The following is a 57276-nucleotide window of genomic DNA, read 5'->3' on the forward strand; positions in this document are numbered from 1 at the left end:
CCTGCTGCACCAGGCGTGACGCCCGGGGCTGATCGACGCCGATCGCCTCGCCGAGCGCGCTGACGCTGAGCGGTTCGGATGCCGCGGCGAGCGCTTCGAGCATCCGCATGCGCGCCGGCCCGCCCAGTCGGGTGCCGGGGTCGCCCATCCAGGGTGGCATGCCGGGACGCCCGCGGTGCTCGAACCCATCGCCGTGGGGCCCGCCGTGTGAGCCTGCGTGGGGCCCGCCGTGCCAGCCGTGCGGTCCGCCGTGTTCGGGGCTGTGCGCCCCGCGGTCTCCCGGGCGTCGTCCGCGCAGCCGGGACAGTGCCAGGGCGATGGCTTCGGCGGGGTCGTTCTGTTCGGCGGTCACACACTGATTTTACATGCGACTTGACATGCATCGCTACTGCATGTCACACTACATATACATGCACTGTGACAACCACATGCACACTGACAACTAAGGACTTCCCTGATGAACACCACTGATGACAACACCCCAGAGAACACCACCCGCCCCTTCGGCTTCTGGTTGAAGGCCGTCGACCGCCTCATGGCCGACGAATTCGCCTCCGCCTTCGAGGGCGAAGAGATCGGACGCCGCGACTGGCGCCTCCTCAACATCGTCGACGGCAGCATGCCCGCCCGGCGCCCCCTCAACGGACACAAACTGCACCGACTCGTCGAGCGCGGTTGGGTCGCGCCCGAGGGCGACGGCTGGACGCTGACCGACGACGGACGCGAGGCGAAGGACCGCCTCGGCGCGATCGTCGACGGCATCCGCTCGAAGATCGGCGACGCCGTGTCCGACGAAGACATGGCCACCACCCTCGCCTCACTCGAGAAGATCGCGCGCGCATTCGGGTGGGACGAGGAGACTCCTCTCCCCCGCGGACGCCGCCACGGCTTCGGCGGACGCGGTCACGGCCGCTTCCCGAAGCACTTCGGCCCGCGGCACGGCTTCGGTCGTCGCCACGGATTCGGTCCGGCATCCGACGGCGAGCACGCTCGTCACGGCTTCGGCCCGGAATTCGGCCCCGGCTTCGAGTACGGCTTCGAGGGACACCGCGACTTCGGCGCGAGTGCCGAATGCCGCCATGGAGACCGCAGCCGCAACCACTCGCACGGCGAGCACGGTCACGGCCGCGACGACCACGGTCACCGTGGACGCGGCCCGCACCGCGCCGCCCGTCTGGCGCAGCACTCCTACGAGCGCGGCTTCGACGCCGGCTTCAGCCGCGGACGCGACGCCTGATCACAGGCCGCTTCGCGAGAAGGGGGACGGATGCTTCGGCATCCGTCCCCCTTCTGCGTTCCGGCCCGGCCCTAACTCAGGACAGAGCGCGCGATCCGCCCCCGAAACCCTCGAATTCGGCCCGAGGGCCGCGGTTTGTCCTGAGTTGTGGCCGGCTGCGCGTCCATAACTCCTCAAACCCGCTCCGCTCCCGCCCGAAAACAGCCGCAGACCGGTCTCGCCGTCGCGTTCTTGAGGAGTTATGCGCCGAAAGCCCCGTCGACGTGCGCCTCAGAACGGCAGAGCGAGGTAGAACTGCCGCACGGCATCGTCGTCGGGGCCCTGCAGCTGCATGACCCAGGGCTGCCCTTCCTCGTCGGCGACGATCCACATGATCGTCATCGACCCACCGTCGCGGTACGTGTTCTGCGTGCCGCGTCCGCTGTCATAGACGGCATCAGACGACGTGGGTTCGCCCAGCTCGTCGGCCAGGGTCTCGAATCCACGCTGTGCGTTGGCGTCATCGGCGAACCGCCACACCGTGAAGTCGGTGCGGCCGGCGTCGGAGTCGTAGGCCGCACCGGCGGCTTCGTCGGCAGAGAGGCTGCCGGCGTCGGACGCGGTCCACGGGGTCGCGAGACTCCAGACGGCCGCGCCGTCGGCACCGATGACCGATGCGCTGACCTGCCCGGCGATCTCGGCGCAGAAGTCGGTGCACGGCTCGGCCGTCAGGTCCCGGTTGTCGGTGACGTCGACCGCCGTGCCGGATGCTTCGGCCGAACCCGTCGTCTCACTCGTCGCCGGCTCCGACGTCTCCGTCGCCGAGGCGTCGCCGAACGTCGACCAGTCGAGGGTGGTGCTCGTCGTGAGGTAGATGACCAGCGCGATGGCGCCGGCGAGCAGCAGCACGAGGAACGAGAAGATCGCCACGGTCCAGCCCCGGTAGCTGCCGGATGCCGGCACCTCGGGCGGCGCGGCGAAGGCGGGGTCGAGGTCGGGTGCCGTCAGCGCCTCGTCCGACGAGGGAGCCACGGGCGGAACGGCAGCCGGGCGCCGCCGCAGTGCATCGGATGCTGGGGCGGACGCACCCGTGACCGGACCGTCGAACGCGGGCGGCGGCGAAACGACGGCACCGCCGGTCGACCCTTCGAAGGCGGGAGGCGGGGGAACCACAGCATCCGCCGAGCGGGCCGAATCGACCGGCGGCACGGCCCCGGTCAACGGCCCGTCGAAGGCAGGGGGCGGCGGGATGACGGCATCCGCCTTCGGTCCGTCGAACACGGGGGGCGGCGGGATGACCGCATCCGCCGTCGTGTCGTCGAACACGGGGGGCGGCGGGACGACAGCATCCGGAACGTCACCCTCCGGCGTCGCGGGCTCGGGTGGGTTCGTGCTGTCGTCGCTCATGTCAGCCTCCGTGGGATCCGACGTCTGTGACGCCGACGTCAGTGCGATGGAAATTCTGGAACGAACGGGATGCCGTCGGCCCCCGCTGCCCCTGATACCTGTTGCCGTAGGGACCCGAGCCGTAGGGGTTCTCGGCGGGCGACGTCAGGCGGAAGAAGCACAACTGGCCGATCTTCATGCCGGGCCAGAGCTTGATCGGCAGGGTGGCGACGTTCGCGAGCTCGAGCGTCACGTGCCCGGTGAAGCCCGGGTCGATGAAGCCGGCGGTCGAGTGGGTGATGAGGCCGAGGCGTCCGAGCGACGACTTGCCCTCGAGGCGGGCGGCGATGTCGTCGGAGAGCGAGACCTGCTCGAACGTCGCTCCGAGGGCGAACTCGCCCGGGTGCAGGATGAACGGCTCGTCAGGGTCGACCTCGATGAGGCGGGTCAGCTCGGGCTGATCGGCCGAGGGGTCGATGAACGGGTACTTGTGGTTGTCGAACAGGCGGAAGTACCGGTCGAGGCGCACATCGACGCTCGACGGCTGCACCATCTGCGGGTCGTGGGGCGCGAGCCCGATCTTGCCGGATGCGAGTTCTGCCCTGATGTCGCGGTCGCTGAGAAGCACGGGTTCAGCCTAGTTGTCTCGCCTCGTGGTTCGGAGAGGTGCCGTCGAGGTATGCCGGTGGATCGCGACCGATTCGAATATCTGCAACGTCTGGATAGACAACGGGCTCACCCCCGGGCTCGTTAATCAATGAAGAAAGAACGACCGGAGATAGATATGTCGATCACGACGATGAGCAAGACCGACACGACGAAGGCGAAGAAGAGCCGCTGGGCAGCACTCGCGCTCGCTGCCCTCGTGGTGGCGGGTGGAACGGTGGCGGTTCCGCAAGCGGCGAGTGCAGCGACGAAGACCTGTGGAGCCGACGGCTACAGCTGTTCCACCACGGTGCAGTCGAAGTACAAGCTCACCATTCGGGCGATCGATACGAGCTATAACAAGAAGTCGAAGAGCTACACGGTGAAGACCTTGGGCGGCACGACGATGTGCTCCGGGAAGATCACCGTCAACGGTGGCAGCAAGGCCTGCTACCTGGGCGGATACAAGGGCAAGGTGAAGATCACCGTGTCGAAGGACTGGTCGGTGGGAGCACGGATCACCACCTCCTGATCGGCACCCCCGGCTGATCTGAACAACAGAAGCGCACCTCCGGTCCCCCGCCGGAGGTGCGTTTCTGCGTTGCAGGGACGCGGCGCCGAAGACGAAACAACCCTGGAGAGAAACCATGCCCGAAATCACTCACCCGACCACCCGCACGAACCCGACGAGGAAGCGCAACTGGCAGGCGATGACGGTCGTCACGAAGAAGTCGCTGTCGCTCAGCGCAACGTCATCCGGCCCGAGCGCGACGGAAGCGCACCCGAGAGTCTTCGCGGGTGGCTTCTGCGTCGGCCGAGGCATCCGATCGAAGCATGCCCGAATACGACGACCGATTCCGGTTTCGGGAACGTCAGATCAGATGGCGGGCTCATCGCGCCTGCATTCCCCCGAACGACGAAAGCGGAGAACCCCATGTTCACGACGACGAAGAAGAAGACCAGCCGCTGGCAGGCACTGATGCTGGCGGGGCTCGTGCTCGCGGGCGGCGCGGTGTCGGTGCCGCATGCGGCGGATGCTGCGACGACCAAGGACAAAGTCTGCAGCCCGTTCACAACCGTCTGTAAAGTGCAGCTCAGCGTCAAGAAATCCGGCAGCGCCAGCATTCGGAGCCTGTACATTTCATTCGACGGTCAGCTAGGAATCTCGGGACGCGGCCCCGCATACGAAGTGCGCGACCTTACTCGAGGCTCCGTCCTATGCAAGGGAACATCGAGGTATCCCGGGCAGAGCATCTGGTGCAAGATCCCGAACCGCGCAGCGACGGTGTCGGTCGAGTTCCGCACAAACATGAACATGGGAACGGCTTCGGCGCGTCTGTACTGATGGTCACGAAGAAGACTCACCACTGGCAGGCCCTCACCCTGGCAGCCCTCGTGCTGGCCGGCGGAACGGCCGCTGTTCCCCAGCCGGCAGAGGCGGCGACGACCTCCACCACCTGCGCGTACTCGTGGGGCACGTGTCAGGTGAAGATCAAGATCGGCGGCTTCGTGCACTTCCGCGTGAAAGCGGTCACCGCGCCGGGCACGAAGATCTCGTGGACGGTGCAGGCCTCGAACGGACGCCGACTCTGCTCGGGCACGATGAGTCCTGGCTCGTCGCGCATGTGCTCGTTCAATTACTCCGGCACGGTGACCATCACGGCGTATACGGGCGTCATGCGCACGGCGAGCATCACGGCGTGGTCATGATGCGCTTTGCGCCCCCCATTTGACGAAATCGGAGAGAACCATGTTCACGATGACGAAGAAGAAGACCAGCCGGTGGCAGGCGCTGATGCTGGCGGGGCTCGTGCTCGCGGGCGGCGCGGTGGCTGTGCCGAACGCTGCGACTGCGGCACCCGTCAAGAGCTCTTCCCAGATGTGTTCCACGTCGGTCAAGAGCTGCAGCCACACGGTCCGCGCGAAGAATGAGGTGTGGTTCCGAGTGGTCTCGCCCGGCGCCTCCCCCACCCTCAGCTACACCGTGAAGACGATCAGCGGTCGAGTGCTCTGCCGAGGCACGATCACGCCGAACCACGGCAATCGCAGTTGCTGGTTCGGTACGTACACGGGCTCGGTCACGATCAAGACCACGAAGCACACGACGTGGCTCAAGATTTACGCCACCTACTGAGCCTCTCCGCGCGCGGTCAGGCTGATCGTTGAGACGCACTCCGGCACCCGCCCGGGGTGCGTCTCTGTCTCTCGCAACGGTGCACTCCGTTCGGTCCGGACGGCATACCCGCATGGTTCGGAACGTACACCGGGCGGGTTTCGATCACAGTCAGCAAGGGCTGGCTCAGCGACATCCGCATCTACGCCTCGCACTGAGCATCCGCCCTACCCGTCATGGCCAGAGGATGCCGAGACCACTGCCGATCGCCGAGAACCCGAGCACGAGGAACAGCACGCACATGATCGTGTGATTCTCGCGGCTGAGCCAGACATGCAGTGCGCTCAGCGGGGCGCGCAGGCGCTCGGCCGCGATCGCGTAGGCGACGACGGGGACGAGCACGGTGGATGCCGCGATCAGCGCGAAGACCACCAACGAGATGATCAGCTCGTCGCCCGTGAGATCGGACGTGCCGAGGTCGATGGCGACGCTCGTGCTGAAGATGAACGTCTTCGGGTTCACGACTGCAAGGAACAGGCCGAAGCGCAGCCCGCCGCCGAATCCGAGGGAGTCGACCTTCCGCATCCACGCGGGGAGCTTCGGTACCTCGTCGCCCTTCGGGCGCTTGCGCCACTGGGCGACCGAGAGCACGAGCAGCAGCCCGCCGAGCGCGAGCTTGACCAGGCCGACGACCACGCTCGGATGCGAGTCATCACGATCGGGCAGGAACGTCGAGAGCGCCGTGAGCGCGCCGATGACGGCGAGGATGCCGACGACCCACCCGATCAGGAACCCGACGCTGCTCGTGCGCGCCTTTGGGCTCAGCAGCGTGAGGATGACGACGATGATCGGCAGCGGACTGATCGCGATGCCGAGCGCGAACGGGAGAAGCTCTCCGATGACACTGCCCATGTCCCCATCATGGCGCGGAACCGCGTCGGGCGAGCGCTTTGGTCATGCGGCGGGCGCCGGGTAGGCTGGCGTCACCTGTTCCTCTGCAGAGCAGGTGCGGGGCTGTAGTTCAATGGCAGAACTTCTGCTTCCCAAGCAGATAGCGCGGGTTCGATTCCCGTCAGCCCCTCCATAGGCGTTTCCCCCATCAGTTTGTGCGCTCAGACGCGTCGTCTACCCACGATCCTTCGTTCGTCACGATGATTGATGTACGAGCACAGGAAAACCTGGTCCTAGCGATTGACCCCGCGATGGTTCCAGGAGGGCGCTGACGGTAGGCGCACAGATTCGGGCAACGCGCTCAGCGGAAAGCGAAGGTCTCCAGGACCCATGGGGTCCAGCGCTGTCTCAGCGCCGTTTTCGTACCCGCACGCAAATGTGGCACGGCCAGGTGAAGCGGACCGCCGGCTGCGAGCGAGGGATCGAACGGCAACCGCATCTGCACAGGCATCTCATGTGGGGTCGCAGGTCGTCGTCCGAAGACAGACGTGACGACGGGCACGGTGCGGCAGTGCGCATCAGCGCCGAAGCGAGCGGCGATGTCGGCCGTGCTGTCCGTGAGCGCCGACATCCCTTGCCTGGTGTGCGCGGCGACGAGCACGAGGTAGCCGCGCGCAAATGCGGAGGCGGCCTTTTGTGCGTCGTAGCGGCCTCCGTCGATGAGTTCATGACTGCCTGCGAGTGCGGGAGCCAGCTGGAGGCCGGAGCGCTGGTCGAACGCGCCCGGGTCGGTGGCGTTCACCGCGGGCAGCGGTACCCGATTCTCGGCGAGGAGGTGCAGCGTCAGAGCGGCAAGCGTGGTGGTGCCGACGCCGCCGCCCGCGCCAACGAACGTGACCGTTGTCACGAAGGTGCCTCCCCCGTGCTTCGTAGGTGCGCGACCTGGATGACGTGCGGCTGTTCGCCGCGGCGGATGTAGCGGCCGCGCCCGGGCGGGAAGCGTTCGGCGTGGACGCGAGGAAGAATCTGCCCTTCGCTGCGGTCGCCGGACAGGAGCAGAACCGCCCCACCGGTGTCGCGGACTCCTTGCAGGAATGAGCTGTACATCGCTCTCACTGATCCGGCGACGGGGCGGGACAGGATGATGTGGAATCGGGTGTCGCGCGCGGTGGGGAGGTGGGGGGCGAGGGCGGCGAGGTGTTCGATGCCGCCGGCGCTCATGATGTCATGGTCGTCGATGATGAGGACGACGCGGGGAGCGGCAGCCAAAGAGGTCGCATCGAGCTGGGGCCGGCGTGCGAGCTCGGTTGCAATGGAAGACGCGAGCCCCGACGCCTGGATGGTCGAGCGGGCGTGGGCCGCAAGATACGCATCGGGAACTATCTCGCCAACGTGTCCACGGGAATCCACGACGGCGATGGCAAGCTCTGCTGGCGTGAACCGATCGATCAGTCCGGTCACGATCATCCGGAGCGTACTGGACTTTCCACTGCGGGCGTCACCGAACACGAGCAGGTGCTGATCGGAGCGTGTGAACTCCCAGAAGGCGGGCTCCATCGTGTCCTGCCGGAGGCCGAACGGAACGGATTCGGGTTCGTTCGCGGGGCCGGGGAGCTGGTCGGGGTCGAGGTCTTGCGGGAGGAGTCGGATCGGTGCAGCGGAAGGACCGGACCAGGACGCGGCGACCCGATGCCCCAGAGCTTCGACTGCATCGCCGAGCTCGCCATCATCGGTCGTTTCGAGGACGGGGAGGGCCACCTGCCCGATGAGACCGTTGTCGCTCAGGGCGCGACCGGCGGTGGCGGCGCGGATGGTGCGCGCGAGGTTGCGGTCGACCTGGGACTCGCCGGCGTCGTTCAGCCGCATCTCGATCTTGGTGCCGAACAGAGACTGATGGGCGATGCGCAGCTCGCTCCAGCGAGAAAGGGCAAGGACGATGTGCACGCCGTAGTTCGCCGCGCGGAGCATGATGGCGGTAAACGCGGCGTCCAGCTCATCGAACTCCTGCCGCAGGGCGCCGTAGCCGTTGACGAGGACGACGATCTCCGCAGACGCGAGTTGTGGGATCTGTCCCGCGGCATGTCGAGTCCGCAATTCTGAGATGGAGTCGATACGCGTGTTCTTGAAGATGTGTTCTCGTGCGGTGAGCATCGATTCGAGTTCCTCGAGGAGGCGCCGCAGCCGTGCGGGGTCGGAGCGGGTCGCGACACCACCGACGTGCGGGAAGGGTTCCAGTCGGCGCAAACCGCCTCCAACGAGGTCCATGCCGTAAATCGCGACGTCTTTGGGCGTGTGGGTCAGCGCGAGGGAGACGGCGATCGTGCGCAACAGCGTGCTGCGACCGGATTGCGGGCTGCCGATGATGGCGAGGTGCCCGCCGCCACGGGTGAGATCGAGGCTCCACGGGGACTGGTTCTGATGGGCCGGGTCATCGATCAACCCGATGGGGAACTCAAGATTCGGCGTCAGCTCCTGCTCTCCGAGGATTTGCCCGAGCGCGAGTCGTTCCGGCAGCGGCGGCAACCACGCGGCTGTGACCGCGCGGCCGTCGGCGCGTAGCCGCCTCACGGCTTCGTCGATGAACAGCTCACCGATCTCCGGCGAGGACAGTGCAGGTTTCGTGACCTGGTCATCGTCCGTGTCCTGGGCGATGCCGTTGTACGTGGAGACACGGAACACTCGGTTGCGCTCGCCCGCGGTGACGACGGGGGCGGACCGCGTGGGCGTCGCGCCGGAGACGAACCCGGCGCGGAACCGCTGGTATACGGAGGTGTCGACTTTGAGGATTCCGTACCCGGGCAGGGCGGGAAGACGGTAAGCATCGGTCGTGCCGAGGACGACATGGGATTCGTTCTCGCTGAACGTGCGTAGGCCGAGCCGGTACGACAGATACGTGTCCAGTCCGCGGAGCTTGCCCGCCTCGATGCGTTGGCTGGATAGGAGCAGGTGGATGCCAATCGATCGGCCGATGCGGCCGATCTGCAGGAACAGGTCGATGAACTCCGGCTCCGCGGTCAGCAACTCACCGAACTCGTCGATCACCATGAACAAGTGCGGCATCGCCTCAAGGTCAGGGCGGGTCTTGCGCAACTCGCGGTAGTGGGTGATCGACGGGGACGAGTCGGCGTCCTTCAGCATCTGCTGGCGGCGAAGAACCTCGCCTTGCAGGGATGCGCGTGCGCGGGTGGTCAGCTGTGGATCGGAGGCGAGGTTGTCGATGAGTCCGGCGACGTGAGGGAGTGACTGGAACGGAGAGAATGCGGCACCACCCTTGTAGTCGACGAGGAGGAGGCTGAGGTCCTCGGGAGGGTGCGCGAGCGCAAGAGAAAGAAGGAGTGTGCGAAGCATCTCCGATTTTCCTGAGCCAGTCGCTCCGACGCAGATACCGTGCGGGCCCATCCCTTCCTGCGCGCTCTCTTTCAGATCGAGGAAGACGGGTCGTCCGTTGTCGTCGATGCCGAACGGTACGCGCAGGAACGCGCTGGGGGATCGGGGGGCCCAGAGCGTCGTGGGGTCAATGTCGGAGACGTCGGTAATGCCGAGGAGTCGGGCGATGTCGAGTGGGTCGGCGGTGCTGTTGTCGGCGCGGGCGGCGACGTGGACGGTACGGAAAGCGGCCATCGACCGGGCGAGGGCGACCAGGGTGTCGCTGCGCGTGTCGTCGGGGGCGAACAGAACCGGAGCGGGTTCTGAGGACGACGCTTGGTGGGTGATGACCGCATCGTCTTCGCTGATCGTGATGCGCACGTCGACGTCGTCGGGTTCGTGGAGCCGGTCGGAGAGGAGATGGATGACGGTGATGTTCAGGTCCTGCAGGCGCAGGTGCGGGTCAGGGCCACGCAGCCGGGACGCGGCCTGTCCATGATCGTCAATGAAAACGATGAGACGTGCCCGCTGGATCTCTCCGCTGCCGCGGCGCTGGATGTTGGTGGCGGACGCGCCGCGCGCGGTCAGCTCGTCTGCGAGGACATCGGCGAGAAGGGCGAGGTCAGGGGCGATGCGTCGTGCGGGCAGGGGGCCATCGAACAGGGCGGTGTCCTGGACGTGCGGGAGGAGGTCGAACCCGGCCCAGTCATCGGCGTGATCCGCCGAGTATGCGGCGGCGAGTACGAGGTCGTCGGGTGTATGCGCGGTCGCGAGTTGGGAGACGAGGGAGCGGATCGTGGACATGCCGCGGTCCCGGTCGGCGACGATGGACACCACCGACGCGTCGTGAAGGTCGGCGGTGATCGGCATCTCAGGGACTGCGTTGAGGGTGCGGGCGACGATCTCCGCTTCCCGCTCCAGGATCGGGTCGGCTGGCTCCAGCGGCGATTCCTGCGCGGCGAGGGTGAGGCCAAACCACGGGCGGGCGGCGAGCCCCACCCGAGCGGACAGGTGGTCGGCATCCGTCCGCCGGCGTTCCCATCGGCGCGCGGGGTTCCGCATGATCTCGACCAGGCCGTCCGGGGTCGGGTGCACGGCAAGAGCGGCCGCCCGGTCGCGGTCGCCACGCTCACGCAGCTCCGACCGCAGTCGCTCGAGGTAGTCGAGGTAGAGCTCGCGGCGGGTGCGGGCTTTCCGGGCCGCGCGGCCCCGCGATGACAAAGCAAAGCCGAGACCACCGACGATCGCGACGACGAAGACCACGGCGGCGAGCACGAGGAACAACGGCTGACCGTTGCGCAGCACGACCATCATGATCACCGAGGACAGGGCACCGATCAGCGGCAGCAGGAACTGCAGCGGCATTGCCCCGCCCTGGTCTTCCAGCGATGGCGGCGCGGGGATGAGTTCAGGTTCCGGCGGGGTCGGAGGGGCGGTCACGCGCGTGGGGCGGTGGAACAGGGGCTTCGTCATGCGGCACTCCCGATGGATCTCGGGGCCGTGCACAACCGGACGATCTCGGCGCCCAGCCCGGCAACGGCGAGCACGCTCGCGGGGCGCGGTTGCACGTGTCTGTCGTAAGGGAGTGTGACCTGTGGGACGGGCGACGAGGCCAGCATCCGTTTCGTCGCTGCGCCGACACGGCCGCGGAGCCCCGACGCAACGATCAGCGTCGGCGTCCCGGCCGCAGTCAGAGCGGCCGCGATATCCACGGCGTGCTGAACGGCGAGCCGTTCCACGCCCGTCGTCAGGCAGAGCACATGGGAGTGGGCGGCGACGGCGGACAGTTCTGAGACACCCAACGTGCCCCAATCGGTGACCGTGATCTCTCGGTCTCGGTAGTGCGGGTCGCAACACTGACGCCACGTGTCGACCCCGCCGGGCCACACTGGTGCCGGGAGCGTCACGTCTTCGGGCTCGGGAGTGGTGCTCGACGTCCGGTAGCCTGTCGCATCGACGAAGAGAACGCCCCGGTCACGGCGGCCGGCGAGCATCGACGTCGCCGCCCGCGCGGCGGTCGTGCATCCGGTTCCGCCGCGCAGGGACGCGAACCCGACGCGGCGGATCACCGGTAACGGGGCGCGCAGCGCGCGTTCCGCAGCGATGCTGTTCCTGTGACGCTCGCCGCCCCACAGCTGCGCCATCATCTGCAGACGGGTCATGAGAACGTCCCCAGCAGGTCGCCGAACACGCCGATGATGCCGAGAAGCAACGGAATCATCGCAATCACCGTCAATGCCTCGAACACACCGAGCAGTCGGCGCAGGCGGGCTTGCGCCGCATCCGACGGACGCTGCAAGGCGACCACCAGGAGAACTACGCACACTGCGGCCCCGATGCCCGCGCGCAGGACCGGGTCCATAGTCCCGCCGAGAAGCCAGAACCCGAGCGGGAAGAGAGCGCCGATCAGCAGCGTCGTGCGAGCAACCGCAAGCGGGAACAACCGACTGCGGGCGACAAGGAACAGGGCGAGGGCGGCAGCGAGGCCCGCCTGCCAGCCATCACCGGTGCTGAGGAGGACGATGGCGACTGACGTGGGGATGGTGAGGGCGAGCGCGAGTGCCGTTTGGGCGGTGAACGCAACATGGATCGCATCATCGATGTCGCCGCGCCGCACCGGCGAACCCGCCATCGCGGTGTCGTCGAGGCGTCCGACACCGGCGGAGGCGAGAGCGAGCGCGGGGACGAGCCCGATACCGACCGCCGCGACGATCCCGCAGACGGCCGCAGTCACCGCGATCGGTGCACCGGCCAGGGCAGCCGCGACGGCGGTGACCCCAAACGCGGCAGCGACGCCGGCACCGGGAATCACGCCGCGGTTGCGGGCGCCCACACCCATGACGGCGGCGACGGATACCCAGCCGAGCACCACACTGACTACAAGTGCAATAAGGAGGTCGCCCGCGATCGTGGGGAAGATGGCAGGCACGCCGAGGATGCCGAGGGGCGCTGCCAGGCCCAGGCTGAGACCAAACAGGGCGTTGTGTCCGCCCGTCGCGCCGCGGCGTGCGAGGAGCGCGGAGACCACGATGGCAACGGCGAACGCGACGAGCAGGCTTGTGAGGATGCCCGGTGATGCGGGCAGGAGGAGGCCGGTGATCGCAGCGCTGACTGCGACGACGCTCGAGAGGACAAGTGAGGTGAGGGCGGGCGTCCACCGGTCGGCCCGGCGGGTGGCAGCGTCGCTGACGGCTTCGGTGACATCGGCGATGTCCGGCGGCTGCGGGGCTTCGTCCTGGGAGACGAGTCGCAGAATCGCTCCATGGTCGATCCTTTGGGCGGCGAGCGTCGCCCGAGTGTTCACCTGCTGGCCGAGCAGCGAGGTGAGAATGAGAGGTGAACCGTTGCCGACCGGCTCGTCCAACAGATCGACGATCTCCGGGAGGAGTTGGTCGAGGGGGTGGTCGTCGGGCAGGACGAGATCCGCCTTGCGGCGGGTGCCGATCACCGTGACGCGTGTGTACTCCATCATTTCTCTCCGTCTGGCTCGGCACCTACGACGTCGAGTGTGTCCGGGTCGATGGTCACCCCGGTGGCCGGGTCGGTGCGCAGCCCGGTATCCACGTCGACGAACCACCCGGTGCGGGGGTCGATGATCCGTCCCTGAGGATCCGTAGCCCATCCGGTGTCTGGATCGATGACGAATCCGGTGCGAGGATCGATGAGCGTCCCGGTGCTGGTGTCGATCAGCAGGCCGCTGTCTTCATCCTCCAGAAGCCCCTCACCGGACTCCAGAGGACTCGCTTCAATGGCTGCACGATACGCGGCGACGGCTTTGTCTTCGCGCTGCGTCTGCAGGATGTTAAGGACGAATCCGGTACCCAGGCAAGCGGCGCACAGGACGGCACCGAGGATGATGGAACCGGTGAGCCGGCGGAGGTTGGAGTTCACGACACGGCGGTTGCGCTGCGCGCCGTGCACGAACGCGGCTGTGAGCCGTTCACGGTGTGTGCGTGTCGACTCGAGGAGTGTCTGGTCGTAGTCGATCATGCGGCATCTCCCGAGCGTCTGCGCTGTTCGAACACGACACGGCGGGTGCCGAGCACCAGGGTCGTGCCCCACGGGATCGGGATCGCGACGTGCCGGGGCAGGAACTCATCACTGCTGTCTAGCAGAGTTCCACCGCTGGATCCCAGATCGGTGATGACCAGTCCATCCGTAGTGATATCGACCTGTAGGTGGGTTCGCGAGATGGTGCGGGTGAGGTCGGGGATCGCGATCAGCGTGACCGTCGGGTCGGCGGGGACGGGGTTCCGTCCGATGATCGCTGAGCGCTGCACGAGGTGGCTGGTGCCGTCGTCGATGAGCAACCGTAGGTGCGGCGCTTCCCCTCCGCGCTGCGGGGGCTCCGGGAGCGGCGTTGCGAAAACGCCCGGGGGTGCACGCAGCGAGAACGGGTCACCGTCGCCACCGCGTCGCACCGTCACCGTCTGCAACACACGGAAAGACGGTAGCCCGGTCAACCGGTCCACGCTACGCAACCGCAGGATCGTATGACCGACTCCTCCGCCCAGAATTCCGCGCCACAAGAGCAGCCCCATAATCGCGAAAACGGCACCTGCGGGAGCGAGAACCACGGCGGTATTCGGAGCGAGGAGAGCGGCGATCAGAGCAACGAGGAGGGCGGCGAGCACGTCGATCGCGAACGAGCCGGCAGAGGCGGCGCGTGGTGATTCGACGGCAGATGACACGTCGGTCATGGTACACAGTCGCGCAGGACCGAAGGCGTCGCTGACGGACGTGTATAGGGCACTGAGGACTGCCATATCGGTTGTTCGTGGTTTACCATGGGGGCGTTCAGAACGATCAGGGGGGAAACATGAAATTCTCTATGGAGGAGCAAACACTGGTTCGTCTGGGTCAGAGGACCCAGACCGAGTCGGAAGATCTGACCGCGCTGGTGCGTGCGCTCGTCGAATCCGCAGAGCCACTTGAGGGCGTGTTCAACGGTGCGGCGAAAGCCCGCTTCAACGACTTCAAGAACAACACCGACCAGATCACGAACGCGTTGAACAACGCACTCTCAGGCATCGTCACGTCGATCGCCGGGCAGAATCTCGCATTCACCACGGCCGCAGAAGACGGCGCCGCAGCGCACGATGCCGCGCAGGGTTCGGCAGATTTCAGTGGTGAGTCCGTGCTGGCACGGATTTCTGGCCAGGCCTCGGCCTGAGACCTGCACGCAACGGCAGCACGGAGGGTTTGTCATGACCAGTAACCAGATCGACCGCAACGACTACAACGTCGGCGCATCCCAGTCGGTGCAATCCAACTTCGAGAACGTCGCCGCACGCCTCGAAGCAGCGTTGCAGCGCCGCGACCAAGACGTGCGCGCCGCACTCGCCGACTACCAAGCAGACGGCGTCTCAGAGGAGTACGCCGCTCTCGAGCAGCAGTGGACCCAGGCCGGCGACCAGGTGCGCGGCGTGATCGCCGCTATCCGGGGCTCCCTGGAGCAGAACGATGACATCGCCCTGCGTGCGCTCGCGCAAGGCCGTGCCGCTCTGCCCATCTGATGACGCATTGGCGCGTCGATCCGGATGGGGTTCTCGGTGTGCTCGCGGGCATCGACGACCTCGGTCCGGATTTCGAATCGGTGCAGACCGGCATCAGTGAAGCGGCGATGGCGGCGTCGACGCTGTCGGTCGACGGGCGCACGGCTCTATCGAGCGCGTGGGAGGCCTTCATGGAAATGCGCTCACTCGTACCGGGGAAGATCATGCACTCCGTAAGGGTGGCAGCATCCGGGGTGGGGTCTGCGACGACCGCGATCGTCGCAGGCGACGAGGAGATGGCGGCCGATACGCAAGCGGCGCAGTCGCGCGCAGAAGACGCCTGGGGCATCGCACTCCCCTCGGCGTATCAGACCCCGGGCTTCTCGAGGACGCCATGAGCGCGGTCAATCCTTCCTCTGTACCTCACGTCCTCGATGCCGCGGTCGTCGAAGGCCTCGGAGAAGACATCGTGACGTCGGCGACTCTTCTCGAGACCACCATGGTGAGCGCGGTCGATCGCTGGCAGCACTTGCCGGAGGTGTTCGATGTCGCGGGCGCCGAAGGTGCGGTAGCGATGCTCGACCCTTCGCGAGGTGCGGCCAGCGAGTTCGTGACCGCGATGATCGAAGCCCGCCGAGTTCTCACCGACGCGGCGATGAACACCCTCCCCGTGCTGAAGAGGCGTCGCGAAGAGTTGCTCGAACGCATCATCACGGTCAACAAACAGCATGCCGATGCGATCTCGGCGGCATCCGAGGCGGACTCCGCGTATTGGACGGCGTTCCGTGACGATCCCGACTCGGATGAGACGTCAGCGACAGCCGACGAGCGGACCTCCGCAGCGGATGCCGAGGATGCCGCGAACACGGCCGTAACCAATCTGAAACGCGACATCGAAAAGCTGCGCTCCGACATCGAAGCCGAAGAAGAGTGGATCGCTGGCGAGCTCGGACGGATCTCCGGCGGGGATGTCGTGCGCGGCGCATGGGGCGATGAAGTCCGCGTCTCGCAGACCTACTGGGGCGAAGCGGAATCCGTCTACCCGGGCGGCCCGACTGTTACCTCCGGTCTCGCCGAGCATCTGCGCCAGTCCCTGTCGGATGCGGCGGCGAGCCGCATCACCTGGCTCAGCACCGCGAGCGAGACGGAAGTCGAGGAATGGTTGGCCGCGCACCCGGACTTCGCATCGGGCGTCGGCTTCGTTGACCCACAACGCGCCAGCTACCTCTTCGAGAACCTCGAAGATCAATCCACCCGCGGCGCAGACGGCGCCTGGACGACCGGGCCACTCGCAGCACTCTTCGCGCTCGCACCATTCGCGATCGGCAACCTCAACGGGATCCCCGCCGTCATGAAGAACGAATTCAACCGCGAGACGCTGAACGACCTGCTCGCCGGCGACCTCACAGAGACACAGAGGACACAGCTGGAACGTCTTCGCGACCTCCTGGCAAAGGGCCAGGAGAATCCTGATCCACCTTTGTCTCTCCTGTCCCTTTTCCTCGAGACTGATGATGGGAGTCCTCGGGCGAGTGTCGGATTCGGTGATGTGGACACTGCCGATCAGATCACGACGGTCACGCACGGTATCGAAACCGACATGGGGAATCTCGGTGAATGGTCTGACAGCGCGATTTCTACGAAGAGCTCCTTGGATAAAGAGCTGGCGGATCAAGGCATAGTCGGGAGCACGGCTATGGTGCTGTTCATGGAGTGGGACTCAGGTGGAACGGGCAATGTGTGGAATATCGAACGCCCCGACAGCGGCGCCGAGCGCGCCGCACAGTTGCTCCGCGGATTCCAGACGATCAACCCTGCAGCACAGCTCAACCTCGAACTGCACTCGCTCGGCACGACTGCGGGCACGCAAATGATCGTCGACAATCCCGGCCTCGTCGACAACGTCTGGCTCTACGGATCGGCCGGCCTCACGGAGCAGACTGCTGCCGATCTGAAAAACCTGATCAACGACAAGCTCATCACCGTTCACGCCACGCACGCCTCGGATGACTTCATCGCGCCCATCGGACGATGGCCAGTCTCAGAGCACCCTGTGGATCCCCGGACCATTGCCGGGGTGGAGACGTTCTCCTCTGATGGTGGTTTCGTGTCGGGATACGGCAGCGGCGATGGAGAGCACGGCGAGCGCACTGAGGGGCATAATTCGCAGGCCAGCACGGAGTGGTACTACCTCATCGACGGCTTCGAAGTGACGCCGACCGGCGACGCCATTCCCGTGATGGATGATGAGGCTGTGGGCTACCTGGATCCCCGGTCGCAGTCGTTCAAGCAGACCGTGATGGACCTGGCCGCGGCGCTTGACCTCAACGGTGGACGAGTGAAATGACGCGCCGTCGAAGAACAACCTTTGTTGGGCTGGCGATGGCAGGGGTTCTGTCGATGCTTACGGGATGCGGGGAGTCCGTCTTGACGGGTGAAGAGTTGTTCGACCAGGCGCGTGAGGTGAACTTCACCTATAAGGCCGCGGTTGCTGACGTTCAATTGCAGTTGTTCGACGGGGAATGGACCGTGGAAGGTTACGGCGACAGTTCTGAGCAATGTGGGGATGACGGGTACATGTTCCGGTTGGGTCGGTCGACGCCGTTCGAGTGGCGGTTCGAGGGCTCTCCGGCGGAGGCGGGTGAGCGGATCGCTGCCTGGTTGGACGAGAACGGGTGGTCCGATATCAAGACACGCACCTACTCCGGTGACGTCGACAACGTCCTCGTCGAAGCCGAGAAGCCAGAGTCGCACGTCGCCCTCCTCACCATCGATTTCAACCCGGGTGAACGCTCAGACATGATCACCATCAACGCCGACTCCACCTGCGAGGTCGGGGACGCCAACGAAGTGTTTGAACTACGCCGTCCGGGGTATCCAGATGACGAGAGATCCCTGGAAGTTCAGCCCTCGGCTGAGGATCCGACGGCAAAGCCGAGTTTCGGGTATACCGAAGATGGCAAGCGCCGGTTCTGGCCCAACGCACGGTGATCGGGGTCGCGGCACCCGCAGGCGTGTCAAACCTGGCTCCGGCACTCGAGCAGACCACCGCAGCGCTTGAGTTCAAAGGTGGACGAGTGCAATGACAGGCCGTAGAAGAGCAGCCGTCGTTGCTCTGACGATGGCAGGGGTTCTGTCGATGCTTACGGGATGCGGGGAGTCCGTCTTGACGGGTGAAGAGTTGTTTGATCGGGCGCGTGAGGTGAACTTCACCTATAAGGCCGCGGTTGCTGACGTTCAATTGCAGTTGTTCGACGGGGAATGGACGCTCGAGGGGTACGGTGACAGCTCCGATCAGTGTGGGGATGACGGGTACATGTTCCGGTTGGGTCGGTCGACGCCGTTCGAGTGGCGGTTCGAGGGAACCCCTGCGGAAGCGGGTGAGCGGATCGCTGCCTGGTTGGACGAGAACGGGTGGTCCGATATCAAAACACGCACCTACTCGGGAGATGTAGACAGTGTTCTTGTTGAAGCGGAGAAGCCGGAGTCGCATGTCGCCCTCCTCACCATCGATTTCAACCCGGGTGAACGCTCAGACATGATCACCATCAACGCCGACTCCACCTGCGAACCCGGCGACTGGCTAGACCTCATCGATTCGGTAATGCCGGGGATCAGTACTGGAGAAGATGCGCCGATCCAGGACGACCGTACAACTGAGCGTCCCACAGACACGCCGTCGTTTGGATACAACGATGACGGCACTCCTCGGTTCTGGAACAAGTAAGCGGTTCTGGGACGACTAACACGAATGACGGATATGTTGAAATATCGATTTGGTTCGCTGACCGGAAGGCACCCCCTCATGCGCGTCCACCCTCGCGTCTGGATCGGCTTGGCGATCTATCTCGGCTACGTGCTCGTCATCTTCGTCGTCTCGAAACTGAGCGGGGTCGCGTACACGCAGATCGGCACCTCCGCCGAGTTCACCTGGCGTGGAGCCGTCCTCGATCTGGCGGTCGGCGCGGTGCTGCTCGCGATCACCACCTGGCTGCTGGGGTGGTGGAGACCCGCGCTGTTCGAGCGCAAGCGGTCGCATCACAAATGGCCGATCTTCGCCCCCGCACTCATGCTCGTCGTCGCCGTGGTGAACCTCTTCAACACCGACTGGTCGAAGTTCGACACGTCGTTCCTCCTCTCCCTGCTCGCCCTCGGTCTCGCCGTCGGCTTCTGCGAGGAACTGATGTCGCGAGGCCTGCTGCTGACGGCGCTCCGCTCCCGCTTCTCCGAGGTGTGGGTGTGGCTGCTCACCTCCGTCCTCTTCGGCGCGATGCACATGATCAACGCCGCACTCGGCGCTCCCGTCGCGGGCACACTCGGACAGGTCGTGATCGCCGCGATGTCAGGCACCTGCTTCTACATCGTGCGTCGGGTCACGGGCTCCCTGATCTGGGCCATGGCGCTGCACGGACTCTGGGACATCTCGGTGTTCGCGGTCGGCTTCGCCCAGCTGGGCGGCGCCTGGGTCAGCATCCTCGGTCCGGTCATCGGCATCCTCGCCGTCGCTGTCGTCTACTGGGTCATCAAAGGAACCGACGAGAAGCCGGTCGGATCACCCGCGGTCACGGCATCTTCGCGGCCCTAAGCGCCGCTGAGTGATCTCCGCCCTCTGACGCTCGGCGATCCGGCAGCATCCTCGTCCCATCCGAAATCCCTGCGGTTCCGAACAAGGGCTGATGGGCGGTACCCGCGCGCCCGTCGGACCGACAGGAGCCCCCGATGATCGAGTCATCGACCCCACCGCTGGCAGCGCTCGACGGCTACCGCAACGTCACCGACCTGCTGGTCGCGCGCACCGCCGCCGCCCCCGGTCACGTCGCTTTCGAGGTCGATGAAGGCGATGCCTGGCGGCCGATCACGACGCGGGAGTTCTCGAACGAGGTGCGCGGTCTGGCGAAGGGCTTCATGGCCCAGGGCATCCGCACCGGCGACCCGATCGCGATCATGGCGCCGACCCGCTACGAATGGGCGGTCGCCGACCTCGCGGCCTGGTTCGCCGGTGCCGTCGTCGTGCCGATCTACGAGACGTCATCGCCCTCGCAGGTGAACGCGATCGTCGCCGATGCCGATGTGCGCCTGGCGATCGGCGGCGCCTCGACGCACACGGCTCTTCTGCAGGCCGCGCTCGCGCAGGCAGACGGGCTCACGCTGGGCGCATGGACGATGGATGCCGAGACCTCGCCGATGCCGCAGACCGACGCCACGGCATCCGGATCCCTGCGCGATCTGGTGTCGCACGGGGTGGGCATCACCGACGAAGAACTCGAGGCCCGCCGCGCATCCGCCACGCAAGACGACCCCGCGACGATCGTCTACACCTCGGGCACCACGGGCGAGCCCAAGGGCGTCGTACTCACCCACCGCAACTTCCTCGGTCAGGTTCTCAACATCGCCGCCGCATACCACGAGATCGTGAACGAGAACGGCAACACCGTCATCTTCCTGCCGCTCGCCCACGTGCTGGCACGCGGGCTCCAGTTGATCTGCCTGGCCAGCGGCATGCGCATCGCGCACCTGTCCGACCCGTCGACCGTGGTGGCCACGCTCGACACGCTGCGGCCGACGTTCCTGGTGGTCGTGCCGCGGGTGCTCGAGAAGATCCAGGCGGCCGCTGCCGCCAAGGCCGCCGACAAGGGTCTCTCGGGAGTCTGGGCGAAGGCGCGGTCGACTGCCATCGCGTGGGGCCGCCGCGCCGAGCGGATCGACGCCGGCCGCAGAATCGCGACGGACCGCGGGCTGCGCCTGCGCCACCGCTTCTTCGACGCCCTCTTCTACCGGCGCCTGCGCACCGTCATGGGCGGACGCGTCGGGTACATCCTGTCGGGCGGAGCCGCACTCGACCCCGACCTCTCGCTCTTCTTCCGCGGCCTCGGCGTGCCGGTCATCGAGGGATACGGACTCACCGAGACGACCGCCCCGCTCACCGGCAACCTGCCCGGCCGCATCGCCTCGGGGAGTGTCGGCTCTCCCCTGCCCGGCCTCACCGTGCGCATCAGCGACGAGGGCGAAGTGCTGGCCCGCGGCGTCGGCGTCTTCGACGGGTATCGCAATCCGGCTCACAATGCGGATGCTTTCGTCGACGGCTTCTTCCGCACCGGCGATCTCGGGCGTCTCGACGACCAGGGGCGGCTGATTCTCGAAGGACGGCTGAAGGACGTGATCGTCACCTCGAACGGCAAGACGATCGTGCCGACCCGCTGGGAGAGCGCCGTTGAAGCCGATCCGCTCGTCTCGCACGCGGTGATGGTGGGCGAGGGAAAGCCGTATCTCTCGGCACTTCTCATCCTCGACCCGGAGCAAGCACTGGCCTGGGCGGATGCCCGAGGCACCAGCATCCCCCTGACCGCCGAGCCCGACATCCGCACGGTGACCGACCCGGCGCTGCGCGCCCACCTGCAGCGCGCCGTCGACGCCGCCAACGCCCTCGTCGCGCGCAGCGAGCAGGTGCGTCGTTTCAGCGTGGTCTTCGCCGACCTCGATGACCGCGAGCTGGTCACGCCGACCATGAAGCTCAAGCGCAGCGTCGTGCTCGATCGCGCCGCCGTCACCGTCACCGACCTGTACCTCTGAGAAGCAGAAAGAACGCCATGTCGTCACCGACGCCCACCACCCCCAAGTCCTCCCGATCCTCGCTCATCGCGATCGTCGCCGCACTCGTCATCGGCGCCCTCGTCGCACTCGCCGGCAGCCAGAACGGTGCCACACTCAGCGGCATCCCCTTGTTCGCCCTCGCCGTCGCCGCGGCGTTCGCGATCCAGATCCTCGCTTTCATCCCCGCGATGATCCTGCGCACCGAGCGATTCTTCGACCTCACCGGCAGCCTCACCTTCTTCGTGATCTCTGCGGCGCTAGTACTGCTGACGCCCCTGCCCGACGCGCGCAGCTGGATCCTCGCGGCCATGGTGATGCTGTGGGCCGCGCGTCTCGGATCTTTCCTGGCGCTGCGCGTGCACAAGGCCGGATCAGACGGTCGGTTCGACGAGATCAAGGGGTCACCGGTGCGGTTCCTGCAGGTGTGGGTGATCCAGGGAGCGTGGGTGTCGCTGACGGCGGCAGCAGCGTGGATCGCCATCAGCACGGATGCCGCGGCCCGCGCACCCCTCGGATGGCTGAGCATCCTGGGGATCATCGTGTGGCTCGTCGGTATGGCGATCGAGATCGTCGCCGATGCGCAGAAGTCGGCCTTCCGCAAAGACCCGCGCAACCGGCACGAGTTCATCCGCACGGGACTGTGGTCGCGCTCGCGCCACCCCAACTACTTCGGCGAGATCGTGATCTGGGTGGGCGTGTTCCTCACCGCCGCACCCGTGCTCGCCGGCTGGCAGTGGGTCGCCCTGCTCTCGCCCCTGTTCGTGATCCTGCTACTCACCCGGGTGAGCGGCATCCCGCTGCTCGAAGCACGCGCCGAGAAGAAGTGGGGCGATCACCCCGACTACATCGCGTACCGCGACAGCACGCCCGCGCTGATCCCCAAGCTCACCCGGCCCGAAGCGCGAGTGACCGCCTAAGGCCTGGGTCTTCCTGCCGTCATTCGGGAGGAGATCGGCACTCGGGAGGACGGATACGGCGGATGCATCCTCCCGAGTGCGGATCTCCTCCCGAATGACGCGTGGGGATGGACGACGCACAACTGCCGGCGTAGCATCGCAGATTCCGTGCGACAGCGAAACGAGGTGCCCGCAATGGGTCGACGACCAGCTGTGATCCCCGGCGCCGAGGCCTCGGCTGCGGAGGCGTTCGCCTGGTACGCGCTCAACCATTGGGGCACGGGCCCGGGGAAGGTGCTTCCTGCCTCCGCGGCTCCGGGGTGGCACGCCTACTCCGCACTCGATCACGCCTCGTTCGACGAGCGGCTCCAGCTCGAGTCGGCATCCGAGGCGAGCGGTGTCGTGACCCTGGTGTTCGTGCGGTCATCGCGCCGGCTGATCGTGGTCGTCGAACCCCGTGCCGAGGAAGCGCCTGCCGATGTGCTGGGCAGGCTGTGGGAATCGCTCACACCCCTCGCCGAGAGTGAAGATGCCTGGCGCGACACCACCACCCGCATCAGTGCGACCACCTTCGCGCTGCACCCGTCGGTATGGCCAGGGCAACTTTAAGAGCCCGCGTACATCTCCCCCACCGGAACCTCCGCCTGCAGCACATTGCCGGGCTGCGCGAGCGGGCAGGCCCACGCCGGGTCGTAGGCGCACGACGGGTTGTAGGCGAAGTTGAAGTCGAGCACGATCGTTCCGCGCGCGGCATCCGATCCGAGGTCGGCGCCCTTGATCGTGTCGATCAGGTAGCGCCCGCCGCCGTAGGTGCCGCCGGGGCGACCGGCGAGCGCATCCCGCACCGGGATGAAGAGGCCTCCGCCGTAGGTGGTGAGGCGCCAGACGTCGAGTGCACCGGCATCCGGGATCTCGACCTTGCCGATCCGCTCGAACGGCACGACGCCGTCGGTTCCGGTGGCGAAGTCGAAGCCCCCGGGGTCGGTCGGCAGGATCGGCAGCTCGAAGCGCCACTCCGGGTCGTACGGGGCGATCGGCAGCCCTTCGAACATCAGACGGTCCTCGGGCAGCAATGCGGTCGCCGGATGCCGGAGCATCAGGTCGTCGCGCTCGATCCGCCAGAGCTCGTGCGCCTCTTCCGGGTCGTCGGCCTGGCGCACGGCGTCGTAGAGGGCGAAGACGCGGCGGCGCCAATCGACGACCTCGACGGCCGTGCGTGCGGATGTGCTCGTCATGCTCCCCAGGCTATGGGGCGCGCCACTGATGTGTCTGGTATCCGACCTCCGCCGGGTCTATCGTGTGTCGCATGGCGACGTTCGCGCTCATCCATGGCGGCGGTTCGACCGCGTGGGATTGGCACCTCGTCAGCCCGATCCTGCGGCAGGCCGGCCACGAGGTCGTGGCCGTCGACTTGCCGATCGAAAACCCGAACGCCGGGCTCGACGACTACGTGCGCACGGTGACGGATGCCGTGGGCGATCGCAGGCACGTGATCGTGGTCGGACACTCGCTGGGCGGCTTCACGGCGCCCCTCGTCGCCGACGCGCTCGACGCCGAGGGCCTCGTGTTCTTCACGGCCATGATCCCCCGTCCGGGCGAGACCTTCATGCAGTGGTGGTCCGCCACCGGGCACGATCAGGAGACGATCGACGACGATCCGAACATCTCGTTCTTCAACGGTGTCCCCGAGGGGTTGGCCGACGAGGCGCGCCGCCGCGAGCGCGATCAGCAGGGCGACTGGATGTCGCACCCGTGGCCCGCCGATCGCCTCCCCGCCGTCGCGACGATGGGGATCGTCTGCACCGACGACCAGTTCTTCCCCGCGCCGTTCATGCGCCGACTCATCGCCGATCGTCTCGGCGTCGCACCGGTCGAGATCCCCGGCGGGCACTACGCCGCGCTGACGCATCCGCTGGAGCTCGCCGTGGCGCTGGATCGGTTCGCCGGAGAGCTCGCGGTGAAACGGATCACCTGACCCCTCTTTCACGGGGCCGAGAGCACGTGTAGATCGACCGCGACGAAATCGCAAGGGGCTTGAGTGATATTTCGGTACACCAATAGCATCTGGGAATCTGGCGGACGATGAGCGCCCGTTGAGGAAGTCGGCATCCTGTGCACGCCGTGCTCATCCCGTCGCCACGGTTGGCTACGAATGACGGGAGTGAAAGATGTCAGCGATGCCCGACCCTCGGTTCGAGCTCACGAAGATCACCGAAACCGAATGGTTGATCCTCGACCATCGCTACGCGACCAACGATGCACGGCAGACCGTCGCCCGCATCTACCGACTCGACACCGTCGAGGTCGAGGTGCTGTGGTTGCGCGAGCTTCCGCTGGCCAGTTACTACATGTCGGCCGAAGACGCCTTCGACGACCTCACCCGCTTCTCCACCCCGAGCCGCGCCAAGCCGCCGATCACCATCGTGCACCGGCCGCCGCTCTCCGCGACGGCGTGACCCTCGCCCGGCGCGCTGAAACGACCGCTACACGAGCTGATCGAGGACGAGCTCTCCGCGCGCGTTCAGGAGCTCCATCATGCGTTCGATCCGCTTCGGCTCGATCGACGGCATCGTGGAAGCGTCGAAAGCCATGATCAGCGGGATGCTCGGATGCATCCAGATCGTGATGCGGCCGGCATTGCTCTTGGCATCCGGCAACCACGTCATCATGAAGCTCTCCTGCCGGCGCAGCTTCGTGCCGATGACGATCTTGACGTGAGCCAGCGTCTCGTCATCGACCTCGATCGGCGGCCGAGAGCTGTTGTACTCGAGTCTTCCCATGAGACCGACACTACGCCTGCGCAGCGATCCCTCGGAACCGGGGATCGCTGCGCGGGCAGATCTTTCCCGCCGCGGCCTCAGTCGGCCGCCAGGCGCCGACGCCGCGCGACCAGGAGGGCACCGGCGGCGAGCAGCAGCAGCGCCACGGCCAGAGACCACCCGGGCACGAGACCGGTGACCGCGAGGTCGTCGCCGGAGCCGTTGCCGGCACCGTCACCCGGCGTTCCGGGTCCGCCGGGGTTTCCGGGTCCGCCCGGGTCGGTCGGCACCGCGGTGACGCTGCCGACGAACTCCCGGGTCGACGGGTCTCCGATGCCGTTCGACGCCGTGACCGTGAAGGCGTAATCGCCGACCGCCGTCGGGGCGCCGCCGAACACTCCGGTGGCCGCGTCGAGCGTGATCCCGTCGGGCAGGGCTCCGTCGGTCACGGCGTAGGTGGGCGTGGGGAAACCGGATGCCTGCAGGGTTCCCGCAGCATCCTTGCCGACGACCAGCGCCGCGAGATCGCCCTCGATGGCACCGGGCGCCGCGTCGTCCGCGACTCCGGGAGCCAGCACGCGCAGGGCGGTGAGACCCGGGTCGCCGGCACTCCACGTCGTCGTGAGCGCGACGTATCGTGCGGTCGCGTCGACCGGCACGGCACCGTGCGTCACACTGGCGTCGATCGTTCCGACGTCGCGGAAGCTGATGCCGTCGTCGCTGACCGAGACGGTGGCCGCCGGAGCATCCGCACCGTCCCAGAGGGTCGTGACGGTGCCGATCGCGCGAGCGGCGCCGAGGTCGGTGACCATGCGGCCGTTCGCGCCGGGCGTCCAGGAGGTGGCCTCGTCGCCATCGACCGCGCCCTGCGGCGTGGTCATGCCTTCGGGCAGGACGGATGCCGGGAACGTGAGCGTGCTGAGCGCCAGATCCGCCACCGGGAAGGGCGTCGCCCCGGGGAAGGTCGCCGCCGTCGCGACGACCGGCAGGCCGACGGGCAGCGCCCGCGTCTCGCCCGTCTCGACGTTCGTCACGTCGATGGCGGGAGCGGCGGCAGCCGCGTCGATCCGAGCGGCGTCGGCAGCACCCGCCGGCGACACGTGAATCGTGCGCCCGTCGACCACCGAGACCGTGAGCCCCTGCGCTGCCGCCGAAGCGGTGGCCGTCGACACGATAGCCCGGGGTGCGAGCACCACGGCCTGCCCCGCGGGCACCGAGATCGACAGGCTCGACGAACCCGCACCGAGCACCTGGTCGCCGTCGAACAGCGACACCGTGTCACCCGCGTACGGGATCGTCACCGACGTCGTGACATCGGCACCGGTGAGGTTGAACGCCGTGAGGTAGCCGTCGAGCGAACTCACCAGCAGACCGTCAGCGGTCGGTTGGGCCGCGGCATCCTGCGCCGCCGTCGCCGCCGCATCGCCCGGCACCATCTCGACGAGGAACGGCTGGGCGCCGCCGCCGAGCCGCACCGCGTTGATGCCGGCCTTCTCGGACGACACCGTGATCGGAGCCTGGCCGCCGCGCACGACGAAACCGGCCTCGTCTTCGACGTTGACCCACGAGCCCTCGGTCGAGATCACCTGGTCGCCGGTGTAGCGGTAGCTCGCGGCATCCGTCCACGTGACCCCGTCGGCCGACGTCTGGATGCGGTACTCGCGACCCGCTGCCGACTCCCAGCCCAACTGCACCTGGGCGATCGCTGTCGGGGCACCGAGGTCGACCTGCAGCCACGAGTCCGCCCGCTGACGGTCGTCTTTCGACACCGCCCACCGCGAGGCGGGATCGGTGTCGGTGACCGACGACGGCGCCTTGCCGGCATCTGCACTCGATGCCGTCGCCGGCTTGCCCGCGGCCGCATCGACGCCCGCTGCCGTGAGAGCGCGCAGCGTGTAGAGCGAGTAGCCGTAGGCGGGCTCACCCTGCACGCCCTGCATGCGGATGAACCGCGTCTCGACGGGAGCCGGGGCCTCGGCGCCCGACGGCACCAGATCGACGGTGTCGAGGCGAGAGACGTTCGCGTCGACGCCGCCGGTGTGGGCGGCCTGCGTCGTCCAGGTCTGACCGTCGGACGACGTCTGCACGAGGTAGCGCTCACCGGCGCTCGCCTCCCACGCCAGGCGCACGGAGCCGACCGTGGTCTCGGCGCCGAGGTCGACCTGGATCCACGAGTCGGCGCGTGTGCGATCGGCGGCCGACACGGCCCAGCGCGTGGTCGGGTTCGCGTCGGTCACCGTCGCGGCGAGCCGGGCGGGGTCTTCGCTCGACGCGGTCGCCGGGCGACCGGCGGCGAGGTCGGTGGATGCCTGATCGCCGGCGCCGTAGGCGTGCAGCGAGTAGAGCGAATAGCCGTACTTGGCGTTGCCCTGCTGCCCCTGCATGCGCACGTAGCGCGCCTGGACCGGCTCGAACGAGAGGTCGTCGATGCGTGCCGCGTTGACGTCGGCGGGGTTCGGCGGAGTGACGACGGGGAGCGTGTCAGTGCCCGATCCCTCGGCCGTGAAGTACGTGCGCGTTCCGTCGAGGCCGTTGTATCCGCCCATGTCGAGGTTGCGCACCGAGACGGAGCCGTCCTGCCAGCCCGCGCCCGTCGAGGCGTAGAGCGCCGCGCCGGTCGGCAGAGTGACCTGACCCGCGTAGCCGTCGCCGATGCGGAACACCGACGAGGTGCCCTCGAAGCCGTCGCGCGGCGCCGTGTAGGTGGCGGTGTTGCGGGCGTCGACCGTCGCCGCCGAGTTCGGGTAGAGGAAGGGCGTCGAGCCCGAGAGTGCGAACAGCCAGGAGTCGTGCCCCGGAACCCACGGGAACTTCAGGAACCCCTTCTTGCTCGATGCTGCCGCCCAGGCATCCGCCGTCTGCTGCACCGAGAGTCCCGGCCCCGCACCGAAGTCGCGCACACCCGAGAGTCGCGCGAAGAACTCGTCGTGCGGCGTGGGAGTGACCACGCCCGATTCGGACTCGGCGGACTCGACGTGCAGCAGGTACGAGATCGCGATCTCGGCACGGGCCTCGGGCTCGTACTTGGGCTCGCCCGAGAACTTCGCGAGCCGGTCGACGGGGGCGTACGACTGGTACGCCTCGAGCGAGGCCGCCATGTTGGCCTCGGCGCGCGCGGCATCGGGGTCGCGCAGCACCTGGCCGAGGAAGGCCATCGGGATCACGTCGCGGCCGTAGAGGTACTCGCGGTCGTTGACCATGGGCATGAACGGCTCACCCTGGTTCGACATGACCATCTTGATCGATTCCCACAGCTCGGCCGAGTTCGGCTGGTGCTTCAGGTACTCGGGAACCGGCTGGTCGTTCAGGATGAACTGGATCGCATTGCGGCCACCCGAACGCCAGATGTCGGACTGGTAGTGCGGCCCGAACGACCCGTGGTTCTCGACCAGGTAGGTGTCGTAGATCGTCTGCATCGTGTTCGTCGACACGGGCTTGCCTGCGATGATCGCCGGGTTGTTGAGGTCGGCGGTCGGCTGACCGGCGGCGTTGCGGGCCCAGTCTCCGAGCTGCTCGTTCCAGCGCGCGGCATCCGCGTGGTCGGGGGCCCAGGCAAGACCCGGCGCGAGGGACTGCGTGTAGACGCCGGCCTCCTCCTGCGCGGTGTCGCCCTCGTGCTTGCCGGTCGGCCAGTCGGCCGTCCACGCTCCCGAGAGCGGGTCGTTGCCGTAGTTCAGGTCGGACGTGTAGGTCGACTGGCCGACGGCGATCGTCGTGAGGTTCTTCTGCGTCGTGGCATCGAGCTGATCCCAGAGCAGGCGACCCGCGTCGAGGAAGTACGACTGGAACGTCGAGTCCCAGAAGAGCCGCTTGCCCCAGGTGCCGTTCGGGTCGACGAAGCGGTTCTTCGCGGCGTAGTAGCGGATCGTGTCGATCGTGCGCTGGCTCAGCTGCTCTTTCGAGCTGCCGGCGGTCTGCGCGTCGTACTCGCCGTGGGTCAGCAGCACGGCGTTGCCGAGCACCACCGCGAAGTTGAAGTCCTTGAACTGGTAGGCCCCGATCGAGGAATCCCAGACCGTGTTCACCCAGCGTGTGTGGCGCAGCAGGGCGGCGTAGTAGTCGGCCGCCGTGTCGTCGGGGGCGCCGAAGGCGGCGGTCTTCACGACGGAGTTCCCGGCGACCGGAGCGGCGGATGCTGCCGCCGCCGGCGCGAGGGCGGCCACCGGTACCGCGACCGCTGCCGCGACGACGAGGGTCATCGCTCTCGTGAAGAGGCCTGCGGTGCGTCGCGTGCGCGCGGCGCGTCCTGTGCGCGCGGGGCGCTGGGTCGGTGCGGGGCCGGAGCGGGCCATGTCGTGTCTCCTCGGGAGCGAGTCTTCGGGGACTCTGGGTGAACTGCATCGGTCACCGTCGCGGATACGCGACATGACAACGCTGTCAGAACGGGTGTGAGAAACATAACCCGGGCGCGGCGGGTGCGTCAAGGTGCGCGTGCGCTGATCGGCGTGAGGGGCCAAGACACGCCGCATCAGCCGCCCGCGGCGCGGCGTGTCCTGACCCCTCACGTCCCGGCGCGCGACCAGGCGAGCAACCTAGGTTGACAGAGGAACTGCACGCAACCTAGGTTGACAGTATGCAATCGACCGACGTGGCCCGGGCCGCCGCCGACACCACCGATCCCCGCGCGGGGCTGCGCGCCGTCGCTTCTCTGCGCGTTCTCGCCGACACCCTCGAACTCCGACAGGTCGAGGCCGCATTGCGCACCGGAATGAGCTGGCAAGCCATCGCCGACGCACTCGGAGTGACCCGCCAGGCGGTGCACAAGAAGCACGCCAAGCGCATCGACCCGACCATCGACATCCCCCGGAGGAACGCATGAGCAAGTTCACCGAAGCCGCGGCGGTGATGCAGACGCTGTCACTCGCAGCCATGGAAGAGGCCTCGCGTGCCGGCATCCGCGACGCCGACATCGATCACCTCTTCTTGGCTCTGACGCTCGACGCCGGAAACGCCGGACAGGTGCTCCGCGGGCTCGGAGTCACCCTCGACGTCGCCCGAGACGCCGTCGCCGCAGAACGCACCGATCACCTCGCATCACTCGGCGTCGCGTCCATCGACGCCGCCGGCGGCACGGGCGAGGAGCGCATCGTGTTCCACGAGACGCAGGGGTACGACTGGACCGATCGTGCGGTCGACGTGCTCAAGCGAGCGTCCGGCGGGCAGCGCGACGGGAGCAGCTCCGCGGTGCTCCGCTGCCTGCTCACGGAACCGAGCGGCACGATCGGTGCGCTCCTGAGCCGGCTCGGCGTCGACACGGCCGATCTGCGTGCGCGCCTCGACGAGGCCGACGGCATCCGACCCGCGCACGGCATCCGACCTGCCGCGGCCACCGAGCGATCACGCGGGCCCCACGGCACGGTGTCCGCCTTCGTGCCCGCGCCCCCTGCCGACCTCTGGATGCTCGTGAGCGATGCCATGCGCATCCCCGAGTGGGACGGCGCAGTCGGACAGGTCGCTCGCGGCACAGACACCGAAGAAGACTGGGATGCCGCCGCCCCGACGCACGCTCCCGACGGCAAGCCACTGCGGATCAAGGACGAGTTTCGCCGCGTCCGCATCCGTCGCGAGCAGGTCGACGCCCCTTTCCGCGTGACCTGGCGCATGTCGTACCCCGACGCCCGAGCGGCCAACGAGCGCGTGATCCGCTTCGAGCTCGAAGAGGCCGCCGGTGGAACCCAGGTGCGCATCCACTTCGGCTGGGAGCGCACGGCGGGCCGCCGGACGGTGCTCGGATGGCTCCTGCGGCCGCTCGCGCGCCTGGTCATCTTCATCCAGCTCACGCAGATCAGCAGCGGTCTGAGCCGCGTGTTCCGCTGACGCCTGCTCGGCGTGAGGGGGCAAGACACGCCGCATCGGGCGGGCGCGGCGCGGCGCGTCTAGGCCCCTCAGCGCGTCAGAACGCGGGCAGCGACGGAACCGCGTCGATCAGCAGGCGGGTGTACTCGTCGGCGGGCGCGCGCAGCACCTGCGACGTGGGGCCGGCCTCGCGCACCTCGCCGCCCTGCAGCACCACGACCGTGTCGCACACCTTCTGGATCACACCGAGGTCGTGCGAGATGAAGAGATAGCCCACGCCGGTCTCCGCCTGCAGGCGGGCGATCAGTTCGAGAATCTGCTTCTGCACCGCCACATCGAGTGCCGATACGGGTTCGTCGAGCACCACGACCGCGGGTTCCACGGCGAGCGCGCGGGCGATGCCCAGGCGTTGACGTTGCCCGCCCGAGAGCGACGAGGGACGCCGGTCGGCGAAGTCGGCGGAGAGCCCGACGCGTTCCAGCCAGTCCCGCACCCGCGCCGTGCGTTCGCTGCGCCCGAAGTCGGGATGCCGCAGCGCGATCGCCTCGTCGAGCAGACGCCCCACGGTCCAGCGGGGATCGAACGACGACCCCGGATCCTGGTACACGAACTGCACGTCGCGCGGGTCGTCGCTCGCCCGCCGCACCGTGCCGCTGTCGGCGGTGGTGAACCCGGCGAGGATGCGCGCGAGGGTCGTCTTGCCCGAGCCCGATTCGCCGACGACACCGACCGAGCGCCCGCGGCGCACGGCGATCGACACGTCTTTCACGGCGTGCCGCACGGCGCCGCCCCGTACCGCGAACGTCTTGCTCACGTTCTCGGCGGCGAGCACGATGTCGGATGCTTCGGATGCTTCGGGGGCGGGGCCCTTCGACAGGCTCAGGGACCCAGGTACGCTCAGGGACCCCGGTGCGCTCAAGGACCCAGCTTCGGCCGAAGCATCCGCCGGCCCGACCTCGAACCGCGGGGCCGCCTCGATCAGCGACCGGGTGTACGGATGCTCGGGCCTCGACAGCACCTCGGCGGTGGTGCCCGCCTCGACCACGGCGCCACCCTGCAGCACGAGCACGCGGTCGGCGAGCTGCGACACCACCGCGAGGTCGTGGCTGATGAGCAGCAGGGCGATGCCCTCGGCCTTGAGCTCGCCGAAGAGTTCGAGGATCTGCTTCTGCACCGACACGTCGAGTGCGGTGGTCGGCTCGTCGGCGATGAGCACGGCCGGGTCGCCGGCGAGCGCCGTCGCGATCAGTGCACGCTGGCGCTGGCCGCCCGAGAGCTGCGCTGGCCGCTCGTCGATGCGCGTCTCGGGGTCGGGCACGTGCGTGCGACCCAGCAGTTCGAGGGCGCGGGCGCGGCCGGCACGACCACGGGGTCCGCCGGTGGCCGAGATCGCCTCCTGCACCTCTTTGCCGACGGTGCGCAGCGGGTCGAGGGACGAGAGGGCATCCTGCAGGATGTAGCCGATGCGGCGGCCACGGATGCCCCGCCACCGTCGCTCCGAGAACGTGCGAGCATCCTGCCCGTCGATCTCGAGGGTGTCGGCACGCACGCGCGATCCGGCGCCGACGAGGCCGAGCAGGCTGCGGGCGCTCACCGACTTGCCCGATCCGGACTCCCCCACCAGCGCCACGCATTCGCCGGGTGCCAGCTCGAAGCCGACTCCCTCGACGACCGTGTGCGCCGCTCCCCCGCTGCCGAACGAGACCCGCAGGCCTTCGACGCGGACCAGGGCGCTCATCCGCGTCCCTCCAGTCGCGCCTGCAGCCGGCGACCGAGCACGGTCGTGCTGATGACGAACAGGGTGATCGCGAGTCCGGGGAACACGGCGGCCCACCAGCCCAGCGTCAGGAAGTTGCGGGCGTTCGAGAGCATGGAGCCCCATTCCGGTGTCGGCGGCGGGCTGCCCAGGCCGAGGAACGACAGCGCGGCTCCGGCGAGGGTTGCCCCGCCGAGTCCGATCGTGGCGATGACGACGACCGGGCGCACGGCGTTGGGCAGCAGGTGCCTCCCGAGCACCGTGGAGCGCGAGAGCCCCATGCCCCGCGACGCCTCGATGTACGTCGAGGTGCGCACCCGCAGCGTCTCGCCGCGCACGACGCGCACGTAGTACGGGATGCCGGCGATGCCGATCGCGATCGTCGCGGTCGCGAGCCCGCCACCGAACAGCGCGAGGATGAGGATCGCGAGCACCAGCTCGGGGAACGCCGCCCCGATGTCGGTGAGACGCAGCGTGATGGTCGAGATCACCCGGTTCGAGAGCCCGGCGACGAGGCCGAGGATCGTGCCGAAGAAGAGCGAGATGAGCACGGCACCGAAACCGAGCACGAGCGAGCTACGCGCCCCGTAGACGATGCGGGCATAGACGTCGCGGCCGATCTCGTCGGTGCCGAGCGGATGCCCCGGCCCGGGAGGCGCGAGGATCAACGCTCGGTCGGCGGCGAGCGGGTCGAGGCTGGTGAGCAGTTGCGGCCAGAGGGCGGCGAGCACGAAGAGCACGAGGACGATCGCGCACAGCAGCGTGCCGAGGTCGGCGGCGAACCGCACCCATCCACGCCAGCGCACGTGCTGCCGCGCGGTGACGGCCTCGGCGACGACGGCCCCGCTCATGCGACGACCTCCTTGCGCTCGGCATCCGTGCGCTCGGCATCCGCGGGCTCGACGGCCGCGCCCGCTGCCGGCGTGGGCTCGACAGACGTGCGTCCGGTCTCGCGCACCCGCGGATCGACCAGTCCGTACGACAGGTCGACGAGAGTGTTGACGAGGATGAACACCGCGGTGCCGGCGAGCACCACCCCGATCACGACGGGGATGTCTTGCGAGGCCACCGAATCGACGAGCAGGCGACCGAGCCCCGGACGACTGAACAGGGTCTCGGTGATGGCGGCTCCACCGAGGAGCGCCCCGAACGAGAATCCGAGCATCGTGAGGTACGGCACGGCGGCATGGCGCAGCGCGTGCTTCACCGTGACCGCGAGCGTGCCGAGGCCCCGGGCGCGGGCCGAGAGGATGAACGGCTGCTCGAGCGCATCGTCGAGCGACTGGCGCAGCACCTGCAGTAGCAGCGCCGCCGCCGGAAGAGCGAGGGTGAGCGCGGGCAGGATCAGCGAGCGCAGATCGCCGCTGTCGAGAATGGGCAACGCCCGCAGCCACACCGCGAAGATCAGCATCAGGATGAACCCGAGCCAGAACACCGGGGTCGACGCGAGCACGAGTTCGACACCCGACGAGATCCAGCTCGGCAGGCGGCGCCCGGCGGTGAGCACACCGCCGACGAGCGAGATCACGATGGCGAGCAGTGTCGCGGCGAGCGCGAGTGCCACCGTCGGGCCGGCCTGAGCTGCGAGCAGCTGCGACACCGGCTGCTCCTGCACGTACGACATGCCCAGGTCACCCCGCACGAGGCGTCCGAGGTAGAGGAAGTACTGCACGATCAGCGGTTCGTCGAGGTGGTACTCCTGCCGCACGACGGCGAGCACCTCGGGGCTGATCTCGACCTGCTGCTGCCCCGCGCCGAGGATCGCGAACGCCGGATCCACGGGCACGAGCCGCAGCGCGAAGAACGTGAGGGTCGCGGCTCCGAGCAGCGTGATCAGGCTCACGCCGAGTCGGCGCAGCACCATCCAGGTGGTTCTCATCCCTCTTCTTCCTTCATCCGCGACTCTCCGCCTGCCTTGCCCACCCCGTCCCGCCACCTCGCCCCCGCTCGCCCCTCCCGCTCGCCCCTCCCGCTCGCCCCTGCTGCGGGATCAATATGTCGGCTTCCGGAGGCGTTTGACCTGACATATTGATCCCGCGACCGGGGGCGAGGAGTGGGGGCGAAGAACGGCGGAGGGCCGAGCCCTGGGTCAGTTCTTCCAGGCGTCGAACAGGTACGGCTGCGGCCACGCGTAGTCCCACGTGATGCCGTTGACGTTCGGCTGCCAGGCCACGACCCGGGCCCGCGAGTACAGCGGGATCGACGGGGCGAGTTCGGGCAGCAGCTCCTGCGCCTGACCGTAGAAGTCGGCGCGGGCGACCGGGTCCGCGCTGGCGCGGGCCTGGGCGAGGATGCCGTCGAGCTCGGGGTCGGAGAGGAACGACGCGTTCGAACCGATCGTCGACCCGTCGGAGACGTTGTCGCCGCCGTACAGGCGCCACAGCTGCATGCCGGTCGCCTCGGACTGGAACGACGGCATGATGCCGTAGTCGCCGTTGTAGAGACGCTGCGCGAAGTCGGCCGCGGGAACCGGCTGCAGAACAATCTCGAAGCCGAGCGCCTTGCCGTCGATCTGCACCTGCTCGAGCGTGCGCTGCGCGAGCTGGTCGTTGTCGGCGTACGGGATGACCGTGCTCAGACGCTCGCCGTCCTTCGTGCGGTAGCCCTCGTCGTCGGTGCCGGTCCAGCCGGCCTCGTCGAGCAGATCGGCCGAAGCATCCGCATCGAAATCGATGACATTCTCGAGATCCTTCTTGAAGTCGGGGGTCGTCATGGCGAGGTACTCCTGCACCGGGTAGGCGCCGAAGGTCGCGCTCGAGACGATCGCTTCGCGGTCGAGGCCGTGCAGCAGCGCCTGGCGAACGGTCACGTCGTCGAACGGCGCGGTGCGGGTGTTCAGGTGCAGCGTGAAGCCGACACCCGGGAGCGGGAACTCGTCCGAGCCGTACTTCTCATCGGCCTTCACATCTTTGGCGTACTCGGGGGCGATGTAGTCGACGACGTCGGCTTCACCGGTGACGAGAGCGTTGTACCGGGTCTGGTCCTCGGGGAGGAACCGGTACGTGATCTTGTCGAGGTACGCGGCGCCCTCGTGGGTGCCCTCGGGACCCCAGTTGTAGTCGTCGTTGCGCACGTAGGTGAGGCTCTGGCCCTTGACCCACTCGTCGAAGACGAAGGGTCCGGTGCCCACCACGGTCGAGGCGAGCGAGTCGGGGTCTTCGAGCAGCTGCTTCGGCGAGACGATGCCGAAGTACGGTGCCGCGATCAGCGTGAGGAAGCTCGACTCGGGCTGCTCCAGCGTGATGCGCACCGTGTACTCGTCGAGCACCTCGGCCACCGGTCCGAGCTTCGCGACCGACCCGGTCGACTTGTTGGCGGGGTCGGCGACGTAGTCGAAGTTGGCCTTGACGGCCTCGGCGTCGAACGGGGTGCCGTCGTGGAACGTCACGTCGTCGCGCAGCGTGAACGTGTACACGCGGGCGTCGTCGGATGCTTCCCACTCGGTCGCCAGCCACGTGCCGTACGTTCCGTCGCCGTTGTCCCAGACGAGCGAGTCGACGACGGGGCTCAGCACGTGCGCCCCGCCGACCTGATCGACCAGCGGGTTGAGCTGCGGCGGCTCCGAGCGCACCGCGACGACGAGGTCGCCGCCCTCGACGGGCTCTCCGTTCGAGTCGGAAGACTCCGCGGGGGCGCCCGCAGCGCAGGCGGTCAGGGTCAGAGCGGCGACGACGGCGGCTGCGATGGCAGCCCCGAAGCGTGCGGTTTTTCTCGCGGAAGCCACGATCGGTCCTCTCGGGGGTGGGCACGGGGTTCCGAACGTAACCGCGCCCCGGTCGCCGCGAGAAACGGCGGGTACACAGGGAGTCACCGAACGTCAGACGACGACATACGCGGGAGTTCCGGCATCCGTTCCGATAGGGTCGGCGCCTTCGGCATCCGCCGGTGGGGCATCATTCGGGAGGAGATCCGCACACGGGAGGAGGGATTCGGCCAAATCGCCCTCCGCAGGGCCGATCTCCTCCCGAATGACGCGGCGCGAAGCTCCGGTTGGCCCCACCGCCCCCGGCGGAATTCTCGCCGTGGGGCCGAAGAATCCGCCCCATCTCTCCTCCCCACACCGAGATCTCCGCCCAACGGGGTGCGCCCCGGCATCCCGAGCCCTCAGCCGAGCAGCTCCCGGCGGAGGCGCTCGAGACGCACCGCGGCCTGCAGGCGGAAGCGGTACTCGGCATCCGCGGGGTCTCCGTCGAGCAGCGTCCAGATCCGGTCGAGGCGCTGCTGCACCGTATTGGCATGCACGCGCAGCGCCGTCGCCGCGCCTTGACGGCTCTCGCCAGCGTCGAAGTACGCGACGAGTGTCTCGACCAGGGCCGTTCCGCGCCGCTCATCCCAGGCGCGCACCGGACCGAGCACCCCGTCGACGAATCGGGCCGCCGCCTCCGGCTCGCCCGAGGTGAGCACGTGGTACGGAGCGAAGTCGTCCGACTGCACGGTCACGCCGGTCACACCGAGCGGCTTCAGGAATCTCAGATCGCGCAACCCGCGCTCGACCGATGCGCGCAGTGCCGGAGCATCCGCCACTGCGGGCCCGACGACGGCGGACACCGTCGCGCCCCACCGCTCGGCGAGCACCCGCCGCACGCGCTCGGTCGCCTCGGTCGCCTCGGTGGCATCGGCCACCGTCCACGCGATCACCACGGCACCTTCGTGCACCGCGACGAGACCGTCGTCGCCCACGGCATCCGCCGCCAGAACCAACGCCCCCTCGCGTCCGTGGGTGTCGATGACCGACGCGGCGGACGGAGGCAGCACCCCCTCGGATGCCAGAGCGGATGCCTCGGCCGCACCGTCGAGCAGCGCGACGAGCAGTCGGGCACGGCGCTCGGCGCGCTTCGCCGACACCGCGTCGCGCTGGAAGGAGACGAGCGCGGCGACGTGCGCGGCACTCTCGAGCGTGGGGCGGGCGACGTCATCGGCCCCGGACGGGTCGTCGTCGGCGACCATCGCTCCGAGCACGCGGTCGGCGCCGAGGATCGCGACCACCAGCCAGCCGTGCGCCCCGTCGGCGATCGCGACCGCATGGCCGCTCGCGCGGCTCTCGCGGATCGCGTCGGCGAGAAGTCTTCGGCGGGGGAATCCCGTGCGGGCGTCGGCACCGCCGTCGAGCGGGCGACCGGCCTCGTCGACGGCGCACACGCGTCTACCGAGACGGGCGGAGACGGTCGCGACCAGGTCGACCAGCGTCGCGCCCGAGACGACCGCGGCGGTGAGCTCTTCATGGATGCCGCCCACGACCCGCGTCGCCACGAGCATCCGTTCCAACTGGGCATTCGCCTGCTCGGCATGCGCACGAGCGGCCGCACTCTCGGCCAGCACACGGGCGCTGTGCAGCACGGCGGCCGCGTGGTCGGCGAAGGCCGAGAGCAGCAGCACCTGGTCGGGCGTGAAGTCGTGGGCGAACCGGTTGCACGCGAACAGCGCGCCGAGCACCTCGTCACCGACGGCCAGGGGCACGCCCAGGAACGACACCAACCCCTCGCGCGCGACCGCGTCGTCGATCGCGGGGTCGTGCGGAGCATCCGCCATTCGCGTGTACTGGCGCACCCAGACCGGCTCGCGGGAGTCGGCGACGAGGCTCGCCAGGCCGAACCCGGCCGGCACCAGCAGGTCGCGGAACTCGGGCGTGACCGTGCCCGCCGAATAGCGCACCCGCAGGTCGCCCTGCGCGTTGTCGACCTCCGACAGGTAGGTGACGTCGGTGCCCATCAGCTCGTGCGCCCGATCGACGAGGCGCCGCAGCACATCGGTGACGTCTTGCAGCCGCACCAGCTCGCGCGCGGTGGAGAACAGGGCCTCGAGCTCGATCGTGCGTCGTCGCAGGCGCGCGGTCTGCTGCTGCGATTCCTGCACCGCGGCGAGGATCTCCTCGACATCGGATGCCACGGCATCCGCCTCGGCGAGCAGCTGCGTGAGCGCCAGCATCCGCTCTCCGGGTTCTGCGCGGGCCGCGGCGACGACCTCGAGCGCGAGGGCCGACGCGGTCGGGTTGGGGGTCGGGCGGTGCTCGGTCATCTCGCGCTCCTCTCTGCTCCCACCTTCCCACGCGCCTCCCGTATCCCCGCTCTTCTCCCGGTGCGGGATCAACCCGGTGCGGGATCAATATGTCGGCTCTGGAGGCCGTTTGACCTGACATATTGATCCCGCACCATCCCTCGGGGGGCGGGGCCGGGGGGGGCGGGGGCGGGGCGGGGCGGGGCGGGTCAGGCGCGCGAGGGGAACCGCGGCGGGCGGCGGTCGGCAAAGGCGGCCAGGCCCTCGCGCGCGTCGTCGCTCGCGAACGCCTGCTGCCCGAGCGTGGCCTCGAGACGGAACGCCTCGGCCTCGGGCAGGTCGGCGAGCGCGCGCACGGCGCGCTTCACGGTCGCGAGGGCCGTGGCGCTCTTGGTGAGCAGCTGCTCGGCGACGGCGATCGCCTCGTCGTGCAGAGCGGATGCCGCAACCACCCGGTTCACCAGCCCGTACCGCAGCGCGGTCTCGGCGTCGATGCGGTCTCCGCGCAGCATGAGGTCCATCGCGAAGGCGTAGGGGATCTGCCGGATGAGCCGCACGAGCGTGCCACCCGCCGGCACGACACCGACGCCGGTCTCGGGCAGGGCAAACTGCGCGTCGGCGGAGGCGAGGCGAATGTCGGTCGACAGCATGATCTCGAACCCGCCGCCGAGGCAGAGGCCGTTGATCGCGGCGACCACCGGCTTCTCGAGCGTCGAGTGCTTCTGGTGCGCGGCATCCCACTCGCTGATGTCGAAACGCTCCTCGGTGAGCGCCGGGATCGACTCCCCCAGGTCGGCACCGACGCAGAACGCACGCTCGCCGGCACCGGTCAGCACCGCCACACCGATGCGCGGGTCGTCGCGCACCTCGGCGAACGCAGCGCCGAGCTCGTCGTACATCGCGAGCGTGAGGGCATTGAGCTTCTCGGGACGGTCGATCGTGATGACGCCGACACCGCCGGAGCGGTCGAGACGGATGCCCATCAGATCGTGCCCCCGGTGCGCAGCGCCTCGACCTCGTCGGCCGAGTAGCCAAGGAAATCGCCCAGCACCCGGTCGGTGTGCTGGCCCATGTCGGGCGCGAGCCCCGCGGTCTGCGCCGGTGTGCGGTCGAGCTTCACCGGCGACCCGAAGGTGCGCAGCGACCCGTGGCCGGGGTACTCGTTGTCGACGATCATGCCGCGGGCCGTGATCTGCGGGTCGTCGACCACCTCGCCGATGTCCTTCACCGCGCTGAGCGGCACGAGGTCTCCGGCGAGGGCTTCAAGCTCGGCCTTCGTGCGGTCGGCGAACCAGCGCACGACCATCGGCTTCACGCGCTCCTGGTACACCTCGGCGTCGAACCGGGTGGCCATGGTGTGCAGGTCGGGGTTGTCGTCCCAGTCGGCCGGGCTGCCGAACGTCTCGCACGAGATGCGCCAGAACTTGTCGGTGTAGCCGCCGAAGAACACGAATCCGTCGGCGCACGGGAACAGCTCGTAGGGGCGCACGAACGGATGCTGGTTGCCGAGCGGCTTCGGCACGACACCGTCGACCGTGTACGACACGACCGCGTTCTCGGTGAGCGTGAGCACGGAGTCCTGCTGCGAGATGTCGACGAGCTGCCCTTCGCCCGTCTGCTCGGCGTGCCGCAGCGCGGCGAGCACCCCGATCACGCCGTAGAGGCTGGCCGCGAGGTCGCCGATGATCGTGCCGACGCGGGTGGGCGGGCCACCCGCCTCTCCGTTCATCGACCACAGTCCGCCGGTGGCCTGCGCACTGTTGTCGTAGGCGGGGCGCAGCCGGTACGGACCCGACTGGCCGTACCCGCTGAGCGCCGCGTAGACCAGCTTGGGGTTCACCTGCCGCAGGCGTTCGTAGCCGTGACCCAGCCGGTCCATCGTGCCGGGGCGGAAGTTCTCGACGAGCACGTCGGCGCGCTCCACGAGCCGGTCGAGCACCTCGGCGGCGCCCGGGCTCTTCAGGTTCAGCGTCACGCCCAGCTTGTTGCGGTTGTACTGCGCGAAGAATCCGCTCAGAGGCTCGGCATCGTCGCGCGGGAGCATCGGCGGGAAGGTGCGCGTGTAGTCGGGGTCGCCGGGGTTCTCGACCTTGATGACCGTCGCGCCCAGATCGGCCAGGATCATCGAGCAGTAGGGGCCAGCGACCACGCGCGTGACGTCGACGACCACCACGCCCGCGAGAGAACCGGGAGCGGCATCCACTCCTCCGAGTCCGGCGAGCAGTGCACGGGTGGCGTCATCGATCATCGAGGGGTTCCTTCCGAAGCGGATGCGGAGGCGGATGCTTCGCGCCGAGCGGAGCGGCGACCGAGGCGGTGCAGTGCGGCCACCGAGATGAGGGTCACGAGACCCGCGACCACCATGTAGAGCGAGATGGCCCAGGAGCCGCCGAAGACGTCGAGCAGCTCGAGGTAGATGATCGGCACGAAGGCCGACCCGATGATCGTGCCGATGCCGAGTGCGAGCGACATGCCCGTGTAGCGGATGCGCACGTCGAACGCCTGCGCATAGAGCACGCCGAGCGTGCCGTAGGTGGCGCAGAAGCCGATCGTCGTCGCGATGTAGGCGGCATAGGCGGCAGCGAGGCTGCCGGTGTCGATCAGCCAGAACGCCGGGAAGGCCAGGATGACCGAGAGGATCGTGCCGGAGGCGAAGACCTTCGCGACCCCGAACCGGTCGGCCAGCCAGCCAGCGAGCGGCAGCCCCACCAGCGCCAGAACCGAGCAGATCGTCGCGATCGTCAGCATCTGCGGCTGCGTGTGGCCGACGAACTGGGTGCCGTAGGTGAGGCTGAACGTGAACAGCATGTAGAAGACGGCGCCGATCACGGCGAAGCTCAGGGCGGCGAAGATGACCTGACCGGGGTGCGTCTTGAGGGTGTCCCACAGCGGCACGCGGGCGGCCTTCCCGGCCTCGCGCATCTTCTCGAACTCGGGCGTCTCGGTGATCTTCAGGCGGATGAAGAGTCCCACGAGCACCAGCACCGCACTGATCAGGAACGGCACACGCCAGCCCCAGGCCTGGAACGCGTCACCGGGCAGGGCGACGAGCGGCAGGAACACGAGGGTCGACAGCGTGAGGCCGAGCGCGAGGCCCACCTGCGGGAAGCTGCCGAGGAACGCGCGTCGGCGCGGCTCGGCGTGCTCGACGACGAGCAGCACCGCACCGCCCCACTCGCCACCGAGGGCGAAGCCCTGCACGAACCGCAGCACCATCAGCAGGATGGGAGCGGCGACCCCGATCGCGGAGTACGTCGGGAGCAGACCGATGAGGAAGGTGGCGATGCCCATGAGCACGAGCGAGATGACGAGCATCCGCTTGCGTCCGATCCGGTCGCCGAAGTGCCCGAACACGATCGATCCGAGCGGGCGGCCGAAGTAGCCCACCGCGATGCCGCCGAAGGCCAGGATCGTGCCGACGAGCGGGTCGTAGTCGGGGAAGAACAGGCTGTTGAGGATGAGGGCCGCCGCCGTCGAGTAGGCGAAGAAGTCGAACCACTCGACGGTGGTGCCGACGACGCTCGACGCGACGATCGTGCGGATCTGCGACTTTCCGGTGGTGGGCGCTTCGCGCGGGGCGGTGGATGCCGAGGTCATGAGTGGGGTTCCCTTCCGCCGGCGTCTCCGCTGACGCCGGGTCGATTCACTCTGACAGGCGCACGGTCAGGTATCTATGTGCGCGGGAGCCATATCCAGAGGGCCGAACATGGCATCGATGACACGATGCGCTCAGCGCGTGCGCAGGTCGAGCATCGCCGCGAACCGCGCGTCGGGGTCGTCGAGATCGATCGCGCCGACCTCCGCGACGCGACGCAACCGGTAGCGGAACGTGTTCGGGTGGACGAAGCAGGATGCTGCGGCGGCGCCGACGTCTCCGAAGCTGTCGAGCCAGGCGGCCAATGTGTCGATGAGATGGGCGTCGTGCAGCTCGTCATAGGCGGCGAGGCGGGCAAGCGCCCCCGACGCGGGGTCGCCGCGCGAACTGCGCAGGTCGCGAAGATCGAGCAGCAACGATTCGGTCTCGACATCGGCGATGCTCGCCACCGTGCGCCTCGCACCGCGCTCGCTCAGCACCCGCAGCGCACGACGCGCTTCGGCGCGCGATCGTGCGATCTCCGCGACGGCATCCGCCGGGCGGCCGATGCCGATCAGCGCGGGGATGCGGTCACCCACGCGCTGGAGGAAGTCCACGGCGAGCGCCGCCGCCCGCTCCTCGGCGACCCGATCGGCGACGGGCAGGACGCCGTAGACGGTGTCTCCCACGAGAGCGACCGCAGCACCGTGCTGAACGGCCGACAGATGCAGCGCGAGCGCGTCGGTGAGCCGTTCGCGGTCGGCCAGCGCATCGTGCTCGGTCGCGTCGCCGAGCGCGGTGAGCGTGGCGGCGACCACGCAGACGCGGTGGCCGGCGAGGCCGAGTCGACTCAGTGCGTCGCGCGCCTCGGCTCCACCATCGACCGCACGGCTGACGAGTTCGGCACGCAGGCGGCGCTGCGCATCCGCCCCCGCACGCACACGCAGCAGATGCAGAGCGACGAGCTTCGCAGCATCCCGCAGCGTAGCCGTGCGTTCGGGGGTGAGGGCGCCGTCCATCGCGGCCCAGATCGAGCCGAGCACTTCGTCGCCGGCGCGCACCGCGATCGCGATGCGCTGGGTCGAGACGCCCTCGCCGAGACGCACGGGGTCGACGACCACGGGCATGTCGTCGCGGTACAGCTCACGGAACACACCCATCTCGGTCAGCTCCCGCGCGTACCGATCGGGTACCTGCCGGCCGATGATCGTCTCGACGCGCGATTCGTCGGCCTGTTCCTGCCCACCCGAGAAGGCGAGCACGCGTGACGATCGGTCCTCGATCGTCACCGGGGCGTCGAGCAGAGCGGCGATCGCGTTCGCCACCGCGAACAGATCGCCGGACGAGACCCCGCCCAGCGACTCGGCGGGGGTGTAGCCGACGTCGTCCTCCGCGAGAAGCGAGCGCAGGAGCGCCGCGAGCTGGGTCCAGGTCGCACCACGGGCGAGGCTGAGGATCGCGACCCGCGCGCCGTCGGCGGCGGCCCGCACCTCCTCGGGGAAGTCGGTCGACGCACGCACCACCACGGCGACGGCCCCGCGGCGCCCCGCCGCCGCGACCAGCTCGGCGAGAGCATCCGCCTCCTGCACCGCGATGGCGAGCACGATCGCATTCTGCGGGTACACCGGCTCGTCGAGCGGATCGTGGATGACGATCCCGCCGATCTGCTGGTCGACGTCGATGCCGCCGTGGGCGACATCGAGGAGGGTCACGCCGAGGTCGTCGAAGACGCGACCCCAGCTCGACCGCGAGAGCGGGCTCATATCGGCGAGCATAACTTCACATCCGCAGCGGCTCGATCCAGGTGGTCAGCTCGTCGAGGACCTCGGGGATCGGCGCGACCCCCAGGCCCGGCCCCGTCGGGACGGTCAGGTGCCCGTCGCGCATGACGAAGGGCTCGGTGAGATCGGTCTTGTAGAACCGGTCGCTGGCCGACACATCTCCGGGCAGCGTGAAGCCGGGGAGGGCGGCGAGGGCGACGTTGGCCGCGCGCCCGAGACCGGACTCGACCATGCCGCCGCACCAGACCGGCACGCCGTTCGCGACGGCGAGATCGTGGATGCGCCGCGCCTCGAGGTACCCGCCGACGCGCCCCGGCTTGATGTTGATGATGCTCGTGGCTCCGAGGCGTATGGCGGCAGCGGCGGTCTGCGCCGAGGTGATCGACTCGTCGAGGCAGATGGGCGTGCGCACGAGGCGCGCGAGTTCGGCGTGCCCGAGGATGTCCTCCTCTTCCAGGGGCTGCTCGATCAGCAGCAGATCGAACTCGTCGAGCCGGGCGAGATGGGTCGCATCGCGCAGCGTGTAGGCGGTGTTCGCGTCGACCTGCAGCTGCACGTCGTCGCCGATGCGCTCGCGCACCGCCCGGACGACGTCGACGTCCCAACCGGGCTCGATCTTCAGCTTGATGCGCACGTACCCCTCGTCGAGATACGCGTCAACGGCGTCGAGGAGCCGGGGGATCTCGTCCATGATGCCGACGGAGACCCCGCACGGCACGGTGGTGTGCACTGCGCCGAGCTCGCGCGCGAACGAGCGTCCGGCGGCACGCAGTTCGGCGTCGAGCACCGCCATCTCGATCGCCGCCTTCGCCATGCGGTGACCCTTGATGTGGCCGAGCAGCTCGCCGATCATGTGCGCGCCCGCGAACTCGACTCCCGCCAGCGCCGGCGCCATGACGCGGCGGATGACGTCGACCGCGCCATCGGTGTACTCGGGCGAGTAGACCGGATCGGGCAGCGTGACGCACTCGCCCCAGCCCTCCTCCCCGTCGACGACCACCCGCACGAGCAGGATGTCCTTCGCCGTCTGGGTGCCGAACGACGTGCGGAACGGAGAGACGAGCGGCATCGCCACGCGGCGCAGCTCCAGTTCGTCGATCTTCATCGTTGTTCCTTCCCCGGGCGCACGAGGTAGCCCTCGCCGCGGTCGAATCCGATGATGCGGCCACCCGCATCGAGGAGTGCGGTCAGTTCGTCACGCACGCGCGCTCGCCACTCCCGGGCGTCGGCGGGATGCTCCCGGCGCAGGCGCTCGATGTCGTCGGGCACCGCGACCGAGACGTCGCCGGGCTCGCGCACCGTCGGGGCGAGCGGGGTTCCCCCGGCACAGGCGACGGCCTCGTCGCTGCGCAGATTCCAGCTGATGAGCAGCCGGTCGGTCTCGTCGTCGCCGTTCACGCCGTCGGCGATGGCGCCGTAGAAGTTGGCCAGGTACTCGACCGGCCGCGCCCCGAGCTTGGTGATGTTGAAGTGGGCGTTGCGCGCGACGAGCGGATCGAAGGTCCACTCGATCACGTCGATGCCCCGCGCCAGCGCCCAGGCCCGCTGGTGCTGCTTGAGCGCGAACCCGACGGCGCGGCCGACGTGTTCCCGCGAGATCCCGGCGATGTGGCTGTGCAGCGCATGCCGCTCGGGGTCGGCGTGGAACGCGATCGCCACACCGATCAGACGTTCGTCGGCGAACGCGCCGCCGACGTAGTTGCCTGCTTTGCTCAGTGCGCGCAGCAGTTCGGGCGGCACCGGGGGATTCTCGGCCGTGCGCTTCCAGATCTCCGACAGCAGACGGATGCCGTCGGCCTGCTCGGCGATGCCGGTGAGCTCGCGCACCACGACGCCCGATCGGGAGGCGGCGAGCGCGGCGTCGTCGGCGGCCTTCGCGACGACCGTGTCGCTTCGGGTCAGGCGTGCCATGGCTCATCCGTTCTCGATATCGCGTGCATCAGTTCTGTGAGCAGGCGCGTGCGCGGGGCCAGTTCCGCGACGACGACGTGCTCGTGCTCGGCGTGCGCTCCCCCGCCGACGGCGCCGAGTCCGTCGAGCGTCGGCACGCCGATTCCCGCGGTGAAGTTGCCGTCGCTCGCGCCGCCCACCGCGACGTCGGCCACGGGCGGGAGTCCGAGCCGGTGGGCGGTCCGTCCCGCCAGGGCGACGAGCGCGGACGACATCCCTGCTTCCATCGGCGGTCGATTGATGCCGCCGCGCACCCGGAAGGCCGCATCGGGATGGGCGGGGACGAGGGCCCGCAGCGCACGATCGACTCGCTCGAGTTCGGCCGCGGTGCGGGCCCGCACGTCGATCCACAACCGGGCACCGGCGGGGACGGTGTTCGTCGTCGTGCCCGACTCGGCCCGGGTGGGCGTGACCGTCGTGCCCGCGTCGGGATCGCCGAGGGCGGCGACGGCGAGCACGAACCGTGCGAGTTCGACCGTCGCGTTCACGCCGCGCTCGGGTTCGAGTCCCGCGTGCGCCGCGCGCCCGGTGACCTCCACGTCGTACAGGCCCACGCCCTTGCGGGCGCTCTTCCAGGCACCGCCATCGGCCGAGGCCTCGAGCACCAGCGCGGCCGCGGCACCCCGGGCGGTCTCCTCGATCAGCGCGCGCGAGTTCGGGGAGCCGAGTTCTTCGTCCCCCGTCACCAGCAGCGTCATCCCGTCGCGGTCGGCGAGCGCCGCCAGCGCGTGGAGCGCCATCGCGAGACCGGCCTTCATGTCGAAGCATCCGGGTCCGCGCAGGATGCCGTCGCTCACCGAGAACGGCAGGCGTTCGGCCGTGCCGAGCGGCCACACCGTGTCGTGGTGCGCGACCAGCAGCACCCGCGTCGCCGGACCGAAGCGCCAGCGCAGGTGCGTGACACCACCGACCACGATGCGCTCCGGCTCGATGCCCAGCAGCTCCGCGCCGACCGCGGCGACGACATCGGCGGAGCGGGCGACCGCCGCGAGATCGGACGATGGCGACTCGCACTCGACGAGGCGCCGGATCGTCTCGACGATCGCGGTATCGGTCACCCCCTCGACCGGGAGCGCGGGCAGGGTGGTCATGCGCCGCTCGTCACCTTCGGCGTCGCCCGCGCACCGAAGTGCAGGTACTGCTCGCCGCTCGGGATCGAGTAGAAGGTGGCGGTCATCCAGGTCTGGGCGCCCGGCTCGCGCAGCGCGAACACGCCGTCGCTGAAGGGCGTGAGCGGGTACTCGTCGACGGGGTCCGGCAGCATCTCGGCGAGAGGGCCGAGCACGGTCGTCCGCAGCATCGGGCCGTCGTCGCCGACGTACACCTCGCTGCGCACGGATGCCCGCTCGTACACGCCGACGTACGGCGTGATGTCGACCTCGACCGGCTCGGTCGGCGGCTCGACGGCATCCATCATCCGCACGTCCGAGAGCTCGGCGAAGATCTCCCGGTAGAGGTCGCCGTAGAGGTCGCGGGTGTGACCGCCGTTGGTGAGGAGCGTGACGGCGACCCCGGTCTCCGGGTGCACGCGCAGGAATGCGGCCTGGCCGATGGTGTTGCCATCGTGGCCATAGAGGCGCGCACCGTTCCAGTCGAAGCGGATCCACCCGAGACCCCACGAATCGCCGAGCACGTGCTTGTCGGGCACCTCGGCGTGGAAGGCCTGCATGTCGGTGACGGTGTCGTCGTCGAGCAGACGCGTGCCGTCGGCAGCCACTCCGCCCGCGAGGTGCAGGCGGGCGAAGGCGAGCACATCGGCCGCCCGCGCGCTGATGAGACCGGCGGGTCCGACCGAGCGCGGCAGACCCCAGACGGGGGCGACCTCGAGTCCGTGCTCACCGGGCTCGTGCCCGACCGCGGCGGAGTGCATGATCGCCTCTTCCGGAAGGGTCACCGTGTGGGTGAGACCGAGGGGCGTGAAGAGCAGCTCGCGCATCGCCTCGTCCCAGACCTTGCCGGTGACCTGCTCAATGATGCGTCCGAGCAGCACGAAGCCGGAGTTGCAGTACGACCACGTCGCCCCCAGCGGGTGGTTCTGGCCCACCTCCGACAGCAGGTCGACGTACGCCGCGATGCAGTCGTCGCCGCGGCCGGTGTCGGTGAAGACGTCGCCGTCGATGCCGCTGGTGTGGGTGAGCAGGTGGCGCACGGTGACGCCGTCGGTCAGCTCGTCGTTGATCAGGCGCAGGTCGGGGAGCACGTCCTTGGCCCGTGTGTCGAGCGTGAGGCGCCCCTGCTCGACCAGCCGCAGGATGACGGTGGCCGTCCACACCTTCGAGATGGAGCCGATCTGGAACAGCGAATCCGGGAGCACCCGCGCCGACTCGGCCGGCAGGCTGGTGTTGAGCACCCCGGTCGTGACGGTCACGACGTCGTCGCGTCCGTCCGGGTCGTAGCGCAGGATGCCGAGCTGCGCGCCGGGAACGCCGTGGCGCTTCGCCAGCACTTCGAGGCGGTGCTGCCAGTGGGCGGCGTCGATCGCGCCGGGACGGGGACCGCGCGTGCTGCCCGCGAAGCGCTCCACCCAATCGACCACGCGCCGGGCGTAGTCGACGCGGTGACTGGGCACGCCCATCAGCGGGAAGATGTGGCTGCCGCCCGGGTAGAGCACGAGGCTGGTGGGCACGCCGCGCTCACGCAGGGCGTAGTGCCACTGCTGCGCCTGGTGCACCGGGCAGCGGAGATCCTTCTCGCCGTGCAGCACGAGCGTCGGCGTGTTCACGCGGTCGACGCTCGAGTACGGCGACATCTCGGCGAGACGCTCGCGCTGGGCCGAGTCCCACGGCATGATGCCGATCTCGAAGAGGTTCAGCAGGTGCGCGTCGTCGCTCGTGCCGCCCATGCTGACCATGTCGGCCACGATGCCGCCAGCGACCGCCGCGGAGAACCGGTCGTCGTGGCCGGTCAGGTACGCGGTCATGTACCCGCCGTAGCTGTATCCGGTGACGGCGAGGCGGGCGGGGTCCGCCACCCCCTCGGCGACGAGCTCGTCGACGGGTTCGAGGAAGTCCTTCGCATCGCTGACGCCCCACGCCCCGTTGACGCCCTTCCAGAACTCCTCGCCGTAGCCGTCGCTGCCGCGCGGGTTGATCATGACGATCGTCCACCCCTGGGCGGCGAGCTCCTGATGGAAGACGTGCATCTCGTCGACGGCACCGTTCCACGCGTTGTGCGGTCCACCGTGCACGTCGACCAGCAGCGGGGTCGCCCCCGTGACCGCCGGATCGCGCACGATCCACGCCTGCACGGTCGTGCCGTCGCTGATCGTGAACTCGCGGCTCTGCCGCACGAAGAGCTCGGCGCCGTGCGGAGCCGCACCGTGCGCAGTGAGCACGGAGGTCTCGCCCGATGCGACGTCGAGACGCAGGATCTCGCCGAACGATGTCGGCGTCGAGAGGGCGATGACCGCCGCGTCGCCGGCGATCGACAGACCGCTCACGACCTCGTCGGTGCCGCCCGCCACGTGACGCGCCTCGCCGCCGGTCACCGGCACCCCGTAGAGGTGGGTGGCTCCGCGATCGCGGATAGCGAAGAGCACCTCGCCGGATGCCGTCACCTGCGGCAGAGCGCCCGGGTACGCGGGTGCACCGGGCATGACGTTGCGGTCGAGTTCCGCGGCGAGCCGGGTCACCTCACCCGAGGCGAGGTCGACCGAGAAGAGGCCGGTGTGGCCGTCGGGCTCGCCGTCCCATCCCGCCACGACGAGTCGATCGCCGTCGGGGGTGAAGGTCACGGTCGCCGCGTATCCCTCGGCGAAGCCGAGCAGACGCGGTGCCGCCGCCGGGTCGTGCGGGTCGCGGCCGAACACCGCCGAGCGGTAGGTCAGGTCGTCGACGCCGTCGGGCCGGGCGACGTAGGCGAGGGTCGTGCCGTCGGGCGACCAGGCGGGGCTGTCGGCTCCCCGATCGCCGTCGGTGAGCCGGGTGACGCGGTCGTCGTCCAGGTCGAGCACGTGCAGCTGCCCGCGGATGCCGCGGGTGAACCAGGCGCCGTCGGCCATGTAGTCGACGCCCTCGGTGACGATCGGCGTCTTCTCCAGCGCGTCGCGCTGCTCGGCGGTCTCGCCCTCGGTGTTCGGCGCGATCGCGGCGGTAAAGGCGATGCGCGTGCCGTCGGGGCTCCACACCGGAGCACCGGCGCCGCGCGTCAGCGATGTGCGCTGCTGCGGCTCGCCACCCGCGAGGGGTAGCGTCCACAGCTGCCCGTCGCGCAGGAACGCGAGGTGCTCACCGTCGGGCGAGAACGCCGGAGCGGCATCCGATGTGCCGTGCGTGAGACGCCGAGCACCCCCGGCATCCACCATCCAGAGCGAGCTCGTGGCCCGGTCGCCGTCGACGTCGATGCCGCCGAGGACGTACACCGTGCGGTCGCCCGAGGGCGAGAGCGCGGGCTGGCTGGGAACGGTCAGAGCGAGGACATCGTCGATGCGCATTCTCCGGGTCACGGTGAGGCTCCTTCGGTTTCGACGCGAGTCGCGTCTGGTGTCGTTCGGGGGGGGTGTCGGGGGTCGTCAGGGGGTGTACTGGATCGGTCGGGGGATGGCGCTGAGCAGTTCGCGGGTGTACTCGTCCTGCGGATCGCCGAGCACGTCGGCGGTCGTCCCCTCCTCGACGATCCGCCCGTCGTGCATGACGGCCACCCGCGAGGCGACGTAGCGCACGACGGCGAGGTTGTGCGAGATGAAGAGCATCGACAACCCCAGCTCGGCCTGCAGCTCGCGGATGAGGTTGAGGATCGTCCCCTGGATCAGCACGTCGAGCGCCGACGTGATCTCATCGGCAATGAGCACCCGGGGTCGGCCCGCCAGCGCCCGGGCGATCGCCACGCGCTGCCGCTGGCCGCCGGAGAACCGCGCCGGGTAGGCGTCGGCCTTGTCGGGGTCGAGGTGCACGAGTTCCAGCAGGCGTGCCGTCTCGGCCGCCCGCGCGCGCCGGGTCATCCCCGAGGGCATGACCTCGGAGATGCTCGAACCGATCGTCATGCGCGGGTCGAGCGACGAATACGGGTCCTGGAACACCATCTGCAGCTGCCGCGGCCCCCGGCGAGGGATCGGAGCCCCGTCGAGCAGGATGCGCCCGGCGTGCAGCGGCACGAGGCCGACCGCGGCCCGCGCGAGGGTCGACTTGCCCGACCCCGACTCGCCCACCACGCCGACGATCTCGCCGTCCGGCACCACGAGTGACACGCGGTCGACGGCGGTCATCGCGGCGCGGCCAACCCCGTACCGCACCGTCACGTCGTCGAACTGCAGTTCGCTCATCGCACACCCGCCTCGGCCTGGTCGCTCGGTTCCTTCGCATCGGTCCGCGGCGCCCCGGATGCCCCGGCATCCGATTCCCCGGCATTCTTCCCCGCCGCGGCGAGGCTGTCGACGTCGAGCGTCGCCAGGGGCCGATCGAGGGCGGTGCCCATGTGCGGCACCGCAGACAGCAGCGCCCGCGTGTACGGGTGGCGGGCGGAGGAGAGATCGGAGGCCGGCAGCTCCTCGACGATCTCGCCGGCGTACATGACCAGCACCCGATCGCACAGTTCCGCCACCACCGAGATGTCGTGGCTGATGAACAGCACCGACGCGCCGTTCTCGTCGCGGATGGCGCGCAGCAGATCGAGCACCTGGCTCTGCACCGTCACGTCGAGGGCGGTCGTCGGTTCGTCGGCGATGATCAGACGCGGCGTGAGCATGATGCCCATGCCGATCATGGCGCGCTGGCGCATGCCGCCCGAGAACTCGTACGGATACTGGCGCACACGGCGCTTCGGGTGCGTGATCCGCACCGCGGCGAGACGGTCGGCGGCCCGGGCGAGCGCGTCGCGGTGGCTCGCTCCGGCGTGCTCGGTGGCGACCTCGGCGAGCTGCTCGCCCATGCGCATGGTGGGGTTGAACGACGACATCGGGTCTTGGAACACCATCGCCATCGACGTGCCGAGCAGTCGCCGCAGTCGCGCCTTGCCGGTGGTCAGCAGGTCGGTTCCCAGGAATCGCAGGGCGGATGCCTCCACCCGGCCTGGCTCCTCGATCAGGCGTGCGACGGCGAGGGCGGTCATCGACTTGCCCGACCCCGAGGCTCCGACGATACCGACGATCTCTCCCTGCTCCACGGTGAACGAGACACCCCGCACCGCGTGGACCGGGCCGGTCGCGCCGGGGAACTCGACCCGCAGGTCGGAGACCTCCAGCACCGGGTCGCCATCGCTGATCGGGGCGGCCGCCGCTGCGGGGCCGCGCGTCGACGCTCGGGGCGTGCGCAGCCGACGCCGCACGCCCGCGCCGAGCAGCACGTCGTCGCCCATGCCGAGGCTGCGCGCCGCCGATTCGCCGGTGAGGTTGAAGGCGAGGCCGGCGATCACGACGGCGAGACCGGGGGCGAGCGCGGCAAGGGGGTTGGTGTAGATGCCGCGGACGCCGTCCATCATCAGGCGGCCCCAGTCGTACTCCGGCGGCTGCACGCCGAGGCCGAGGAACGAGAGTCCCGCGAAGGCGAGCAGGGCGCCGCCCGCGCCGACCGTGGCGTTGACGATCAGCGGTTCGCCGATGTTCGGCAGCACGTGCCGGAACAGCACCCGCAGCCGCCCCACTCCCCCGACCCGGGCGGCGGAGATGAAGTCCCGCGCCTCGATGCCGGCGATGAGGTTCTGGCAGAGGCGGGCGAACGACGGGGCCCCGGCGAGCCCGATGGCGAACACGGCCGCGGTCGCCGTGCTGCCGAAGATCGCCGCGAAGAACAGGGCGAGCAACAGGCCGGGGAAGGCGACGGCGATGCCGGTGAACCAGGTCACCGCGCGTCCCAGAACGCGGCCGAGCAACAGCGGCGCAACGCCCAGGACCAGTCCGGCGGTCACTGCCACGGCCGTGGCGAGCAGGGCCAGGGCGACGGACAGGCGGGTGGCGACCAGCGTGCGCAGCAGCAGGTCGCGACCGAGATTGTCGGTGCCGACGGGATGCTCCGCCGACGGGCCCGCCAGCAGGTCGCCGGTGTCCTTCACGTTCGCCTGTTCGCCCCAGAGGAGCGGCGCGAGCACGGCCGTGACGACCACCAGCGCGAGGAGCGCGAGTGCGGTCGCCCCCAGGGGGCTGCGGAGCATCGTCCGGAGTGTGCGCATCATCCCTCCGCCACGGTCGACTGCGGGTCGAGCACGGCGAGCACCGCATCGACGATGGTGTTGACCAGCAGCACGCCCACACCGTAGACGAGCACCGTGCCCTGCACCAGCGGGAAGTCCTTGGTCTGGATCGAGCCGACGATCGTGCTGCCGAGTCCGGGCCAGGCGAACACCGTCTCGACGAGCACGGTGCCGGCCACCAGTCCGCTGAGCAGCAGACCGCCGAGCGTCAGCGACGCCGTGACCGCGTTGGGCAGCACGTGGCGCATGTTGATGCGTCGGGGGCGCAGCCGTTTCGACTGGGCGGTGCGCACGAAGTCGGTCTCGAGCACCGACAGCACCTCGATGCGCAGGATGCGGGCGAGCACGGCAGCCGGTCCCAGGGCGAGAGCGAGCACCGGGAGGATGTACGACAGGGGGCCCTCCCGCCCGGCCACCGGCAGCCAGCCGAGTTGCACGCCGAACACCGAGACCAGGGCGACGGCGAGGAGGAACTCGGGGATCGAGCCGAGCAGCACACTCGATGAGCTGAACCCCAGCTCGAGCCCGCGCGCCCGACCGCGTTGCGTCGCGATCGCCACGGCCATGCCGATCGGGATTGCGATGAGCATAGCCACGACGAACGCGAGCACCGCCAGCGTCACCGTCGCCGGCAGCCGCTGCGCGATGATCTGCGAGACCGGGAGCTGGGATTGGATCGAGACGCCCAGGTCACCGGTGAACACCCCCTGGATGTAGTGCAGGTACTGCTGCCAGATCGGGTCGTTCAGCCCCAGGCTCTCGCGCCGCGACGCGACCACCTCCGCCGAGGCGTTGGGACCCATGGCGGCGCGGATCGGATCGCCCGGCACGAGGTGGATCATCAGGAACGACGCCGTGATGAGCACCCACAGCGAGACGAGCAGCCGTCCGGCGCGGCGGAGGATGAACCGGGGCCAGCGATTGTCGCTGACACGGGCGTCGTCCTCCGCCAGGCGGGTGGCCATCGTCGTCATCGGGTGTCCTCGCAGGTCTCAGGGGCGGTGGATGCCGGGATCAGCCGCGCAGGCGGATGGAGGTCGGCGAGACGTTGCCGAGCCAGTCGAACTCGGCGCCGTTCCCGAACATGTAGACGGTGGTGTTCGCGAACGGGACGATGTCGGCGTCTTCGAACAGCGCCGTCTCGGCCTTCTGCCAGGCGGGGCATCCGTCACTGCCGGGCAGCTGCACGGCCTCGGCGACTGCCGCGTCGTAGTCGGCGTTCTGGATGTGCGAGAAGTTCGTGCCCTCGGGCGGCACCGTGCCGCTGACGAAGCCGATCATCTGGTCGGGGCTGTTGACGCTGACGGTGACCCAGCTGATATCCCACGCGCCGGTGCCGAAGAGGGCGTCGAGCAGCACGGTCTCGTCCTGCTGCTTGCCCTCGACCTGCACGCCGATCTCCTGCCACGCCTCCATCGCGAGCTCGGCGGCTGCCGCGGCCGCGGCCCCGATGCTGCTGTCGTAGAGGAACGTCAGGCTGAGCTTCGTGCCGTCCTTCTCGCGCACGCCGTCGGCGCCGAGCACCCATCCGGCGTCGTCGAGCATCTGGTTCGCGGCGTCGACGTCGAAGGCGGGCACGGAGCCGGACACGGAGTCGTAGGTGCATCCGACCGGGGCGACCGTGGCGAGGGCGGTTGCAGAGCCCCCCTTGCCGGCGGTGATCACGCCTGCCAGCTCGTCGAGGTCGACGGCCTGGGTGAGGGCCATGCGCACGGCGGGATCGCTGGTCGGGTGCCCCTCGGCGTGGTTGTACCACTGCTCGCCGGCAACGGCGGTGGATTCGCGGGAGAAGAGGTCGGCACCGATCGCGCGATCGGCGTCGGGACCGGTCAGCTGGGCGGCGTTCACCTCACCCGAGAGCAGCAGGTTCGCGGCGGTGGTGCCGTCTGAGACGATGCGCACGTTCACCTTCGCCGGGATGCCTTCTTCGGCCGTCGTCGCTCCGTCCGGGCCCCAGGTGTACTCGTCGCGCACCTCGAAGGTGTAGTGGTCGTTCGGCACGGCCTCGGTGAGGACGTACGGACCCGTGCCGTTCGAAGCGGAGGCGAGCAGCGAGCGGTCCTCGAGCCCCGCCGCACACACCATCGGCAACCCGGAGAGGCCGAGCAGCAGGAATGGTGCCGGCGCGCTCAGCGTCATGGTGATGGTGTCGCCCTCGGCGACCGTGGTGATGCCCGCCGGCAGGAAGGCACCGAGGAATGCGCTCTGGTTGTCGGGATCCGAGATCCAGTTCAGGTTGTCGGCCGCGGTCTGCGCGGTGAACTCGGTGCCGTCGCTGCAGGTGATGCCCTCGTTGATCGTGAGGGTGGCGGTGGTGCCCTCGACATTCCACTCCGACGCCAGCTGGCTGAGGATCTCGCCCTCACCGTCGACGCTGACGAGGGTGTCGTACGCGTACTTGCTGAGGTCGAAGAGGGCGCTTCCCGCCGACATCTGCGGGTCGAGGTTGCCGGGATCCGTGTCGAGGATCTGCGTGAAGGTGCCGCCCTCGACAGGGGCGCCACCTCCTCCGTCGGATCCGCATCCGACGAGGACGAGAGCGAGGGCGGTCACGGCGGTCACGGCGCCGGCCACGGAGCGTTTGGGGGTCATTTCGTTCCTCCTGGGCGATGAGAGTTCGGGTCATGCCTGCAGTGCGGTGGTGCCGGAAATGCGGTGGTTCTGGATGTTGTCGGAGCGGATGCTGTCGGTGCGGGTTACAGGGGGATGCGGTTCAGCGGGCACGCGCGAGCGCGCGCCCTACGTGCACGAAGGAGTGCCGACCATCCGCCGCCGGCGCGAGGAAGGCGAGCACGACGTGCATGCCCTCGAGCGGCTCGCGCATGATGAGCGAGTCATCGCCGAAGGCGACGAGTTCGGTGCGAGAGGCCTCGCCGCCGAGCTCGACGAGCGAGGGCGCCGGCCGCTGCTCGAGCCAGAGGCGGCCGTCGTCGTCCTGCGACACCTCCATCTCGACGGTGGAGTTCGAGAAGACGCCGAGATACGGGGCGATGTCGATGTCGGGTGCGTCGACGGGCGGGGCGGGCTGGTCGGGAAGGCCCGCACCGGTGAGTTCGCGCAAGAGCGGATCGGCGATGTCGTGGAAGAGACCCTGCGCATCGCCGCCGTTGGTGAGCAGCACGACCGCGACGTTCGCCTGCGGGTCGATGCGCAGGAACGAGGACTGCCCGATGGTGTTGCCGTCGTGGCCGTAGAGGAGTTGCTCACCCGTACGATCGATCTCCCAGCCCAGCCCCCACGCCGATCCCATGGCCGTGAGCCGCGGCAGGTCGACGAGCGGTGTGCGCATCGCCTCGACCGAGGCCGACGAGAGCACGCGCTCCCCGTCGGGCGCGAGGCCGTCGGCGAGCTGCATCCGTGCGAACCCGGCCAGGTCGCGAGCCGTCATCGACAGCATCGATCCGGCGGGAGCGTTCGAGGGGGCCATCGCCCACAGCGGCGCAGGTGTCGCGACACCGTCGTCGTCCGGACCGAGGTGGCCGACCGCGACGCGGTGGAGGATCGCTTCGTACGGGCTCGGCGACACCCGCTCGAGTCCGAGCGGGTGCACGATGCGCTCGGTCAGCGCCTGAGCCCAGGTGGTGTCGCGCATCCGCTCGACCAGGCGTCCGAGAAGCACATAGCCGGCGTTGTTGTAAGAGAACATCGTGCCGGGTGCGAAGATCTGCGGCAGTTCTGCGAGCAGTTCGACGTACTTCTCGATGGCGTCGTCGCCACGGCCGGTGTCGGTGAAGACGTCGCCCTCGAATCCGGCCTGGTGGCTCAGCAGCTGGCGCACGGTGATGGCGGATGCCGCCTGCTCGTCGGCGAGGTGGAACTCGGGGAGGTAGGTGCGGATCGGCGCGTCGAGTTCGACGAGTCCGTCGTCGACGAGCTGCATGACGAGGGTCGCGGTCCACACCTTCGTGATCGATCCGATCTGGAAGATCGAGTCGGTGGTGGCCT

Annotated in this window: 51 protein-coding genes and 1 tRNA gene (2 of these 52 running past the window's edge); 20 read left to right on the plus strand and 32 right to left on the minus strand. The window is 68.9% G+C overall.

The window, feature by feature from the left end:
- A protein-coding gene (locus tag ACIOSY_RS00275) for a MarR family winged helix-turn-helix transcriptional regulator (protein ID WP_400847193.1) crosses the window boundary here: on the minus strand, window positions 1-352 show its 5' portion. It extends 212 nt beyond the left edge of the window; 352 of the gene's 564 nt are visible here — the first part of the coding sequence; its start codon is at window positions 350-352; the stop codon falls past the left edge of the window.
- Between the two features lie 105 nt (window positions 353-457).
- On the opposite strand from ACIOSY_RS00275, the gene ACIOSY_RS00280 reads away from it, so the two are divergent.
- Entirely contained in the window at window positions 458-1237 is a 780-nt protein-coding gene (locus ACIOSY_RS00280) for a hypothetical protein (RefSeq protein ID WP_400847196.1), read from the plus strand.
- A gap of 270 nt (window positions 1238-1507) precedes the next feature.
- On the opposite strand, the gene ACIOSY_RS00285 is transcribed toward ACIOSY_RS00280, so the two are convergent.
- Window positions 1508-2623, minus strand: coding sequence for a hypothetical protein (locus ACIOSY_RS00285; protein WP_400847199.1), 1116 nt, complete (start codon window positions 2621-2623; stop codon window positions 1508-1510).
- 1 nt (window position 2624) lies between these two features.
- Entirely contained in the window at window positions 2625-3230 is a 606-nt protein-coding gene (dcd, locus tag ACIOSY_RS00290; protein ID WP_400847202.1) for a dCTP deaminase, read from the minus strand.
- Between the two features lie 156 nt (window positions 3231-3386).
- On the opposite strand from dcd, the gene ACIOSY_RS00295 reads away from it, so the two are divergent.
- A complete protein-coding gene (locus ACIOSY_RS00295; protein ID WP_400847205.1) occupies window positions 3387-3779 on the plus strand; it encodes a hypothetical protein in 393 nt (130 codons plus the stop codon).
- Between the two features lie 129 nt (window positions 3780-3908).
- Here ACIOSY_RS00295 and ACIOSY_RS00300 read toward each other — a convergent pair whose 3' ends face one another.
- Window positions 3909-4070 carry a hypothetical protein gene (locus ACIOSY_RS00300; protein ID WP_400847208.1) on the minus strand — a complete coding sequence of 54 codons (162 nt, stop codon included), beginning with the start codon at window positions 4068-4070 and terminating at the stop codon, window positions 3909-3911.
- 111 nt (window positions 4071-4181) lie between these two features.
- Here ACIOSY_RS00300 and ACIOSY_RS00305 point away from each other — a divergent pair, with 111 nt between their 5' ends.
- From ACIOSY_RS00305 to ACIOSY_RS00315, 3 genes are read left to right on the plus strand one after another with little or no spacing between them, the layout of a single operon-like run.
- Window positions 4182-4592 carry a hypothetical protein gene (locus ACIOSY_RS00305; protein ID WP_400847211.1) on the plus strand — a complete coding sequence of 137 codons (411 nt, stop codon included), beginning with the start codon at window positions 4182-4184 and terminating at the stop codon, window positions 4590-4592.
- Complete coding sequence (locus ACIOSY_RS00310) at window positions 4592-4957, plus strand: hypothetical protein (RefSeq protein WP_400847214.1); 366 nt, start codon at window positions 4592-4594, stop codon at window positions 4955-4957. The genes ACIOSY_RS00305 and ACIOSY_RS00310 overlap by 1 nt, the downstream gene beginning before the upstream one ends.
- Before the next feature lie 49 nt (window positions 4958-5006).
- Window positions 5007-5381 (plus strand): hypothetical protein, encoded by a 375-nt coding sequence (locus ACIOSY_RS00315; protein ID WP_400847216.1) that lies wholly within the window; start codon window positions 5007-5009, stop codon window positions 5379-5381.
- 213 nt (window positions 5382-5594) lie between these two features.
- Here the strand turns inward: ACIOSY_RS00315 and ACIOSY_RS00320 are convergent, their stop codons facing one another.
- Window positions 5595-6272 carry a GAP family protein gene (locus ACIOSY_RS00320; RefSeq protein WP_400847219.1) on the minus strand — a complete coding sequence of 226 codons (678 nt, stop codon included), beginning with the start codon at window positions 6270-6272 and terminating at the stop codon, window positions 5595-5597.
- Between the two features lie 98 nt (window positions 6273-6370).
- Here ACIOSY_RS00320 and ACIOSY_RS00325 point away from each other — a divergent pair.
- A tRNA-Gly gene (locus tag ACIOSY_RS00325) sits at window positions 6371-6444 on the plus strand.
- A gap of 168 nt (window positions 6445-6612) precedes the next feature.
- Here ACIOSY_RS00325 and ACIOSY_RS00330 read toward each other — a convergent pair.
- From ACIOSY_RS00330 to ACIOSY_RS00355, 6 genes are all read right to left on the minus strand, one after another.
- Window positions 6613-7158, minus strand: coding sequence for a hypothetical protein (locus ACIOSY_RS00330; protein WP_400847222.1), 546 nt, complete (start codon window positions 7156-7158; stop codon window positions 6613-6615).
- Complete coding sequence (eccCa, locus tag ACIOSY_RS00335; RefSeq protein WP_400847225.1) at window positions 7155-11090, minus strand: type VII secretion protein EccCa; 3936 nt, start codon at window positions 11088-11090, stop codon at window positions 7155-7157. The genes ACIOSY_RS00330 and eccCa overlap by 4 nt, the downstream gene beginning before the upstream one ends.
- Window positions 11087-11779 carry a hypothetical protein gene (locus ACIOSY_RS00340; protein WP_400847228.1) on the minus strand — a complete coding sequence of 231 codons (693 nt, stop codon included), beginning with the start codon at window positions 11777-11779 and terminating at the stop codon, window positions 11087-11089. Before ACIOSY_RS00340 ends, eccCa begins: the two co-directional genes overlap by 4 nt.
- Window positions 11776-13089, minus strand: a complete 1314-nt coding sequence (locus ACIOSY_RS00345) for an EsaB/YukD family protein (RefSeq protein ID WP_400847231.1) — start codon at window positions 13087-13089, stop codon at window positions 11776-11778. Before ACIOSY_RS00345 ends, ACIOSY_RS00340 begins: the two co-directional genes overlap by 4 nt.
- On the minus strand, window positions 13086-13538 hold the full coding sequence (locus ACIOSY_RS00350) for a hypothetical protein (RefSeq protein WP_400847234.1): 453 nt from the start codon (window positions 13536-13538) through the stop codon (window positions 13086-13088). The genes ACIOSY_RS00345 and ACIOSY_RS00350 overlap by 4 nt, the downstream gene beginning before the upstream one ends.
- Window positions 13539-13603: 65 nt before the next feature.
- A complete protein-coding gene (locus ACIOSY_RS00355) occupies window positions 13604-14308 on the minus strand; it encodes an FHA domain-containing protein (protein ID WP_400847237.1) in 705 nt (234 codons plus the stop codon).
- An 80-nt stretch (window positions 14309-14388) separates the two neighbouring features.
- Here ACIOSY_RS00355 and ACIOSY_RS00360 point away from each other — a divergent pair, with 80 nt between their 5' ends.
- The 10 genes from ACIOSY_RS00360 (at window position 14389) to ACIOSY_RS00405 (ending at window position 23208) form a co-directional block, all read left to right on the plus strand.
- Entirely contained in the window at window positions 14389-14790 is a 402-nt protein-coding gene (locus ACIOSY_RS00360; RefSeq protein WP_400847240.1) for a hypothetical protein, read from the plus strand.
- A 34-nt stretch (window positions 14791-14824) separates the two neighbouring features.
- On the plus strand, window positions 14825-15133 hold the full coding sequence (locus ACIOSY_RS00365; RefSeq protein WP_400847243.1) for a pore-forming ESAT-6 family protein: 309 nt from the start codon (window positions 14825-14827) through the stop codon (window positions 15131-15133).
- Window positions 15133-15510: a DUF6507 family protein gene (locus tag ACIOSY_RS00370; RefSeq protein ID WP_400847246.1), complete on the plus strand. Its 378-nt coding sequence runs from the start codon at window positions 15133-15135 to the stop codon at window positions 15508-15510. The genes ACIOSY_RS00365 and ACIOSY_RS00370 overlap by 1 nt, the downstream gene beginning before the upstream one ends.
- On the plus strand, window positions 15507-17459 hold the full coding sequence (locus ACIOSY_RS00375; RefSeq protein ID WP_400847250.1) for an alpha/beta hydrolase: 1953 nt from the start codon (window positions 15507-15509) through the stop codon (window positions 17457-17459). The genes ACIOSY_RS00370 and ACIOSY_RS00375 overlap by 4 nt, the downstream gene beginning before the upstream one ends.
- Window positions 17460-17539: 80 nt before the next feature.
- Window positions 17540-18103, plus strand: a complete 564-nt coding sequence (locus ACIOSY_RS00380) for a hypothetical protein (RefSeq protein ID WP_400847253.1) — start codon at window positions 17540-17542, stop codon at window positions 18101-18103.
- A gap of 175 nt (window positions 18104-18278) precedes the next feature.
- Window positions 18279-18839 (plus strand): hypothetical protein, encoded by a 561-nt coding sequence (locus ACIOSY_RS00385; RefSeq protein ID WP_400847256.1) that lies wholly within the window; start codon window positions 18279-18281, stop codon window positions 18837-18839.
- Window positions 18840-18917: 78 nt separating this feature from the next.
- Complete coding sequence (locus tag ACIOSY_RS00390) at window positions 18918-19697, plus strand: lysostaphin resistance A-like protein (protein ID WP_400847259.1); 780 nt, start codon at window positions 18918-18920, stop codon at window positions 19695-19697.
- A 134-nt stretch (window positions 19698-19831) separates the two neighbouring features.
- Window positions 19832-21682: an AMP-dependent synthetase/ligase gene (locus ACIOSY_RS00395; protein WP_400847262.1), complete on the plus strand. Its 1851-nt coding sequence runs from the start codon at window positions 19832-19834 to the stop codon at window positions 21680-21682.
- A 17-nt stretch (window positions 21683-21699) separates the two neighbouring features.
- Window positions 21700-22620, plus strand: coding sequence for a DUF1295 domain-containing protein (locus tag ACIOSY_RS00400; protein WP_400847265.1), 921 nt, complete (start codon window positions 21700-21702; stop codon window positions 22618-22620).
- A gap of 174 nt (window positions 22621-22794) precedes the next feature.
- Window positions 22795-23208: a hypothetical protein gene (locus ACIOSY_RS00405; protein ID WP_400847268.1), complete on the plus strand. Its 414-nt coding sequence runs from the start codon at window positions 22795-22797 to the stop codon at window positions 23206-23208.
- Here ACIOSY_RS00405 and ACIOSY_RS00410 read toward each other — a convergent pair.
- A complete protein-coding gene (locus ACIOSY_RS00410) occupies window positions 23205-23834 on the minus strand; it encodes a DUF1684 domain-containing protein (protein ID WP_400847271.1) in 630 nt (209 codons plus the stop codon). The two genes, ACIOSY_RS00405 and ACIOSY_RS00410, sit on opposite strands and share 4 nt — an antisense overlap.
- A 71-nt stretch (window positions 23835-23905) precedes the next feature.
- On the opposite strand from ACIOSY_RS00410, the gene ACIOSY_RS00415 reads away from it, so the two are divergent.
- Window positions 23906-24574, plus strand: a complete 669-nt coding sequence (locus tag ACIOSY_RS00415; RefSeq protein ID WP_400847274.1) for an alpha/beta fold hydrolase — start codon at window positions 23906-23908, stop codon at window positions 24572-24574.
- A gap of 202 nt (window positions 24575-24776) precedes the next feature.
- Window positions 24777-25055, plus strand: coding sequence for a hypothetical protein (locus ACIOSY_RS00420; protein ID WP_400847277.1), 279 nt, complete (start codon window positions 24777-24779; stop codon window positions 25053-25055).
- Window positions 25056-25082: 27 nt separating this feature from the next.
- Here the strand turns inward: ACIOSY_RS00420 and ACIOSY_RS00425 are convergent, their stop codons facing one another.
- Both ACIOSY_RS00425 and ACIOSY_RS00430 read right to left on the minus strand, forming a co-directional pair.
- The gene (locus ACIOSY_RS00425; protein WP_400847280.1) at window positions 25083-25379 is read right to left on the minus strand and encodes a hypothetical protein; all 297 of its coding nucleotides are present in this window, start codon (window positions 25377-25379) and stop codon (window positions 25083-25085) included.
- A gap of 77 nt (window positions 25380-25456) precedes the next feature.
- Window positions 25457-29650, minus strand: a complete 4194-nt coding sequence (locus tag ACIOSY_RS00430; RefSeq protein WP_400847283.1) for a discoidin domain-containing protein — start codon at window positions 29648-29650, stop codon at window positions 25457-25459.
- Between the two features lie 281 nt (window positions 29651-29931).
- Here ACIOSY_RS00430 and ACIOSY_RS00435 point away from each other — a divergent pair, with 281 nt between their 5' ends.
- The gene (locus ACIOSY_RS00435; RefSeq protein WP_400847286.1) at window positions 29932-30177 is read left to right on the plus strand and encodes a hypothetical protein; all 246 of its coding nucleotides are present in this window, start codon (window positions 29932-29934) and stop codon (window positions 30175-30177) included.
- Window positions 30174-31175, plus strand: a complete 1002-nt coding sequence (locus ACIOSY_RS00440; RefSeq protein WP_400847289.1) for a Clp protease N-terminal domain-containing protein — start codon at window positions 30174-30176, stop codon at window positions 31173-31175. Before ACIOSY_RS00435 ends, ACIOSY_RS00440 begins: the two co-directional genes overlap by 4 nt.
- Window positions 31176-31251: 76 nt before the next feature.
- Here the strand turns inward: ACIOSY_RS00440 and ACIOSY_RS00445 are convergent, their stop codons facing one another.
- The 18 genes from ACIOSY_RS00445 to ACIOSY_RS00530 all read right to left on the minus strand — a co-directional run.
- Window positions 31252-32892 carry an ATP-binding cassette domain-containing protein gene (locus tag ACIOSY_RS00445; RefSeq protein ID WP_400847292.1) on the minus strand — a complete coding sequence of 547 codons (1641 nt, stop codon included), beginning with the start codon at window positions 32890-32892 and terminating at the stop codon, window positions 31252-31254.
- A complete protein-coding gene (locus ACIOSY_RS00450; protein WP_400847295.1) occupies window positions 32889-33761 on the minus strand; it encodes an ABC transporter permease in 873 nt (290 codons plus the stop codon). The genes ACIOSY_RS00445 and ACIOSY_RS00450 overlap by 4 nt, the downstream gene beginning before the upstream one ends.
- A complete protein-coding gene (locus tag ACIOSY_RS00455; RefSeq protein ID WP_400847298.1) occupies window positions 33758-34789 on the minus strand; it encodes an ABC transporter permease in 1032 nt (343 codons plus the stop codon). The genes ACIOSY_RS00450 and ACIOSY_RS00455 overlap by 4 nt, the downstream gene beginning before the upstream one ends.
- A 210-nt stretch (window positions 34790-34999) precedes the next feature.
- A complete protein-coding gene (locus ACIOSY_RS00460) occupies window positions 35000-36634 on the minus strand; it encodes an ABC transporter substrate-binding protein (protein WP_400847301.1) in 1635 nt (544 codons plus the stop codon).
- 380 nt (window positions 36635-37014) lie between these two features.
- On the minus strand, window positions 37015-38925 hold the full coding sequence (locus ACIOSY_RS00465) for a helix-turn-helix domain-containing protein (protein ID WP_400847304.1): 1911 nt from the start codon (window positions 38923-38925) through the stop codon (window positions 37015-37017).
- Between the two features lie 188 nt (window positions 38926-39113).
- Window positions 39114-39887, minus strand: coding sequence for an enoyl-CoA hydratase/isomerase family protein (locus ACIOSY_RS00470; RefSeq protein WP_400847307.1), 774 nt, complete (start codon window positions 39885-39887; stop codon window positions 39114-39116).
- Window positions 39887-41152 (minus strand): CaiB/BaiF CoA transferase family protein, encoded by a 1266-nt coding sequence (locus ACIOSY_RS00475; RefSeq protein ID WP_400847310.1) that lies wholly within the window; start codon window positions 41150-41152, stop codon window positions 39887-39889. The genes ACIOSY_RS00470 and ACIOSY_RS00475 overlap by 1 nt, the downstream gene beginning before the upstream one ends.
- Window positions 41149-42501 (minus strand): MFS transporter, encoded by a 1353-nt coding sequence (locus tag ACIOSY_RS00480; protein ID WP_400847314.1) that lies wholly within the window; start codon window positions 42499-42501, stop codon window positions 41149-41151. The genes ACIOSY_RS00475 and ACIOSY_RS00480 overlap by 4 nt, the downstream gene beginning before the upstream one ends.
- 132 nt (window positions 42502-42633) lie before the next feature.
- Complete coding sequence (locus ACIOSY_RS00485) at window positions 42634-44241, minus strand: PucR family transcriptional regulator (RefSeq protein WP_400847317.1); 1608 nt, start codon at window positions 44239-44241, stop codon at window positions 42634-42636.
- A gap of 16 nt (window positions 44242-44257) precedes the next feature.
- Complete coding sequence (menC, locus tag ACIOSY_RS00490; protein WP_400847320.1) at window positions 44258-45364, minus strand: o-succinylbenzoate synthase; 1107 nt, start codon at window positions 45362-45364, stop codon at window positions 44258-44260.
- Complete coding sequence (locus ACIOSY_RS00495) at window positions 45361-46170, minus strand: GNAT family N-acetyltransferase (RefSeq protein ID WP_400847323.1); 810 nt, start codon at window positions 46168-46170, stop codon at window positions 45361-45363. Before ACIOSY_RS00495 ends, menC begins: the two co-directional genes overlap by 4 nt.
- Entirely contained in the window at window positions 46158-47300 is a 1143-nt protein-coding gene (locus tag ACIOSY_RS00500; protein WP_400847326.1) for a M20 family metallopeptidase, read from the minus strand. The genes ACIOSY_RS00495 and ACIOSY_RS00500 overlap by 13 nt, the downstream gene beginning before the upstream one ends.
- Window positions 47297-50653, minus strand: a complete 3357-nt coding sequence (locus ACIOSY_RS00505) for a serine hydrolase (RefSeq protein WP_400847329.1) — start codon at window positions 50651-50653, stop codon at window positions 47297-47299. Before ACIOSY_RS00505 ends, ACIOSY_RS00500 begins: the two co-directional genes overlap by 4 nt.
- 66 nt (window positions 50654-50719) lie before the next feature.
- On the minus strand, window positions 50720-51469 hold the full coding sequence (locus tag ACIOSY_RS00510) for an ABC transporter ATP-binding protein (protein WP_400847331.1): 750 nt from the start codon (window positions 51467-51469) through the stop codon (window positions 50720-50722).
- Window positions 51466-53292, minus strand: coding sequence for a dipeptide/oligopeptide/nickel ABC transporter permease/ATP-binding protein (locus ACIOSY_RS00515; RefSeq protein WP_400847334.1), 1827 nt, complete (start codon window positions 53290-53292; stop codon window positions 51466-51468). Before ACIOSY_RS00515 ends, ACIOSY_RS00510 begins: the two co-directional genes overlap by 4 nt.
- Window positions 53293-53309: 17 nt before the next feature.
- Entirely contained in the window at window positions 53310-54305 is a 996-nt protein-coding gene (locus ACIOSY_RS00520; protein ID WP_400847337.1) for an ABC transporter permease, read from the minus strand.
- Between the two features lie 40 nt (window positions 54306-54345).
- Entirely contained in the window at window positions 54346-55923 is a 1578-nt protein-coding gene (locus ACIOSY_RS00525; protein WP_400847340.1) for an ABC transporter substrate-binding protein, read from the minus strand.
- Between the two features lie 121 nt (window positions 55924-56044).
- Window positions 56045-57276 carry the 3' portion of a serine hydrolase domain-containing protein gene (locus ACIOSY_RS00530; protein ID WP_400847343.1) on the minus strand. The gene runs 154 nt beyond the window's last position, so the window shows 1232 of its 1386 coding nt (coding positions 155-1386); its start codon lies beyond the right edge, outside the window; its stop codon occupies window positions 56045-56047.

It is taken from the genome of Microbacterium sp. NPDC087665, from assembly GCF_044743285.1.
Classification (GTDB): domain Bacteria; phylum Actinomycetota; class Actinomycetes; order Actinomycetales; family Microbacteriaceae; genus Microbacterium.

Coding starts and splice junctions, on each gene's coding strand:
- ACIOSY_RS00280 (WP_400847196.1), top strand. CDS start 458: ATGAACACCACTGATGACAACACCCCAGAGAACACCACCCGCCCCTTC.
- ACIOSY_RS00285 (WP_400847199.1), bottom strand. CDS start 2,623: ATGAGCGACGACAGCACGAACCCACCCGAGCCCGCGACGCCGGAGGGT.
- ACIOSY_RS00295 (WP_400847205.1), top strand. CDS start 3,387: ATGTCGATCACGACGATGAGCAAGACCGACACGACGAAGGCGAAGAAG.
- ACIOSY_RS00300 (WP_400847208.1), bottom strand. CDS start 4,070: ATGCCTCGGCCGACGCAGAAGCCACCCGCGAAGACTCTCGGGTGCGCT.
- ACIOSY_RS00305 (WP_400847211.1), top strand. CDS start 4,182: ATGTTCACGACGACGAAGAAGAAGACCAGCCGCTGGCAGGCACTGATG.
- ACIOSY_RS00310 (WP_400847214.1), top strand. CDS start 4,592: ATGGTCACGAAGAAGACTCACCACTGGCAGGCCCTCACCCTGGCAGCC.
- ACIOSY_RS00315 (WP_400847216.1), top strand. CDS start 5,007: ATGACGAAGAAGAAGACCAGCCGGTGGCAGGCGCTGATGCTGGCGGGG.
- ACIOSY_RS00320 (WP_400847219.1), bottom strand. CDS start 6,272: ATGGGCAGTGTCATCGGAGAGCTTCTCCCGTTCGCGCTCGGCATCGCG.
- eccCa (WP_400847225.1), bottom strand. CDS start 11,090: ATGACGAAGCCCCTGTTCCACCGCCCCACGCGCGTGACCGCCCCTCCG.
- ACIOSY_RS00340 (WP_400847228.1), bottom strand. CDS start 11,779: ATGACCCGTCTGCAGATGATGGCGCAGCTGTGGGGCGGCGAGCGTCAC.
- ACIOSY_RS00345 (WP_400847231.1), bottom strand. CDS start 13,089: ATGATGGAGTACACACGCGTCACGGTGATCGGCACCCGCCGCAAGGCG.
- ACIOSY_RS00365 (WP_400847243.1), top strand. CDS start 14,825: ATGACCAGTAACCAGATCGACCGCAACGACTACAACGTCGGCGCATCC.
- ACIOSY_RS00370 (WP_400847246.1), top strand. CDS start 15,133: ATGACGCATTGGCGCGTCGATCCGGATGGGGTTCTCGGTGTGCTCGCG.
- ACIOSY_RS00375 (WP_400847250.1), top strand. CDS start 15,507: ATGAGCGCGGTCAATCCTTCCTCTGTACCTCACGTCCTCGATGCCGCG.
- ACIOSY_RS00390 (WP_400847259.1), top strand. CDS start 18,918: ATGCGCGTCCACCCTCGCGTCTGGATCGGCTTGGCGATCTATCTCGGC.
- ACIOSY_RS00395 (WP_400847262.1), top strand. CDS start 19,832: ATGATCGAGTCATCGACCCCACCGCTGGCAGCGCTCGACGGCTACCGC.
- ACIOSY_RS00400 (WP_400847265.1), top strand. CDS start 21,700: ATGTCGTCACCGACGCCCACCACCCCCAAGTCCTCCCGATCCTCGCTC.
- ACIOSY_RS00405 (WP_400847268.1), top strand. CDS start 22,795: ATGGGTCGACGACCAGCTGTGATCCCCGGCGCCGAGGCCTCGGCTGCG.
- ACIOSY_RS00410 (WP_400847271.1), bottom strand. CDS start 23,834: ATGACGAGCACATCCGCACGCACGGCCGTCGAGGTCGTCGATTGGCGC.
- ACIOSY_RS00415 (WP_400847274.1), top strand. CDS start 23,906: ATGGCGACGTTCGCGCTCATCCATGGCGGCGGTTCGACCGCGTGGGAT.
- ACIOSY_RS00420 (WP_400847277.1), top strand. CDS start 24,777: ATGCCCGACCCTCGGTTCGAGCTCACGAAGATCACCGAAACCGAATGG.
- ACIOSY_RS00425 (WP_400847280.1), bottom strand. CDS start 25,379: ATGGGAAGACTCGAGTACAACAGCTCTCGGCCGCCGATCGAGGTCGAT.
- ACIOSY_RS00430 (WP_400847283.1), bottom strand. CDS start 29,650: ATGGCCCGCTCCGGCCCCGCACCGACCCAGCGCCCCGCGCGCACAGGA.
- ACIOSY_RS00435 (WP_400847286.1), top strand. CDS start 29,932: ATGCAATCGACCGACGTGGCCCGGGCCGCCGCCGACACCACCGATCCC.
- ACIOSY_RS00440 (WP_400847289.1), top strand. CDS start 30,174: ATGAGCAAGTTCACCGAAGCCGCGGCGGTGATGCAGACGCTGTCACTC.
- ACIOSY_RS00445 (WP_400847292.1), bottom strand. CDS start 32,892: ATGAGCGCCCTGGTCCGCGTCGAAGGCCTGCGGGTCTCGTTCGGCAGC.
- ACIOSY_RS00450 (WP_400847295.1), bottom strand. CDS start 33,761: ATGAGCGGGGCCGTCGTCGCCGAGGCCGTCACCGCGCGGCAGCACGTG.
- ACIOSY_RS00455 (WP_400847298.1), bottom strand. CDS start 34,789: ATGAGAACCACCTGGATGGTGCTGCGCCGACTCGGCGTGAGCCTGATC.
- ACIOSY_RS00465 (WP_400847304.1), bottom strand. CDS start 38,925: ATGACCGAGCACCGCCCGACCCCCAACCCGACCGCGTCGGCCCTCGCG.
- ACIOSY_RS00470 (WP_400847307.1), bottom strand. CDS start 39,887: ATGGGCATCCGTCTCGACCGCTCCGGCGGTGTCGGCGTCATCACGATC.
- ACIOSY_RS00475 (WP_400847310.1), bottom strand. CDS start 41,152: ATGATCGATGACGCCACCCGTGCACTGCTCGCCGGACTCGGAGGAGTG.
- ACIOSY_RS00480 (WP_400847314.1), bottom strand. CDS start 42,501: ATGACCTCGGCATCCACCGCCCCGCGCGAAGCGCCCACCACCGGAAAG.
- ACIOSY_RS00485 (WP_400847317.1), bottom strand. CDS start 44,241: ATGAGCCCGCTCTCGCGGTCGAGCTGGGGTCGCGTCTTCGACGACCTC.
- menC (WP_400847320.1), bottom strand. CDS start 45,364: ATGAAGATCGACGAACTGGAGCTGCGCCGCGTGGCGATGCCGCTCGTC.
- ACIOSY_RS00495 (WP_400847323.1), bottom strand. CDS start 46,170: ATGGCACGCCTGACCCGAAGCGACACGGTCGTCGCGAAGGCCGCCGAC.
- ACIOSY_RS00500 (WP_400847326.1), bottom strand. CDS start 47,300: ATGACCACCCTGCCCGCGCTCCCGGTCGAGGGGGTGACCGATACCGCG.
- ACIOSY_RS00510 (WP_400847331.1), bottom strand. CDS start 51,469: ATGAGCGAACTGCAGTTCGACGACGTGACGGTGCGGTACGGGGTTGGC.
- ACIOSY_RS00515 (WP_400847334.1), bottom strand. CDS start 53,292: ATGCTCCGCAGCCCCCTGGGGGCGACCGCACTCGCGCTCCTCGCGCTG.
- ACIOSY_RS00520 (WP_400847337.1), bottom strand. CDS start 54,305: ATGACGACGATGGCCACCCGCCTGGCGGAGGACGACGCCCGTGTCAGC.
- ACIOSY_RS00525 (WP_400847340.1), bottom strand. CDS start 55,923: ATGACCCCCAAACGCTCCGTGGCCGGCGCCGTGACCGCCGTGACCGCC.